Here is a 54002-nt window from a genome sequence, read left to right on the forward strand (position 1 = left end):
CAGCACCGCCCATTTGTCGCCGACGCGATCGAGAATCTGGCGCGTCGGACAATTGGCGGCATAGGCGTCGGGTTTCATTTTCATGGCGGTTACTCCGGCGTAATCAGGTGAGTTCAAAGTGCTCTCTTAACACCTACGCTCTTTGCGTTATCTAGTCACCATTGGATACCACATCCATCCCATCGCAAGGAGACCAAAGATGAAGATCGCCGTCGTCGGCGCGTCCGGAAATGCCGGCTCGCGTATCGTCACCGAACTGGCCAGCCGCGGCCACACCATCACCGCCATTGCCCGCCACCCCGAGAAGATCGCGAGCCAGCCGGGCGTCACGGCCAAGCAGGGCGACGTGCAGGATCAGGCCGGCCTAGCCGCACTGTTCGCCGGCCACGATGCCGCGATCAGCTCGGTGCATTTCCTCGACAGCGACCCGGTCCGGCTGATTGGCGCCGCCCGTGATTCGAAGGTTGGCCGCTACCTCGTGGTCGGCGGCGCCGGGAGCCTCGAGGTGGCGCCGGGCGTCCGGCTGGTCACGACGCCGAACTTCCCCGTGGTATACAAGGCCGAGGCCGAGAAGGGCGGCGTCTTTCTCGACCTGCTGCGGCAGGAAAAGGAGCTGAACTGGACCTTCCTGTCGCCCTCGGCCCTGTTCACGGCCGGCGAGCGGACGGCTAAGTTCCGTCTCGGGACCGACCAGCTTTTGACCGCTTCCGACGGCAAAAGCTGGATTTCCTTCGAGGACTTCGCAGTTGCACTCGCCGATGAAATCGAGCGTCCGGCCCATATCCGGCAGCGTTTTACCGTCGGTTACTGACCAAGCGGGCTGCCCCGCTGCGGTGCACAGTTTTGCCTGTGTATGCGCTCCGGGGCGGCCTTCCTTGCTGCAGGGCCGATATTGTCTGTCACAACTCGCCGCTATATAAGGCGCGCGCGGACGGACGATTTTCTGTTCCGCCTTGCACTTGTAGATAGGCTGACATTGGAAAAGTTGAAGAATTATCGACCCTCCGAAAAAGAGCCTTTCATGAACGACCGCCAGCGCGATTATTTTCGCGCCAAGCTGCTGGCGTGGAAGGACGAGATCCTGCGGGAATCGAAGATCACCCTGCAGACGCTCCAGGAAGAGAACGTCAATCATCCCGATCTGGCTGATCGCGCCTCTTCCGAAACCGATCGCGCGATCGAACTGCGCGCCCGGGACCGCCAGCGCAAGCTGATCTCCAAGATCGACGCGGCGCTGCAGCGTATCGAAGACAACACCTACGGCTATTGCGAAGAGACCGGCGAGCCGATCTCGTTGAAGCGGCTGGAAGCCCGTCCGATCGCGACGCTGTCGGTGGAAGCGCAGGAGCGTCACGAAAAGCGTGAAAAGGTTTACCGGGACGAGTAGAGTAACGTCCGGCACCTGACCGCAGCGCGCGGTCGGCACTGCCGGTTTGCAACGAGAGAGCTGCCGCCGATGGACAAAATTCTCGCGGCCGCCAAAAATATCGCCACCGCGCGCCGCGGCCGCAACCCGCTGCCGGCGCTTTCGAGCGAACTCGTGCCGCAGGACGAGGCCGAGGGCTACCAGGTTCAACGCGCGGTCCACGATCTCTTGCTGCCGCAGGTAGGCGGCCTCGTCGGCTACAAGATCGGCTGCACCAGCGCGGTGATGCAGCAATATCTCGACATCCCCCATCCCTGCGGCGGCGGCGTGTTCGCCAAGGGCGTTCATGAGTCCGGCGCGAAGCTGCGTTTCGGCGATTACGTCCGCGTCGGCGTCGAGTGCGAAATCGCGGTCCGGCTCGCGCGCAACCTGTTGCCGTCGGAAGCGCCGTTCACCGCCGAGTGGGTGATGGAGGCGATCGAGGCCTATTATCCTGCGATCGAGATCGTCGACGATCGCTACGTCAAATGGGAAACGATGGGGGCACCGACCTTGGTCGCCGATGATTTCTTCGCCGCCGGCTGCGTGCTCGGCAAGGCGATACCGCGCAACAACGCGCCCGATCTGCTCAAGGTGGTCGGACGCGCCATCGTCAACGGCACCGAAGTCGGGCGCGGCACCGGCGCCGATGTGCTCGGGCATCCGCATAATGCGCTGGCCTGGCTCGCCAATCACCTGGCCGAGGAGGGCAAGGGATTGCACGCCGGGCAGATCGTTCTCACCGGCAGCCTGGTCAAAACCGTGTGGCTCAACGCCGGCGACAAGGTGGTGATGGAGCTCGACGGGCTCGGCACGGTGGCGGCGAGTTTTCGGGACTGAGCGGCAATCATGCAAGGGCAGGAGAGCGTTCCCTCGATCGTTGAGGCCGACGCGCGCGGTGAAATCGCCGACATCTACGCCGACATCCGAAAGGTGCTCGGCACCAGCGTCGTCAATTTGATCTGGCGCAACCTCGCGACCATGCCGGGCGCGCTGCCCTGGACCTGGGCCACGGTGCGGCCGCTTTATCTCGGCGCCGCACCGCTGCATGCCGAATCCGTCAGGCGCACGATCGCCTTGCCCGATCTGCCCGGATTTTCCGCCGACACGTTGCTCGCCGCCGGCATCGATCAATCCGACCAGGCCATCATTCGCAATGTGCTGGACAGCTATCAACATACCAACGCGCTGGCTCTGACCGTGCTGTCGGCGTTGCTCGCGCATTTCGAACCGCGACCGGCCGGTACAGTCACGGCCGCCAGCTCCGCGTCGCCGCCTTCCGGCGTCAAGATTCCGGAACTGCCGCCGATGGACGCCCTCGATCCCGAGGTGGTGCGGCTGGTTGGCGAATTGAACGGTTTTGGCGAGGACACCGAACCGCAATTGATTGCGAGCATGTACCGGCATCTGGCGTACTGGCCGGCGTATCTGGCGCTGATGCGAACCATGCTGGCGCCGCTGCAAGCCGACGGCCGGCTCGATGCGCTGACGCGTTCGACACGCGCGCTTGGGCACGCGCACGGCGCGATGCTGGCGCCGCAGCTGAAACCTGCAGCGCCGCCCGATGCGCTTGCGGGCGTGCTGAAATCGTGCCGGTTGTTTGTCGAGCATCCGATCGCCCGCATGACCGGGCTCTGCGCGTTGATCCGTCGCGCCACGCCTGAGTGAATAGATCTTGTAGCCCGGATGAGCGGAGCGACATCCGGGACGGCTGCCTATGTGAATCCCGGATATCGCTGCGCTCATCCGGGCTACGAATTCTTCATCAGCTACCCGAGCACTTCAACTCGGTGCGGTCGTAGAACGCCTTGATGGCGTTGAAGGGGACGACGAACCGTTCCGGATACCCCTTGAACCACACCAGCACTTCGAAGCGGTCGTCCTTCACGGCCAGCTTGCCGAATTCATATTGCAGGACGACGGTCATCTCGTTCGGATATTTTTCCAGGAGATATCCCGGCATTTTCACGCCCTCGGTCCGGGTCGTGAAGGTGACATGGACCGGATGTTCTTCGGCCGCGTGCCACAGCGTCTCGGCAATGTTGAAACGCGCCGGCGTCGTGCTGCAGGGTTCAGCCGCCACCGCGCCGGATGCGGCGAACACGGTCGCCAGCATGGCGAACAGGATTCCTGCTTTTTTTGTTGTGGCCTGCATTGGTCCGTCTCATGTTGTCGCACTGTTTCATGCGTCAGTGACCTCGGAGTGCACATGGGTTCAATCCGGCGGACCATTGTCCCTTCGAATGTGCGGGAGGTCACAGCTACGCCGTCGTCCCGGCGAACGCCGGGACCCATACCGCGTGATCTTTCGATAGAGGCTCGGTAACAGTGACCGTTCGCAAAACTTCTTCCTGTGGTTATGGGTCCCGGCGTTCGCCGGGACGACGGCGGTGTTTGTTGTTACACCGTGGTCTAAACGCACTTCCGCATTCTCGCGACGCATTGCGCCCGAGCTTTGCCAGAAATTTCCTTGCCCTCGAAAATGAGGGCGCAGGGAAGACCGGGTGCGCGCTGCACCCGCGGTCCCGTGTGCGGTTTGCACAAAACAAAGTGCACACGAGCATACAGGGCAGCGGAGAACACCCGGCCTTCCCTGCGCAATGGCTTTACGGCTTATGCCGTGATCTCCCCGGAGACGAGTTCTTGGTTGACTCCGTCGCTACCGTTCAGCTCTCGCTTACCCGACAGCTTGACACCTGCAACGGGTGCCAGGACCACACGGTTTTGCCGTACGCTTATCCACGCCGTCGTCGAGGCGCAAACCAGCGTCCACCGCAACCCGCCCAACGTCCGTGACGACGGCCGACGCCCTTCTGACCAGGACGGGATGGGCGAAGATATGCATCTGATTTGCCTTCTGGTAAACAGAAATATTTTTTATTTCAGGGCTTGACACGATTTCCGTAAATCAGAACTGATTTGCCCGACGGGCCAATAGGCCGCATGTTTTTGACTTGCCAGAGCGCAACTCGGCTCTTTCACGCCGGAGAACGACGCACTACGCTGTCCCAGCGCGGCAAGCCTTGCACGACCAATCAAGCAGGCACCTGCGCAAGGGAGGGTAAATGATGCCGCAGCTCACGCCTGTGAACCGCCGCAAATTGCTGGCCATGCTCGGCGGCTCGATTGCCGCGCCGTATCTCGTAACGCGTGACGCGTTCGCGCAAGAGGCCTGGCCCACGCGGCAGGTGAAATACGTCAACGGTTTTCCGGCCGGCGGCGCCACCGATACGCTGTCGCGGATCATCTGCCAGAAGATGAGCGACCTGTCCGGACAGACCTTCGTCGTCGAGAACAAGGCCGGCGCGGGCGGCGTGCTGGGGGCCGATGCGGTGGCGAAATCGCCGCCGGACGGATACACGCTCGGTCTCGGCGGCATCGCCAGCAACGTGCTGGCGATCGGAAGCTACGCAAAACTTCCCTACGATCCGCGCGGCGATTTCACTTTCATCGGCGGCATGTGGCAATTGCCCAATATCCTGGTGGCGAGGAAGGATCTGTTCTCCTCGGATATCAGGGAATTGCTGGCCGCGTTCAGGAAGGAGCCGAAGAAATACACCTATGCTTCGGCGGGCTTCGGTACCACGCTGCATTTGTCGGGCGAGATGATGAACAGCATGGGCGGCGTGGAGGTCAACCACATTCCCTATCGTGGCGCCGGGCCGGCGTTGACCGACCTGCTCGGCGGCCGCGTCGATCTGTTGTTCGACAATCTGCCCGGCTCATTGCCGAGCGTGCGCGCAGGCCAGGTCAAGGCGGTTGCCGTCACCTCGCTGAAACGCATTCCCGAACTTCCTGATGTGCCCACGATGGCCGAGGTGCTGCCGGGATATGCGATGACGTCGTGGACCGCGCTGATCGGGCCAGCGAACATGAAGGCCGATCTTGTCGCGCAGGTAAGTGCGCTCACCGTCAAGGCGCTCGCCGATCGCGCCTTGCAGGAGCGCTACGCAGAGCTTGGCGCCACGCCTTGGCCGGCGTCATCAGCCGAGATCAGCAAATTCCGCGACGACGAGGAAAAGCGGCTGCTGCCGATCATGCAGGCGGCCGGGATCAAGCCGGGGTGAGGGCGCTGGTGGTCGGGGACAGCAGCGGTAATGACCAACGCGCTACTCGGACCTCCGCGAACGGCACGCCGCGAAGACTAGGCGGTTGTTGCCAGCAGCATCCTATGACACCATCCAGGTACCGCGTTTTCATGATCTCTGGATGCCTATGCCGCCTCGGAAATATACTTGGGAAAAGCTGTCGGATGAGCAGTTGCTCAAGCAGCGTCTCAGCAGCCTGAAGGTCAAGATCAAGGGCACCTGGCTCGAGGACTGTCTCGGCACTCTGAACGAAGAGCTCCAGGCGCGGGGCATACGGCTGCGGCCGCACGCGTGGATATCGAGCGAATGGTTCAGTCCGGCAGATGTGCCCGGCATTGCCATCCCGTTCTATCTTGCCCATCCCCGCCTGATGAAACTCGAGAAAAAAATGATGCTCGAGGTAGAGGGAAGTACCTGGTCGGAGTGCATGGCCATCCTCCGTCACGAGGCAGGCCATGCCGTGCAGCACGCTTACCAGTTGCAACGCCGCCGACGCTGGCAGCAGTTGTTCGGCCCGTCCTCGAAACACTATCCGCTCTACTACCGGCCCAATCCGGCCAGCCGGCGTTACGTCCAGCATCTTCGGCGCTGGTACGCGCAGAGCCATCCGGACGAAGATTTCGCCGAAACCTTTGCGGTGTGGCTGCGACCGCGGTCGAAATGGCGGGCACGCTATGCCGGTTGGCCGGCGCTGAAGAAGCTCGAATATGTCGACGAGCTGATGAGCGAGATTGCAGGCGAGCGGCCGCCGACTACATCACGGGAGCGTGTCGATCCGCTGTCCGGGCTCAGCCAAACGCTTGGCGAGCATTACCAGAAGAAGCAGGCGTTCTACGCTTTCGAGCCGCCGAAGACGTATGACCGCGACCTATCCCGTCTGTTCTCCACCGATCAACGACATCGACGGGCGCAGCCGGCGGCGTCCTTCATCAGGCGGCACCGCGCGCAAGTCAGGCAGCTGGTCGCGCTATGGACGGGCGAGAACCAGCTTACGCTCGATGCCGTTCTCGATGACATGATCTCCCGCTGCCGCGAACTCGGTCTCCGGGCCCCGGGCTCGGAACGGAAGCTTGTGATCAACTTCACCATTCTGTTGACCGCCAAGACCATGCACGCGCTGTTCGGCCCGTCACGCCGCAAATGGATCGCGCTATGAGACGCCTGCGCGTTCTAGTCCTGATGCATCCGGACTTCTTGCCGCCGGACTCGACCGACGGATACACCGCGCAGGAAATCAACCGATGGAAAACCGAATTCGACGTCGTGAGCACCTTGCGCGCGGCAGGCCACGATGTGCGCCCGCTCGGCGTGCAGGAGGAAATCAAGCCGGTCCGGGACGCGATCGAAAGTTTCAAGCCGCATGTGGTGTACACATTGCTGGAGGAGTTCCACTATACGTCGGGGTATGACCAGCACATCGCGAGCTTTCTCGAGCTGATGAAAGTCCCGTATACCGGCTGTAACCCGCGCGGCCTGGTCCTGGCGCGCGGCAAGGACCTGTCCAAAACGTTGGTGCACCATCGCCGGATCGCGGTGCCGGCCTTCGCCGTGTTTCCGATGCGCCGCAAAGTCAAACGGCCGACGCGTCTTGCGCTGCCGCTGATCGTCAAGAGCCTGAACGAGGATGGATCGTTCGGCATCTCGCAAGCATCCATCGTCGATACGGACGAGAAGCTCGCAGAGAGAGTCGCTTTCGTCCACGAACGGATGGGAACTGCCGCCATCGCCGAGCAGTACATCGAGGGACGTGAGCTCTATGTCGCCGTGCTCGGCAATAATCGGCTGCGAGTTCTGCCGGTTTGGGAATTGAAATTCGGCAGCATGGGTGGCCAGGGGGCACGGCAGATTGCCACCGAAAAGGTCAAACACGATCCCAGTTACCAGGAACGCGTCGGAATTGTAGACGGGCCGGCCAAGAACCTTGCGCCGGAGGTATCTGCCCGCATTCAGCGAACCGCGAAACGCATCTACCGTACACTGAAGCTCGATGGATACGCACGCATCGACTTTCGGCTCTCTGCCGACGGCACTCCGTATTTCATCGAAGCGAATCCCAATCCCGAAATAGCGAAGAGCCAAGAGTTCGCTACAGCCGCCCGGCATGACGGGCTTGACTACCCCGACCTGCTAAATCGCATTCTGGCCCTCGGAATCAGCCGGGCAAAGGCGGGCGCATCCGTAGGCTGAAAGGCAACGCAAAACGGTCATGCACAGCGGTGGTGCGCGCTCGGAAGTTGATGTTTCTGCGCTCGTCAACCCAAGGCGGGAGATATAAAGTCCCTGTGCAGGCAAGTTGGTCTTTGGGCGCCATCGAACCGCACGGTGATGCCGGTGGTACGAGGGCTCAGCTCAATGACAATGCCAGCCCGGTCAGCCAGCTCTGGGCACCGAGCGACTCCAAGTTTACTCATCTTGAAACGGGTGCCGACAAAAATTCTGTCGGCCTTCTGGTCAATCATTATGGCTATTCGATAAGTCGAAAAAAATCGTCTTCAGTAAAGCAAAGCGTCAAATCGCAGGGATCAGACTAGATCGGATCAACCCTGTGAACAATCTCCGGAGTAATACCGGACTCCGCAACGCAAGTAAGCTGCGTATCGCAGCGCAGCATTGATCGTCACTGATGAACACGCGGCCAAGCGTGGGAAAGCGAGTAAAACCAGCCACACGACGACAAAGCTTTCGGCATCGGCGGTCAAGTCGCTGGGATTTGCCGCGACAGCTGAAATCTCACGTCCGCCGAGGACACGCGATGCAGAAAGGCAACGCCCCGACGGAATGTCATCCGAGCAAGAAAATCTCCTTAGTATTTCCCGGACCAAGCGTGTATTTCCGGAACCCAGTCGGTACGGAGCGGGCCATGGAATTATTTCGGGCTGAGATGGTGGCCGTTGTGGAGAGTGAGACGGACAAGGATTGCCCTTCTTGTGGCGAGAGGTTGAGGCTGGTTCGAACAATGGTGAGCCCGAGCACCGGCTGCATCGTCCACATGTTCGAATGCAAGTGCGGACAGCGCACTTGGGCCGATTAGACGACTAAGAGTACAGCCTGTATCGATTGGACGACAACGTTGTCGTGCGGCAGTCTCGAAGACCAAGATGGTGGGTTACGCTTCCGCCTTTCGCTCTTTGAGCGACGGCGGACAAGTCGCTAACCCACCCTATGAAGCTGCGTCATCGTGCGGCCCTGACGTTCAGCCGACCAATTCGACCTTGCCGCTGTCGAGCCGATAAATACCACCGACAACCCTGATCTTGCCCTCGGCTGCGGCGGCGCTGAGGATTGGCGTCGCCGATTTGAGCCGGGCGACAACGTCGATGACATTCTGGCGGATGGCATTCGCGAGCTTGTCGCCGGGTTTGTCCGCGCTGGCCTTGACGGCAGGCGCAAGCGCGTTGACCAGCGACGGCAGGTGGCCGGGCAGAGTGGTGTTGTCCTTGAGCGACTTGATCGTGGCATCGACGGCGCCGCAGCTGTCGTGGCCGAGTACCAGGATCAGCGGCGAGTTGAGCACGGCTACGCCATATTCCAGGCTCGCGACCGTATCGTCATTGGCGAAATTGCCCGCAACGCGGCAGACGAACAGATCGCCCCGGCTGCTGTCGAAGGCATATTCCGGCGCGATGCGGGAATCCGCGCAGCTCAAAATGCTGGCGAAGGGATTCTGGCCGCCAACAAGAGCTTCCCGCTCGCTTTTGAAATCGTGCCGGCGCGAGACGCCTTCGACATAACGCGCATTGCCTTTCATCAACCGATCGAGGGCCGCGGCCGGCGACATCTGGTTCTGCGGCTTCGGCGGCGGTTTTGCATCCTTGGCCTTAGGATCCTTGGCAAAGGCCGCCGGCGCAAAGGCCAGAGTTGCGGCGATCCCGCCTGTGAATTGAAGAAAGCGGCGGCGTGAGGTTTCACGAACTTCAATGGCACGGCTGGCATCGCAGATACGGCACATGGCGGTTCTCCTTGGGGAGACGATAGCGATGCCGACGTTTATGTCACTGCGAGTGACGCGATGCAATCAGGCTCGCCGATTGCAACCCCAGCGGGTTCGCGCAAAGCGTGCTCAAATGACAGTTCGTAAGATACGTCCTTACGCCCGCGACGACGCCTGTCGCGATACGCTGTAGGCGTCCCAGCTGCCCCAGCTCACCTGCGCGAGGCTGCGCAGATCGGTCGCCAGCGGCCGCTTGGTTTGCCTTTCGTGCGCGGCGATGCATCGCTGCGATTCAGCGATCTTGCGCTTGAGCTGGGCCAGGGCTTTTTGTTGCGCATGGCCGGCCGCGCCGGTCATCTCGCCAACCCGGAACCGGGCGATTTCCAGTTCCTTGACGGCCTCGCGGTTCTTCTTGAGCTGAACCCGGTGCCAGGCGATGTTGCTATTGCTTTCAGCGTTCATGTTTGCAGCCGTGATCAATACGAGTGGGCAGGAGAGGGAACGCCTGCGCGCGCCGGCCAGGTGACCCGACCTGGTCAATCCCTTGGATCCTCTCCTGGACTTTCGAGGATGAGACGGCTTGGTTAACGAAGGGTTAATGGCGTGGTAACGATCCGCAGGATCAGCGCCACAGGCAGCCTCAGCGCTGCTCCGCCGTCGCCGGCTTCTGATCGTCATCCGCCAGGCACCGGATGACAAAAGCGGTCCAGTCGCGCGGCAGCACCTTGGCGAGATGGGCCTTGCGCCGGCATTCGAGTTGCTCGGCCTTCTTGGCGTTCGCCTTCTCCTCGGTGAGGGAGGATTGCCTGATCCGGCGCAGCGTCACCGGCTCGCCGTCGGACTCGAATTGCAGTTCGTATTTCCGGCCATCCCTGGCGGTCGCCGCACAGGTGATGCTGGAGACCTGCCGCGTCGCGATGATCCCCATCTGACGGCAGGTGCCGGTCGATGATTCAACCAGTGGCACCGGCAGGCCGTCGACCTTCGGCCTTTCCTTGGAGTTCAGCAGCATCCGGTCGACCTGCAGTTCATAGACGTTGTCCTGCTCGCGGCGGCCGGTTTCGCCGGAGAACGAAATGATGTGGCTGTCATCCTTGGGATCGTCGAGCACGATCGTGAAATGCGCGCGGCCCTGCTGGCCGTGGAAATAGGCTACCGCCTTGCAGCCGAAATCGCTGCCGGCGATCTTGAGCCTGGTGCACTTGCCCGAGATGTGCGCGTACATGTCGATGTCGGGCTCTTCACGTTCCACCGCGCCCGCGGTCAACGATGGCGTTGCCGCACAGAGAACGCCAACAAGGAACGGCCAGCAGAAGCGCATCGTCATGTCCGGTTCAGGAGAATTGGCCCGGTCAGGCACCGAGGGAATATCAGTTCGAATCGCATTCTGGTGGAACACTTTGTCGTTTCGATGGAACTTTTTGCCGGAAAAACACGGCAATCTGCCGCACTGCACCGGGGAATCATGGCCCTTTTAACCCGACACTAACTGGGATTCCTAACCGGGCTTCCATTCATCGCTGGCCTGATACCCATAGCCTCCAGCGTTGTCGATACGAGGGTTGAGGACTTGAAGACCGGAGCCAAAGCAAGTCCAGACGTCGCACAGGGCTATGCCGTGCGGCTGATGCAGCATTTGGTGGTCCCGACCTTCGTGCTCAATCCGAAACGGCGCGTCGTGATCTGGAACCGGGCCTGTGAGCGCCTCACCGGCGTCGTCGCGGCTGACGTCATCGGCACATCGGATCATTGGCGCGCGTTCTATCAGCAGCAGCGTTATTGCCTGGCCGATCTGGTCGCGCTCGGACGGCCCGACAAATTGAGCCAGCTCTATCCCGAGCACACCATCCCCGATGACGGCGTCGGCTTTTCCGCCGAAAACTGGTGCGTGATGCCGAAGCTCGGCAATCAATTGTATCTCGCCATCGACGCCGGCCCGATCCACGACGAGGACGGCAAACTGATCGCTGTCGTCGAGACCCTGCGCGACATGACCGATCAAAAGCGTGCGGAGCTGGCGTTGCAGACGCTGGCCGCGAGCGACGGCCTGACCGGCCTTGCCAACCGCCGTTCGTTCGACCAGGCGCTGGCGATGGAATGGGCGCGTGCGCAACGGACCAAAAAGCCGCTGTCGCTGCTGTTGTGCGACGTCGATCATTTCAAGCTCTACAATGATCTGCACGGCCATCAAAAAGGCGACGAGTGTCTGCGCGCGGTGGCGGATGCGATCGGCAAGAACGCGTTTCGCCCGGCCGATCTTTCGGCGCGCTATGGCGGAGAAGAGTTCGCCATCATCATGCCCGAGACCGATTCCGCCGGCGCGCGAAAACTCGCCGAGCGGCTGCGCGATGCGCTGGCGCGGGGCCGGCTGCCGCACGGCGCGCCTTGTGTGCCGCCGTTCGTGACGCTGAGCATCGGCATCGCGACGCTGGTGCCGAGCGAGGATACGCGCGCGGATTGGCTGCTGGGGCAGGCCGACCAGGCGCTCTACGCCGCAAAATATTCCGGCCGCAACCGCGTCGTGTCGGCTGACAAAGTGCTCGCCGCGTTCGCCGGCGCGCAGGACCTGCGCGAGAGCGAGACGCCGCAGCCGGTCCGCAAGCGCCGTGTGCGCAAGTCGGCTTGACGTTCGCGCTTTCCGTCATTTCCTCAAAACGACCGCGGCCCTCGTCAGGGGAGCTGACAAGGGCCGCGTTGGTACACATCGTCGCGCCTAGGTTCGCAACGAGGTGTGGGAGCTCGGGATTACGAATTAGAACGGCAGCAGCACGTCCATTACCTGCTGGCCATAGCGGGGTTGCTGCACGTCGGTGATCTGGCCGCGGCCGCCATAGGCGATGCGGGCCTGCGCGATCTTCGAGGAATCGATGGTGTTGTCGCTCTGGATGTCTTCCGGGCGCACGATGCCGGCGACGATCAGCTCGCGGATTTCGAAGTTGACGCGGATCTCCTGCTTGCCTTCGACCACGAGATTGCCGTTCGGCAGCACCTGCGTCACCACGGCGGCGACGTTTGTCTGCAGCGCTTCCTGGCGGTTGACCGAACCCTTGCCGTCGGTCGACGCGGTCGAGTCCGCCGTCAGGATCTTGCCCGGCAGGATCTTGTTGGCTTGCGTGATCGTCTGGGATCCGAGGAAGTCGGTAACGCCGGAGTCTTCCTTGCTGGAGCGGCTGCGCTGGGTCTGGTTGGCGATGTTGGCCTTGTCGGTGATGTTGACGGTCACCGTCATGATGTCGCCGACGCGCGCGGCGCGCTGGTCGCGGAAGAACGCGCGTGAGCCGTTCCGCCACAGCGAGTTCGCATTGTAGGAGGCCTGCTCGGGCTTGGGCATCGGCATCTGCACCGGCTTGTAGCCGGGCTGCGTGGTCGGATTCTCGATCTCGGTCAGCTTCGGCTTTTCGCCGATCTGGGAGAGACGGTCGATCGAGGAACAACCGCTTGCGAACGCTGCCACGGCCAGCAAGGCGCCGGTGAGAATGAAGCGGTTGATACGGGAGACTGACATTTACATTACTCGGCTTTTGGAGCGACTGACGAACTGAGTTTGGCGACGGCGACGGGGGCGGCTTGTCCGGTGCTGCCGAGCGAGGAGGTGGTATCGGTGGCGGCAGGCGCAGGGCGCGGCGCGGCGACCGTGATCGAGACCTGGCCGCGGCCAATCACGGTGCCGGACACCGTGCGCTTGGATTGCAAATTCATGACGTTGACGACGTCGCCTTCGGTACCGCTTTCGAGCGCCTTGCCGCGCACGGTGAGGTAAAGTCCGGGGGAATCGTAGACCAGCGTGACGTTCTGGTCGCGCTGCACCAGATCCGGCTTGGCGAGATCGGCAACCCGGACGGCCTGGCCGGCGCGCAGCTGGCGGCGCGCCTGCATGCCGACCGCGCGGTCGCGCGTGGCGGCATCTGCGCCGACTTCGGCCTTGGGGCGGCGCTCGACCACGACGTCGGAGGATTTCAGAACTTCGTTGCGCTCGATTGCGCGCGCCAGCACCGCGGCCTCGATGGTCTCGATCGCGGTGCCGGTGAAGCGCAGCTTGATCGGCGCCGTGCCGCTGTCGTTGGATATTTCGAAGGTGATGTCGAAGCGGCCGTTGCGCGGATCGAAGCGCACGATGGCGGCCTGCATGCCGCCGGTGTTGGAAGCATCGAGCCTGACATCGCCGGGATCGCGGTCGAAGGTGAGATTGAGACTGGCGGCCTCGCCGAGGCCGTTCTTGCGCTCCAGCGTGCGCGCGATCTGCTGCTCGATGTCCTTGCCCTCGAGCGTGCGGGCCAGCCGCGTCACCGAAATTTCCTTCAGGTCGCGGGTGTCGACGCCGATCACGTGATGCGAGCGCAGTGCATTGAGCACTTGCGCGACCGGCAGCGAACCGGTGGTGCCCAGATCCGGCGCGCGGTAGATCGCGATCTGCGAAGCGCTGCCGGCGTTGTCGATGATGTCGCCGATCCGCACCAGGTCGCCCGTGACGGTCACGCTGGCGCGCAGCGCGGGTGCGGCGATGACGTCGCCACGGGTCTGCGCGACCGCTGTCGCCGCGGAGGCGGCGATGAGCGCAGTGGCAAGGAGGAGCGCGCGGGCGATCATGACAATTCCTCAGCGGAACATGTTGGAGGTGGACTGCAGCATCTGGTCGGCCGCGCTGATCACCTTGGCGTTCATCTCGTAGGCGCGCTGCGCCGCGATCAGGTCGGAGATTTCGGTGACGACCTCGACGTTGGCCTGTTCGAGGTTGGACTGCTGCATGTCGCCGAAACCGTCGGTGTTGGCGATGCCGTCCTGCGGCGGCCCCGAGGCCGGCGTGTCCGTGAACAGATTGTCGCCGATCGGGTTGAGGCCGGCCTTGTTGATGAAGCGGGTCAGGCCGATCTGGCCGACGGTCGACGGCGTGGTCGATCCGGGCAGCAATACCGACACCTGGCCCTGGGCGTTGATGGTGAGGCCGGAAGCGCTCTGCGGGATCGTGATGGTCGGCTGCACCGGGTTGCCCTGCGAGGTCACGACGCGGCCCTGCGCGTCCATCTGGAACGAACCGTCGCGGGTATAGGTGTAGGTGCCGTCAGGCATCTGGATCTTGAAGAAGCCTTCGCCGCGGACCGCGATGTCGAGCTCGTTGCCGGTCGGCAGCAGCGTGCCCTGGCTCATCAGGCGCGGCGTGCCGACGGTCTTGACGCCACCGCCGATATCGACGCCCACGGGCAGGATGGTGCCCTGATCGGACGCCTGCGCGCCGACCCGGCGCACATGGTCATAGATCAGGTCCTGGAACGCGGCGCGCTGCTTCTTGTAGCCGGTGGTGCGCATGTTCGCGATGTTGTTGGAGATCACCTGAACGTTGAGTTCCTGTGCCGCCATGCCGGTCGAGGCTGTGTAGAGTGCGCGCATCGATCAAAACTTTCAGGTTATGCCGGAACTTCGGCGAGTTTCTCGATTGCGGATTTGTGCAGATCGCTCTGCTGCTGCAGCAGCGCCGAGATCTGCGTGTAGGCGCGCGTGATCTCGATCATGCGGCTCATCTCGGTCACCGAATTGACGTTCGACTTTTCGATGAAGCCCTGACGAACCCTTGAAGTGGTGTCGATCTGGGCGACGACGCCCTGGCCCGCCGAATAAAGGTTGCTGCCTTCCTTCTCGAGCTGCTGGGCGTCGGCGAAAGAAACCAGTCGCAGCTTGCCGCGGACCGAGTCGATGCGGCCGGTGCCCTCGACCACGGTGATGCTGCCGTCGGCGGCGATGTTGATTTCCTTGTCGGTCGGCTGGAACACGATCGGGCCGGAGGTGCCGAGCACGGGATTGCCGCCGGCGGTGACCAGCTGGCCCAGATTGTTGATCTGCAGACCACCGTCGCGGGTGTAGCGCTCGCCGGCCGCGGTCTGCACCGCAAGGAAGGCCTTGCCGTCGATCGAGACGTCGAGCGGGTTCTTGGTGATTTCGGTATTGCCTGCCGCGAAATCCTTGAAGGTGGCGCGGTCCTGCACGAACGCGACTTGGCGGTCGGGGCGCTGGAAATTGTCTTCATGCGCGGGCGAGCGCAGAAATTGCTCGAACAACGACCGGTCGGCCTTGAAGCCGTTGGTGTTGACGTTGGCGACGTTGTTGGCGACGACATCCATCTGCCGTTCCAGCACCATCTGCCGCGATAGTCCGACGAGAAGCGTATTCTCCATCGGTGGTTCTCCCCTTCATCGATCCGCGTGCTGCTCTCCCAAGCCGCCCGCCGATCTCTCGAACCGCCCAGGCTCTCCCAAGCCCGTGGTCCGCCAAGTACTCAGCGAAAGCCGTGCCAGTTTGGAAAACGACGATTTTTAAAGGGGTTAGGGGTTTTGCCGGGGCGATTACGGACGGCAGAAAGGTCTTGTTGACCATGTTTGCCCGGCAACTTTTTCCTAGTTGAGGGCCAATGGAAAGGTTCCGTTAACCATTATTACCCTAGCGTTGCATTTGAAGAGAGCGCGTGTGCGCTGGCGGCTTTTGTATCGCGTCTGGGGCCTCGTACGGCCCGGCTGGTGGCAACCGTGTTCGTTCCCAATTGGATCGGGCGGGGCAATGGCGGACAACGAAGCAGAAGGTGCTGCCGAAGGCGCGGAAGCCGTCCCGGCTAAAAAGGGCAAGCTCAAGGTGATCATTGCCGCCGTCGGGTTCGTCGCCATCCTTGGCGCCGGCGCGGGCTGGTTCTTCCTGATGCGCGGCCACGGCGAGGAGAAGCACGCCGAGGCGCCGCCGCCGAAGCCGCCGTCCTTTGTCGAAGTCCCGGACATGATGGTCAATCTGGTCGGCGCCCCCGGCGAGCGCGTGCAATATCTCAAGGTCAAGGTCGTGCTCGAGTTCAAGGAAGAGAAGCAGCTCGAGGCGATCAAGCCGACGCTGCCGCGCGTCACCGATCTGTTCCAGACCTATCTGCGCGAACTGCGCCCCAGCGACATCAACGGCTCGGCCGGATTGTTTCGCCTCAAGGAGGAGCTGACCAAGCGCGTCAATATCGCGCTGGCGCCGCAACAGGTGAGCGCGGTGCTGTTCAAGGAAATCCTGGTCCAGTGACTCAGCAGGTCTCATAATCATGGCCAACGGTAAAGACCTCGACCAGGACGCAATTGCCGCCCAATGGGAGGCCTCGCTCGATTCCGAGGATCCTGCGGCGGCGGCGGAAGAAGCTGCGGCCAATGAACTCTCGGAGAGCATGGCCCTGCAATGGGCCGCGATGGTCGAGGACGGCAGCCGGGATTTCGGCAACAAGGCCGGCGGCGAGCGGGTCCTGTCGCAGGAAGAAATCGACAATCTGCTCGGCTTCACCGTCGGCGACGTCAATCTCGACGACAATTCCGGCATCCGCGCCATCATCGATTCGGCGATGGTGTCCTACGAGCGTCTGCCGATGCTCGAAATCGTGTTCGACCGCCTGGTGCGGCTGATGACCACGAGCTTGCGCAACTTCACCTCCGACAACGTAGAAGTCTCGCTCGATCGCATCACCTCGGTGCGGTTCGGCGACTACATGAACTCGATTCCGCTCCCCGCAGTGCTCAGCGTGTTCAAGGCCGAGGAGTGGGAAAACTTCGGCCTCGCGACCGTCGATTCAAGCCTGATCTATTCGATCATCGACGTGCTGCTCGGCGGCCGCCGCGGCCAGACTTCGCTGCGCATCGAAGGCCGCCCCTACACCACGATCGAAACCAATTTGGTCAAGCGGCTGGTCGAGGTCGTGCTGGCCGATGCCGAGCAGGCGTTCCGGCCGCTGTCGCCGGTGACCTTCTCGATCGATCGGCTGGAAACCAATCCGCGCTTCGCCGCGATCTCGCGGCCTGCCAACGCCGCGATCCTGGTGCGGCTGCGCATCGACATGGAAGACCGCGGCGGCAATATCGAACTGCTGCTGCCCTATGCGACCATCGAGCCGATCCGGCCGGTGCTGTTGCAGATGTTCATGGGCGAAAAGTTCGGCCGCGACCCGATCTGGGAAGGCCACTTTGCCACGGAGGTGGCGCAAGCCGAGATCTCCGTCGACGCCGTGCTGTATGAGGCCAACGTTCCGCTCAAGCAGCTGATGAAGCTGAAGGTCGGCGACACGCTGCCGCTGGAAATGAAAAAGGACGCGCTGGTGTCGGTCCGCTGCGGCAACGTCGTACTGACCGAAGGCCGCATGGGCCGGGTCGGCGACCGCGTCGCCATCCGCGTCACCAAGCAGCTGCGCAAACCGAATACCACCTTCGCGATGTTCGAGAAGGCCGACGAGCAAACCAAGTTGATGGAGGCACAATGAGTCATTCCCTCGGAATTATCATCGAGAGTCTGGTGGCGGTGCTGCTGCTGCTGACGATCGGTTATTGCATCCTGCTCAACGCGCGCCTCAAGCGGCTGAAGGCGGACGAGCATTCGCTCAAGGCAACGATCGGCGAACTGATCACCGCCACCGAAATCGCCGAGCGTGCGATCGGCGGCCTCAAGCATACCGTTCGCGACGTCAATGAGCACCTCGGCAGCCAGCTGACCGCGGCCTCCCAGATGTCGACGCAGCTGAAGGGCATGCTGGCCGAGGGCGACGGCATCATCCGCCGCCTCTCGAAGATCGCCGTTGCAGCGCGGCCGCTGACGTCGGAGCCGGAACAAGCCGCCGCTCCCAAGGTATCGAGCGCAAGAGCAGTCGCGGCTGCCGCGGAAGCTTTCTCGGAACGCCGAAGGGCTAGTGGCCTCGCTGCATGAAATCGTTTCGCGACATACGTGTCATTCCGGTGGTGCTGGTCGCCGTCTTCGGCCTTGCGGTGCTGAAGGTGGCCGGCCTCGTCATCGACGGAGGATACGTATTCGACTATCAGCCGCAGCCGGCCAAGAAGTCGTGGGCGCAGGATACTTTCAATTTCCCGGGCGGCGGCTCCAAGGCGGCGTCCAAGATCGCCTCCAAGCCTGAACCCGACGACATCACAGGCTCGGTGCCCAAGCCCAAGGAGGAGGCGCCGAAGCCGGCGGCCCCCGCTGCCGCCGATCCGCCGCCGCAACAAAGCGGCACGGTGATCTTTCCTGAACCCAACCAGCAGTCGGTATCGCCGTCGGAGCGCGCCATTCTCGAGCGGCTGCAGGCGCGGCGGCAGGAACTGGAGCAGCGCGCGCGAGAGATCGAGATCCGCGAGAGCCTGTTGAAATCGGCCGAGAAGCGCATCGAGGGGCGGGTCGAGGAGATGAAGGCCACCGAGGCGCGGATCACGACCGCGACCGGGCAGAAGGCCGAAACCGAAGCCGCGCGCTTCAAGGGCATCATCACGATGTATGAGGGCATGAAGCCAAAGGACGCCGCCAAGGTGTTCGACCGGCTCGAAATGTCCGTTCTGTACGAAATCGCTTCCCAGATCGCGCCGCGCAAGATGTCCGACATTCTCGGCCTGATGCAGCCGGAGGCGGCCGAGCGGCTGACCGTGGAACTGGCGCGTCGCGCCGGACCCGACAAATCCGCCTCGACGGCCGAATTGCCGAAAATTGAAGGCAAGATGCTGCCGCAAAAGCCCAATTGACGCGGATATTTAACAATACCTTAAGCCGGCCAATTCAAGATTCAACCGCGAAGGCGACGGCGCCTCGCTGCTGCAATCTTTGAGGCCAAGAGACATCCTGGATGGGGCAAAGGGCTGCCGCTGGAATTGGGTCGCAAGGCCGCGCATTGGCGCGGATGGCCGGGCGCTGCCTTAATGTAACCCTTAACCGATCTCTTAACCGATCTCTTGGGCTCCGTTCGCCACTTGCCATCCTGCTGGTACTCGCCGGCTTGACGGCGGCCTGGCCGTGCCGGGCGCAGGACCTCGTCAAGGGCGAAGCAACGTTCACGGCGTCCGGCGGCTATGCGCGGCTGGTGCTGAAGCTTGCCGAGGACGTCGAGTCCGACGTCATCACGGCCGGCTCGATCATCGTGATCCGCTTCAAGCGTCCGGTGGACATTCCCGTCGACAAACTGAGCGACGCCGTGCCCGATTATGTCGGCTCAGCCCGGCGCGATCCCGATGGCTCGGCGATCCGGCTGTCGCTGGCGCGGCGGGCGACGATCAACACCATGACGGCCGGCGAGCGGATCTTCGTCGACTTCCTGCCCGACAGCTGGACCGGCCCGCCGCCCACGCTGCCGGCCGACGTCATTCGCGAACTGGCCGCGCGGGCCCGCGCCGCCGAACGCGCGCTGCGCGCCCAGCTTGCGGTTGCCGCGGCCAAGAAGAAGCCGCCGGTGCGCGTCCGCGCCTCGGTGCAGCCGACCTTTGTCCGCTTCGTCTTTGAAATGCCCAACGGGGTCAACGTTTCTTCGGTGCTGAACGAGCAGAAGCTGACGCTGCAGTTCAACGGCGTGCTGGCGTTCGATCTGGCCGATGCAAAGGTGGCGGCGCCGCCGAATATCGCCTCGATCACGCAGCGGACCGATGGCGATGCCTCCGCGGTCGATATCGTGTTGATCGGCGAAGTCGACGTGCATTCCTTCCGCGAAGAGAAGAACTACGTCATCGACGTCGCCTTCCAGCAGGTCGACAAGCCGGCGGCGGAACAGGCGCAAGCCCCGGCTGCCGCGAATGCCCCGGCTGTAGCGCATGCCCCGACGGCTAGGTCGGGGGTCGCAGCGCAGATCGCCGCTGCCCAGGCGATCGCCCACAGCAAGCCGCTGAACGACTCGATACCGCCGCAGCATCTCCCGCAACTGCCGCCGGTTACGTCGGAGGCAATCGCCGAGCAGGCCAAAATCGAGATCAAGCCCGGCGAACCGCAGCAGGCGCCGCCCGCAATGGAAACAGCGCCGCCAGCCCCCGCAACAACGCCGGGCGCGATGCCGGTCGTCGAGCAGGCTGCTCCTGCAGCGGAGAAGCCGGCGCCGCAGGCTGCAGCGCCCACACCCGCCGTGGAAAAGTTGCCGGCTGTACCTCAGAAGCCGGCGCTTGCGGCCGAGAAGACGGCGCCAGCGGAGACGCCGAAAGCCGCACAGCCTCCGGAAGCAAAGCCGGCCGCCGCGATCGAGACGCCAAAACCCGCAGCACCGAAGAAGGCCGCTTCTGCTGCCGTTGAGGCGCCGAAGAAAGCCGAACCACCGGCGGCTGCCGTCGAGGCGAGGCGGGACAGCGACGGCCTGCGCGTGATGTTCTCCTTTGCCGCGCCGACGCCTGCGGCCATGTTCCGCCGCGCCGACACGGTGTGGCTGGTGTTCGACCAGACCGGGCCGATCGATGTCGAGCAGATCCGCGCCAAGGGCGGCGCAATCATCGGCGACGTCAGCCGGCTGCCGCTGGAAAAAGGCCAGGCCATCCGCATTCGTCTCAACCGGCCGCAGATGCCGTCGCTTGAAAGCGATGGCCGCGCCAACGGCATGATCTGGACGCTGACATTTGCCGATCGTGTGCAAGCGCCACCATTGCCGCTGCAGGTGTTGCGCAACATCACCGATCCGGCGCTGGCCAACGTCACCGTGCCGCTGGCGAACCCCGGCCTCATGCATCGGCTGGTCGACCCCGACGCCGGCGACACGCTGCTGGTGGTCACCGCGCCGCCGCCGACCCGCGGCTTTATCAAGCGGCAGGACTTCGTCGAGCTGTCGCTGCTGGAATCCGTCCACGGCGTCGTCGTTCATCCCAATTCCGACGATATCACCGCCGAGGTCGGATCCGACAAGGTCATGCTCGGCCGGCCGGGCGGGCTGACGCTGTCGTCGGCCGACGTCTCTGCCGAACGCGCCACCGCGGCGGTGCGGTCGTTGTTTGACGCCAAGGAATGGCGCAAGAACCGCGAGGAGAATTTTCTGGGCCGGCTGGATGCGCTGATCAAGGCGGCGGCCGCGGCCGGCGATGACGGGCTGGCGCAAGCCCGGCTCGACCTTGCCAATTTCTATATGGCGCGGGGGATGTTTCAGGAAGCGAGGGGAGTGACCAATCTCATCCTCTCTGAATCCAAGGCTGGAAGTGAAGACGCTGGCGTCGTCATGGTCAATGCGGTCGCCAGCATCCTGATCGGCCATCCCGAGCGGGGACTGAAGGGCCTGGCCAGTCCGGTGATCGGCAACGGCTATGACTCCCAATTGTGGAAGGCGCTCGCCTTTGCCCGCCAGGGCAAATGGGCTGACGCCCGCGAGAAGTTCAAGAACGCCGAATTCTCGATCGCGGCCTTGCCGCTGGAAATGCAGCGCATCGTGACCGCGGATGCGATGCGGGCGTCGCTCGAGGTGAAGGACTATGCCGGAGCCTCGCGCCGCCGCAGCGAACTCGAGGTCGTCGGCGTGCCGAAGGAAATGAAGCCGGAGATCGCGGTGTTGCGCGGACGGCTGGCCGAGGCGCTCGGCCACGACAAGGACGCACTCGACGCCTACCGGTTCGCCGCCAATTCGTCCGATCGGCCCGCTGCGGCCGAAGCCAAGCTGCTGGAGGTCTTGCTCCGCCAGCGGCGCGGCCAGCTCGGGCAAGCCGAGGTGCTGCGCGAACTGGAAACGCTGTCGGCGATCTGGCGTGGCGACGCGATCGAGTTGAAGACCCTTGCTGTATTGTCGCAGCTATATGCCGACGCGGGCCGCTACGAGGAATCGCTCGCGGCGGCCAAGACCGCGACCCGGCTGCAGCCGAATTCCGAACTGGCGCGGCAGGGCCAGGACGCCGCGTCCGCGCTGTTTGCGCAGCTCTTTCTCAGCCCCAAGGGCGAGGACATGAAGCCGATCGATGCGCTCGGCATGTTCTACGAATATCGCGAACTGACGCCGATCGGCCGCCGCGGCGACGAGATGATCCGCCGTCTGGCGGACCGCCTGGTGGCGGTCGACCTGCTCGATCAGGCCGCCGAGCTGCTGCAGTATCAGATCGACAAACGGCTGGAGGGCGCCGCGCGCGCGCAGGTGGCGGCGCGCCTTGCCATGGTCTATCTGACCAACCGCAAGCCGGATCGCGCTGTCGCGGCGCTGCGCACCACGCGCATCGCCGATCTCTCCGGTGAGTTGCGCCAGCAGCGCCTGTTGCTGGAGGCGCGCGCGCAAAGCGACGTCGGACGCCATGATCTCGCGCTCGACATCATCTCCAACATCACCGGACGCGAGGCGATCCGCCTGCGTTCCGACATCTACTGGGCGTCACGGCAGTGGCGCGAGGCCTCCGAACAGATCGAACTGTACTATGCCGATCGCTGGCGCGACTTCAAACCGCTGAACGCGGTGGAGAAGGGCGATGTGATCCGCGCCGTCGTCGGCTATGCGCTCGCCGAGGACGCCATTGGACTGTCGCGCTTCCGCGAGAAATATGCGCCGCTGATGCTGGGCGATACCGACCGGATGGCGTTCGATATCGCAAGCAAGCCGGCCGCTGCCTCAAGTGCCGAATTTGTCTCGATCGCCAAGATGGCGGCGGGCGTCGACACGCTCGACGGCTTTATCCGGGAAATGAAGGTCCGCTTCCCCGACGCCACCGCGCGCGCGCCGATTTCGCCCGAAATGGCCAGGGGCGAGCCGGTCCACACCGGTTCGCTGCCCGCGATATCAGGACACAAAACCGCCGGAGCGGCAAAATAGTAGTTCAGGCAACCCCCGGCGGGGTTTGCGCGCCAGCGTTTCGTCGGTTAAGCGAAATCCACACATCAAGCCGTATGGAAGTTTGTCGTTCGATGCCGCTGACCCGGGGCCGAATTGTAGGACACGACAACGAACGATTGGCGTTCAAGTTCACCATGCAAAATGGGGACGAGCCGATCGAATGCCAGATCAGTGACGCCGCCATGGACGAGCTTGCTGGCGTCAAGGGAACCGAGAGCCTGGCAAGACAGGCGCAGTTTTTGGCGCTGCGAGATGCCGTCGAGCGCATCGCCTCCGACATGTTCGACGCGGCGCCGGCCGTGAAGGGCTATGTCGTCAGAATATTCACAAAGCACATCCCGAAATAGCGGCCGGCGCGGCAAGGTATCGCGGCTCGCGCCCGTCCCCTCGACAGAGCGCTTCCGAACCGGCAACCTGCGCGCACAAAATCAAAGACGCCACCGGGGGAACTATCGCCATGAGCAAGCCAGCCAAGACCGAAGCCGAACTCATTGCGATGGCAGTAGCCGAGTTGAAGGTCCATGCCGATTGTCCCGATGGAATGGTGATCTCGGTGCTCCGCGACGGCGACTCCTGGGAGTTTCGCGTAAGTGCCGAACAGGCGACGATCGACAAGCCGGGCTATCCCGAATGCGTCGCGATGGTGGTGCAGATCGGCGACCACCTCTGCAAGCAGTATGATTTCAAGGAGTGAGTAGACCGCGAGGAGTTGCGCGCCTTTCCTATTTCGCAGGATTGCGCACAGCGTAGGCGGTACGAAGTCCCGGCACGAAGCCGCAAGCCTCGTAAAACCGATGCACGCGCGGATCGGCCCGGCCGCTCTGCATCAGTACCTGATAGCAATCCTGTTTCCACGCCTCGGCAAGGGCTGCCGCGATCACCGCGCGGCCGTGGCCGCGTCCCTGGAAGTCGGGATGGGTGGCGACGTTCTCGAGAATGCCGAACTGACGACCGCCGCGCAGAAGATTGGGCGTGGTGATGAGCGTGCAGGTTGAAACGATTCTACTGCTTTCGTCCGATACAAAGATCATTACTCCTTCGCGGGCGAGGATCTGCGCCCAAATTATTCTAGCTCGTTCCGGCTCCGCACTCCGGCTGACGTCGGACTCGGCAAACAGCGCCAGCAACGCGTCGAGATCGCCGGCATTTACCAGTCGCGCACTTGTCATCCGTGAGCTCCTTGATTGAAACCGTTTCCATCCCAAATCGTAGCTTCCCAAGCGGCCAAATAGCGTGAGAGACGGACTAGATTTTATGCATCCCAGGAATACACACCGAACGCTGGTTCCGGTCGCGATAGCTGTCGTGGTCGCGATCATCGGCACCGCGTTTTTCGCGGTGGAATTGCGGACCAAAGACGTGGTCGCGGACAACGGTATCAGTATGATCACGACGGCTGTCGTCGAGAAGGCCGGCGCGACCGCGTATCCGACCGTCCGTGACACCGGCGCGGATCAAATCAGCTACGTCCCGTAACTCTGCACCAGGCTTCCCGCCACCAGCGACCAACCGTCGACCAGCACGAAGAAGATCAGTTTGAACGGGAGTGACACCACGACCGGCGGCAGCATCATCATGCCCATCGACATCAGAACCGACGCCACCACGAGGTCGATGATCAGGAAGGGCAGGAACAACAGGAAGCCGATCTCGAAGGCGCGCTTCAGCTCGGAGATCATGAAGGCCGGCACCAGAATCCGCAGCGACATCTCTTCCGGCGTCGCCGGCGGCGGCTCGCGCGACATGTCCAGGAACAGCTTGAGGTCCTTCTCGCGGACGTTCTTCAGCATGAAGCCGCGCAGCGGCACGGACGCCCTTTGCAGCGCGTCCTCGACGCCGATCTGGTTGGCGACCAAAGGCTTGATGCCGTCGTCATAGGATTTTTGCAGCACCGGCCCCATCACGAACGCGGTCAGGAACATTGCGAGCGCAATGATCACGGAGTTCGGCGGTGCGGTCGCGGTGCCGAGCGCGGTGCGCAGCAGCGACAGCACCACCACGATCCGGGTGAATGACGTCATCATGATCAGGATCGACGGCGCGATCGAGAGGATCGTCAGCAGCGCGATCAGCTGGATCGCGCGTTCGGTGACGCCGCCACCGCCCTGGCCGAGATTGATGCTGATGTCCTGCGCCAGCACCGGATCGGCGAGCGATCCGGCGGCTATCAGTGTGACAAAAAATAAAACTCTACGCGGGGCTTTCGCCGATCTCACGAAGGAGACTTCGGGCGGCCCAGCAATGAGGCCATCTCGTCTTCGAGATTCTCAAACCCGCTTTTCTGCGGCGCGGGCGCGGGGGGCGGGGCGGGCGTCTCGCTGCGCGAGGGGCGGGCAGGCGGCGGCTCCGGCGCGACCGGCGGCGCGATCGGGGCATCGGCCGGCCGGCGCAAGGCAGCTTCGAGCCGCTGCGCCATCTCGGCGAGATTCTGGTCGGCGGACTGCGGCGGAGGCGCAGGCGGCGGGGGTGGCGGCGGCGGTGCTGCGGCACGCTCGGGCGCACGGACCGGCGGCGGCGCCTTCGGCGGCTCCATCTGGCGCTGCTGCCGCGGCATCAAGGGTTCATTGCGCGCCATGCGCGGCGGGACCGGATCGGGACGCGGTTCCGGCCGGCCGCCCATCGGCTCCGGCGCGAAGCTTGCCAGTGGATCGGTGCGGCGCTCGGCCATCGGCGGCGGCGCCGGGCGGCGGAGTTCGTCGGCGAAAGCGGGTCGTGCCGGGCGCGGCGGCGGCTCGGGCATTTGCGGCTCGGCGTGATCGAACGGGTCGCGCGCGCTCTCGTCGTTCCAGCCGGCATCCGGCAGCGGGGCGATACGCGGCGGCTGCTCGCCAGTGACCGCAGGCCGCGGCGCCATTTGCTCACGGCCCGGCATGGCACGGACGATATTGGGTTCCACCACGATGTCGCTGGGGCCGCCGATCATCAGGAGATGCTCGACATTGTCGCGCCGGACCAGCACCAGGCGCCGGCGGCCGTCCACCGCGGCGGCGTCGATCACGGCCAGCCGCGGCATCCGCCCGCGATTCGGGTTGGCACCAAGGCGGTTGGTGGCGAAGCGCCGCACCAGCCATGCGGCAACGCCGATCAGCGCCAGCACGGCGATGAATGCGAAGATGAAATATGCTGTCTGCATTCTCTAGTCCCCGGCCTCAGGCCGTTCTCACATGCTTGCTTCGAGGTGCGCGGACCTGATCTTCCAAGTTGAACATGATTCTTCCGGATTCATGTTCCGAAACGATATTCATGTTCCGAAGCGATCCGTCGACCGGCGAATCACGCCCGAGATGAGCTCTATTCCTTAGTTCCCCACGGCAAACGCTGCCGCCCATTAATTAATAGACCAAGAATCGCTTGATCCAAAACGACTTCTGAGCGCCCCCGGCCGCGTTGGCCGTTGCTGGTTAACGCAGGTTTCGTGGCGAAAATGCGCTCTTTTGGGCGCCGGCCCCTGTGCAAGCGCGTTGTCCACGGCCTGATTCTGCGGATTTTAACCAGCCGTTAACCATACACCGGGCAAATTCTGCCTACCTCGCGGCGCCTGCCAGAGGTTAACGAGGACCCGCTCGCGATGGCCATCAACGATCTTCCGATCCTGTCGGCGCTGCGCACCAAGATGCAGTGGCATCAGGAGCGCCAGCGGGTACTCGCCGAAAACATTTCCAACGCCAACACCCCGAACTTCAAGCCGCGCGATCTGGTGGAACCGAAATTCGACAAAAAGGGTTCCGCCGCCACCGTCGGCGGAACCTTCGGTTCGATGGCGATGATGCGCACCAGCGCGAGCCATATCGGCGTGTCCGGCGGGGCCCAGACCTTCGACGGCGATGGCGGCAAGAGCGGTTTCCTGACCCGGCCGGCCGGCAACGCCGTCAATCTGGAAGATCAGATGATGCGGGTCTCCGCCAACCAGATGGACTATGCGGCGGCCACCTCGCTCTACACCCGCAGCCTCGGACTTCTCAAAACCGCGATCGGAAAGCGCTGACGCGCCGCATTTAGGGGAACCGGATCATGGCAGATGATGGTGGAAGCGACTTCGCCCGCTCGATGAGCATTGCAACCTCGGGCCTGCGCGCGCAGGCCGGGCGGATGCGGGTGATCTCGGAAAACATCGCGAACGTGGATTCCACCGCGCCGACTTCCGCCGGCGATCCCTATCGCCGCAAGGTGCCGACCTTCTCCTCGGCGCTCGACCGCACGATCGATGCCAAAGTGGTGACGCTCGGCAAGGTGCGCACCGACCAGTCGGCGTTCCGCATCAAGCACGAGCCGAGCAACCCGGCGGCGGACGCCGCCGGCAACGTCAAATACCCCAACGTCAACCCGCTGGTCGAAATGACCGACATGCGCGAAGCCCAGCGGTCCTATGAGGCCAACCTCAACATCATCAGCGCCACGCGCCGGATGATTCAACGCACGCTCGACATCCTCAAGGCCTGAAACAGGAATCATAGACCATGGCTTCACCGACCGTTGCTGCAAACGCCTACGCCGCGCTCTCGCGCATCATGGAGACCGGCGGCGCCGAGAAGGGCGGCCAGACTTCGGGCGGCCCGTCCTTCGGTGCGCTGCTCAAGGATGCCGTCGGCAGCGTGATGGAAGCCGGCAAGAAGTCGGACGCCCAGACCATCGCGATGACCTCGGGCAAGGCCAACGTCATGGACGTGGTGACGGCGGTGGCCGAGACCGACGTCGCGGTCTCGACGCTGGTGTCGGTACGCGACCGGGTGATCCAGTCCTACGAAGACATCATGAAGATGCCGATTTGACCGCGAAAGCGGTCATCCCGGGGCGCGCGTAAGCGCGAACCTGGGATCTCGAGATTCCGGGTCTGGTCCTTCGGACCATCGCGGAATGACGAAGGCAATTGTGCAGGCGGGATAGAAACGAGACAAAAAATGACCGGTGCTGAAACCCTCGACGTGGCGCGCGATGCGATCTGGACCATCGTGGTGGTGTCGTCGCCCCTGATGGTGGTCGGTCTCGTGGTCGGCGTCGTGGTGTCGCTGTTCCAGGCGCTGACGCAGATCCAGGAGCAGACGCTGATCTTCGTGCCGAAGATCCTGGCGATCTTCGTGACACTATTGCTGGCGTTGCCGTTCATGGCGGATTCGCTGCAGGGCTACATGATGCGGATATCGTCGCGAATCATAGGCGGATGATGCACTGTGGTTGAGCCATGCGCATCGATGTCTCGTTCCTGCCGGCCCTTGCCGCCACCTTCATGCTGGTGTTCGCCCGCGTGGGGGCGATGGTGATGCTGTTGCCGGGATTTGGCGAGAGCAACATCCCGGTCCGGATCAAGCTCGCGATCGCGCTGTTGTTGACGCTGATCATCCTGCCGCTGCACCGCGCCGCCTATCAGGTCGATTTGACCTCGATGAGTGCGATGGGCGTCCTGATGGTGCACGAGATCGTCATCGGCGTGGTGCTCGGCGCCACCGCGCGGGTGACGCTGTCGGCGCTGGCGGTCGCAGGATCGGTGATCGCCCAGCAGCTCGGCCTCGGCTTCGTCACGGCTGTCGATCCGACCCAGGGCCAGCAGGGCCTTCTGATCGGCAACTTCCTCTCCATCCTCGGCATAACGCTGTTGTTCGCCACCGACACCCATCACCTGGTGATCGCGGCGCTCAACGAGAGCTACCGGATTTTCTCGCCGGGCGAGACGATGCCGACCGGCGATGTCGCGGCGCTTGCGACCCGCGCTTTCACCGCCGCCTTCAAGATCGGCCTGCAATTGTCGGCGCCGTTTTTGGTGTTCGGCATCGTCTTCAACATGGGGCTCGGCATTCTGGCGCGGCTGATGCCGGCGATGCAGGTCTATTTCGTCGGCGTGCCGCTATCGATCCTGATCGGCTTCTTGATCTTCGCCGGCGTCCTCACGGCGATGATGGGCACCTATCTGAACTACTTCACCGGCGTCATGCACGAGCTCACACCTCTTAGATAGAGCATGATCCGGAAAAGTGGGCACCGGTTTTCCCTCGCGACAAACGCGAAGCGTTTGCGCGGAGATCATGCTCAAATAAAAAAGCCAAGGCACCGCGATGGCCGACGATAGCGACGATAAAACAGAAGACCCTACGCAAAAGCGCCTCGACGACGCGCATGCGAAGGGCGACGTTGCCAAGAGCCAGGAGGTCAACACCTGGTTCGTGATCGCGGGCGCGACGCTTGTTTTGTCGACCTTCTCGGGCTCGATCGGCGGCGGCATCCTGATGCCGCTGCGCAATTTGATCGCCAATGCCGGCACGCTGCGCGCCGACGGCTCGGCGCTGCTGCAGCTCGGCAATACGCTCGGCATTGCCGTGCTGGCGGCGATCGGTGTGCCGCTGTTGATGCTGATGCTATCGGCCATCGCCGGCAACATGATCCAGCACCGGCTGGTGTGGTCGTCGGAATCGCTCACGCCCAAATTCAGCAAGGTGTCGCCCGGCGCCGGCTTCAAGCGCATCTTCGGCAAGCAGGCGCTGGCGAATTTCCTCAAGGGCGTGTTCAAGCTGGTCGCGCTCGGCGCCGTCATGATGGCGGTGCTGTGGCCGGAGCGCCACCGGCTGGAATCGTTCCTGGCCTTCGACCCGACGGCGATCATGGGCGTCACCACCAGTCTGACGCTGCATCTGATGGGCGCGGTGGTGGCGATGCTGGCCGCCGTGGCGATCGCGGACTACTTCTTCCAGTACCGGCAGTGGTTCGAGCGGCAGAAGATGTCGCTGCAGGAGATCAAGGACGAGTTCAAACAGTCCGAAGGCGACCCCCACATCAAGGCCAAGATCCGGCAGTTGCGCCAGGCCAACATGAAGAAGCGCATGATGGCGGATGTGCCCAAGGCCAGCGTGATCATCACCAACCCGACCCACTATTCGGTGGCGCTGTCCTACGACCGCGGCATGTCGGCGCCGGTCTGCGTCGCCAAGGGCGTCGACAATATCGCGTTCAAGATCAGGGAGATCGCCAAGAAACACGACATTCCGATCGTCGAGAACGTGCCGCTGGCGCGCGCGCTCTATGCCACCGTCGATGTCGACGAGGAAATCCCGGTCGAGCACTATCATGCGGTTGCCGAAATCATCGGCTTCGTCATGGGGTTGAAGCGCGACGCTGCCGGCCGGCGCAACTGACGGATGGGTCGGAAATTGCCTTGAAATGCGTTGGATAAAGCCCTGGACGATATTTTTTACGTGTTTTCTTCACTCGAACCGGTGCTCATTTCGCTTGAAACCGCTATTGATGCCAATTAGCCGCCTGATGGACTTGCGCTTGCCGGTCCGATTCAGGCACTCAAGGGAGGCGCGCAGATCAGCGCGCCATCCGATGCCGACGGGCTTGCGTCCCCTGATATGACCGCCGAAACCGACAGCCATCCGTCCCCCGAGCCCTTCGCGGCCCATGAGCCGGCGCGGCGTGGCGGCAGCATCGTGCTGGTGCTGCTGGTGGCCGCCGGCATCGTCGCGATCGCGGTCGTGCTGATGACCATCGGCCGCGCCCAGGCCCAGCCCTATATCCTCGGCGTGCTGGCGCTGCTGGCCATGGTCGGCCTGTTCAATCTGTTCGCCTTCGCCGCGGGCATCATCCGGTTCACCGACCGCAGCACCGACGATCCGGTGATGGGGCGGATCGCGGACCATGCCTATGACGGGCTCGCGGTCACCGATTCGCGCGGCCATGTGGTCTATTCCAACGCCGCCTATCTGGCGCTGACGGGGGCCGCGACCGCCCAGGAGGTGCGCCCGATCGAGCGCGTCTTCATCGGCAATCCCGATGTGTCGGAGGCTGTGTTCCGCCTGCTCAAGGCGGCGCGCGAGGGCAAGCGGCAGCAGGAGGAAGTCCGGATCGCAGGGACCGACGGCGCCCATGGCCGCTGGCTGCGGATGCGGGTCCGTCCGCTCGGCGCCAGCAAGCGCGAGGCGAAATATTCGGTGTGGTCGATCGCCGACATCACACGGGATCGCGAGCGCCAGGAGGACGTCTTCAAGGAATTGCAGCACGCGATCGAATATCTCGATCACGCGCCTTGCGGCTTCTTCTCGGTCAGTCCTTCAGGCGAGGTCGTTTATGTCAACGCGACGCTGGCGGGCTGGCTCGATCACGACCTTGCCGAGATCGGATCGGGCGGCTTGAAGCTGACCGATATCGTATCGGGCGACGGCGCGTCGCTGCTGACCTCGATTGTGGCGGTGCCGGGCGAAGTCAAAACCGAAGTGCTCGACATCGATCTGCGCATGCGCAGCGGCAAGACCATGCCGGTGCGGCTCTTTCACAAGCTGGCGTTCGGCGCCGACGGCGTGCCCGGCGCGTCGCGGACGCTGGTGATCAGCCGCGCGCGCGACGAGCATTCCGACCCCGAGCGCGCCGCTGAAGTGCGCTTCATGCGGTTCTTCGACCATACCCCGATGGCGATCGCGACCGTGGACCGCGCCGGCGCGGTGGTGCGCGCCAATGCCCGCTTCGCCAAGCTGGCGCAAAGCCTGAGTGCGGATGGTGCCGCCAACAAGTCGATCTTCCGCAGCGTGAACGCCCGCGACCGCAGCCTGCTGATAGCGGCGATCAACCAGGCCGCCGAAGGGCAGGGCGACATCGCGCCGGTCGAAGCCATGCTCGACGGCGCCAAGGAGCGCTGGGCGCAATATTTCGTCACCGCGGTCGAGGAGGACGAGCGCGAAACCGAAGCTGCCATCGTCTACATGCTGGAAACCACCGAGCGGCGCACGCTCGAGAACCAGATCAACCAGTCGCAGAAGATGGACATGGTCGGCCAACTCGCCGGCGGCATCGCACACGATTTCAACAACGTGCTCTCGGCCATCATGATGGCCAACGACTTCCTGCTGAACGCGCACAAGCCGACCGACCCGTCGTTCCAGGACATCATGCAGATCAAGCAGAACGCGACCCGGGCGGCGACGCTGGTGCGGCAACTGCTCGCGTTCTCGCGCCGCCAGACCCTGCGGCCGCAGGTGCTCGACCTCGGCGACGCGCTCTCCGATCTCACCATGCTGCTGCGCCGCCTGATCGGCGAGAAGGTCAAGCTCGACCTGGTGCACGGCCGCGATCTCTGGCCGGTGAAGGTCGACGTCTCGCAATTCGAACAGGTGATCGTCAATCTCGCCGTCAACGCCCGCGACGCGATGGCCGATGGCGGCAAGCTGACGGTCAAGACCAGCAACGTCACGACGGATGAAGCCGCGCTGTTGTCCTACAAGGGCATGCCGGCGGCGGACTACGTGCGGATCGACGTTGCCGATACCGGCACCGGCATCCCCGCCGAGATCGTCGACAAGATTTTCGAGCCGTTCTTCTCCACCAAAGAGGTCGGCAAGGGCACCGGCCTCGGGCTCTCGACCGTCTACGGCATCGTCAAGCAGACCGGCGGCTTTGTTTACGTGGATTCGAAAGCGGGGGAGGGCACCACGTTCCGCATCTTCCTGCCGCGGCACCGTCCGGAACTGGAAGCCGCGCCCGAACCGCAGGTTACCAATGGCGCCGCCAAGGAAGCCGTGGCGGAGCCGCCGAAGCCGCAGGCCGATCTGACCGGGCAGGGCACCATCCTGCTGGTGGAAGACGAGGACGGCCTGCGCTCGCTCAACGCGCGCGGTCTTCGTTCGCGCGGCTACAGCGTGATCGAGGCCGCCAACGGCATTGAGGCGATGGAAGCGCTGGAGGAGAAGAACGGCGCGGTCGATCTCGTCGTCTCCGACGTGGTGATGCCGGAAATGGACGGCCCGACGCTGCTCAAGGAAATGCGGCAGCGCAATCCCAACCTCAAGATTATCTTCGTCTCCGGCTATGCCGAAGAGGCCTTCGACAAGAGCCTGCCGGAAAACGAGCAGTTCGCCTTCCTCGCCAAGCCCTTCGCGCTGAGCGCGCTGGTCGCGAAGGTGAAGGAAACGATGACGGCGTCGTAAGGCCTTTCGGTCTTCGGTCCGGATTTCAGGATTTGTTGCGAGGCGGGAACGGCCCTTGTTCCCGACGCTTGGGCCGGAAAACCCGCGCGACCATACATTTGCCGTTCTGAATGGGGTTAAGGTGTCCGCATACGGCACCGACGCTGCTCACGAAGGCATGTTGCATGACCGATCCTGCCACGGTTCCCGAGGCGGCTGACGCCGCGGAAACAGCGTATTTTCTGCGCCGTTTCGCCGACATGATGTCCAACGGGCAAAACGCCGAAAATCTGCTGCGGGCGGCCGATCTGATCGACGGCCTGATGGCGCGCGTTTCCGGCTCCTTCGATGAGGAACAGCTGTGGCGATACAAGTACGAAACCGTGAGCCACCAGAATGACGAGCTGGAAACCGAATGCGAAAGCCTTCGGCATGACGTCGAGCGCCACGTAAAGCTTTCCAGTTTCATCATCACCGAGCGCGATACGCTCAAGACGACGCTGCAGGGGCGGGAGGCGGAGCTGCTCGAGCTCGGCGACACGTTGAAGCGAGCGCAGGAAACCTTGGAGGGTGCACAGGAGGAGGCCGCGACGAAATCGCAGGCGCATGAATCCGCCCTGGCCGAGCTTGGTACGAGCTTCGATCAGGAGCGTGTCGCGCTGAAGGCAAGCCTGGATGCGAGCATCAAGCAAATCGAGCAGCAGCGCAGCGAGCATCTGCGCGAGCGCGACGAGCTCTCGGCAAAGCTGTCGCAGAGCGAGGCCGTCATGGCCGAGTTCAGGCTTGCCTTTGATCGTGAACGTGACGATTGGCAATCCAGGCTGCGAGCACGCGAGGACGAGCTTGCGACGATCCGCGTCGCGACCGCGAACGAACACGAGGAGCTGCAGCAGAGGATCGAGGTGCTCGAGGCCAAGCGGGAGGAGCTTCGATTGGCCTTTGACCGGATCAGTCAGCTCGGCGTTGCAGCCGCCGACCCGCGCGCGGAAGCCCAAGGCGGCTTGCCTCCGGCTCAACCGCCGGACCGGGATTCAGCGCCCGGAGAAAACAGCGCGGTCGTGCCGAAAGAGACCCTGCGCCAGGCGCGGGCGCAATTCGAATTTCTGGCCAAGGAATGTGTTCGCCGCGGCGATGTCGCGACCCAGGCCATGTGCGAGCTCGGGGCCCACACCATGGATCAGGCCCTCGTGGCCGAGGAAACATCGCATCCATCGCCGGTCGGTGAGGTGGCGTTAAGCATCCTCGGGCCGGTCCTTGCACCCGTCCTTCGACCCGTCGCGGCCGATCCCCATCCGACTCGCCAGGTCAGCGCGGAAAGCTTCTGAGTTCCAACGGGTTCAATCGTACAACCGGCCTAATCGTCACATCCCCGCGACTGAGGGCCGCAGCGCTTGTTCCCGTTTACGGCTTCACTTTTAAGCAGCTCTGACCATCTTAGGGGCTGCTTCCCCATGCCGGGGAATTGAGGAAACAGATATGAATTTCTCGCAACGCACGCGCGGAATTGTCCGGGCCTTCGCCATCGTCCTGTCGCTGGCGGTTCCCGCCGCGATGGCCATCACGGCGGCTGACGCCCGGGTGGGCGGCGGCAGCAGTTCCGGTTCGCGGGGATCGAAGACCTATTCGGCTCCGCCCAGCACCACCACGGCGCCCAACGCGGCGCAGCCCATGAACCGTACCTTCAGCCAGCCGGGCGCACCGGCGGCCGCTGGAGCCGCCGCAGGGGCAGCCAAGGGTGGCTTCTTCAGCCGGCCCGGTATGGGCATGATGATGGGCGGTCTCGCCGCAGGCTTCCTCGGCGCCGGCTTGTTCGGCATGCTGTCCGGTGGCGGGTTGGCCGGCGGCCTCGGCGGAATAATGTCGATCATCGGCCTGGTGCTGCAGATCGGCTTGATCCTGATCGTGGTCAAGCTGGCGATGTCGTGGTGGCAGCGCCGCCACACGCCGGCGAACGCTTATGCCAATTCCGGTGCCGGACCTGCCGCGGGTTCAGCCCCGCCGCAGACCGGCTTCGGCTCCGGAATGGGCTTTGGTCTGGGATCGAGCGCCCCCGCACCGCTCGAGATCGGGCCTACCGACTACGAGGCGTTCGAACGGCTGCTTGGCGAAGTCCAGGCCGCATGGTCGAACGAGGACGTCGCGAAACTGCATACGCTCGCAACGCCCGAGATGGTGTCGTACTTCACCAAGGACCTCGAGCAGAACAAGGCCAACAACGACGTCAACAAGACCTCCGACGTCAAGCTGCTGCAGGGCGACCTCGCAGAAGCCTGGCGCGAAGGCCAAACCGATTATGCGAGCGTCGCGATGCGCTTCTCGCTGGTCGACAAGACCTTGGAGCGCGGCACCAACCGTCTGGTCTCGGGCAGCGAGACCCCGATCGAGGCGACGGAAGTCTGGACCTTTGCCCGGCAATCCGGCGGACAATGGGAACTCTCGGCGATCCAGCAGACCAACTGATCTTCTGCTGAACGCTAAAACATACAAGGCGCCGCGGTTAATTCCGCGGCGCCTTTTGCTTTGCCGCCGATTCTTATTTTGACGCGTTTTCTACCGCAGATAAGTTTACGCAATCTGCGCAAACTTGATTGCTATGCGAACCGGTATCCACTTCGCTCGAAAACGCTATGCCTCCGGAATAATGATCGCCGCGGCGTGTTTTTGACGACGTACCAACAAGAAAAAAGGGAGGCTTCGATGAACCTCGTTTCCAGGATGATCTCACCGGCCGCTTTCGTCCTCGCGGCGATCTCGCTTCTCGCCGCGCCGGCGCAGGCGCAATCGGCCGACACCAGCTTCTTCGTGACCAGCAACGGCATCGGCAATGGCGGAAATCTCGGCGGCCTCGCCGGGGCCGATAATCAATGCCAGACCCTGGCGCAGGCGGCCGGCGCTGGCGCAAAAACCTGGCGCGCCTATCTCTCGACGCAGGCCGCCGATGGCAAGCCCGCCGTCAATGCGCGCGACCGCATCGGCAACGGACCGTGGAAGAATTCCAAGGGCACGGTGGTCGCCAAGGATGTCGCCGAACTGCACGGCAGCAACGGTCTCTCCAAACAGACCGCGCTCAGCGAGAAGGGCGATGTCATCAACGGCCGCGGCGATACGCCGAACCGCCATGACGTGCTGACGGGCTCGCAGCCGGACGGAACGGCCTTTGCAGCCGGCGAGGACCGCACCTGCAAGAACTGGACGAGCAGCACGCAGGGGGCCGCGATGGTCGGGCACATCGACCGTGTCGGCCTGCGAGACGACGACGCCTCGAAGTCCTGGAATTCGTCGCATCCGTCGCGCGGACCGGATGGCGGCTGTTCGCAGAACGATCTGAAGAGCACCGGCGGCGACGGCCTGATGTATTGCTTCGCGGTGAACTGACGACGTCATTCCGGAATGGTGCGTTAGCACCATATCGCAGATGCGCAATTGCGCATCGGGGAATCTCGAGATTCCCCGATGTGCAATTGCACATCTGAGGTTCGATGCTTCGCATCGCCCCGGAATGACGGGGGAGGGTTCATGAAGATCATCGACGCGCAGGTTCACATCTGGTCGCAAACCGTGACGCCGACGTCGGGGCTGCATCGCAAGGTCGCGAAGTTCGCGGCCGAGGAAGTCCTGGCCGAGATGGACGAGGCAGGTGTGGATGCCGCGCTGATCCATCCGCCAGCCGGCTGGGATCCCGATTCCAACGCGCTGGCGATCGAGGCGGTTCGGAAATATCCGGACCGCTTTGCCATCATGGGCAATTTTCCGCTCGAAAATCCTGACAACCGCAAGCTGATCCATGGCTGGCGCCAGCAGTCCGGCATGATAGGGCTGCGCTGGCCGCTGCTGCTGGAAGCGCACCAGAAGTGGCTCTACGACGGCTCGCTCGACTGGCTGTGGCCCGCGGCCGAGCAGGAGGGGCTGCCGCTGGCGATGATGGGCGGACTGTTCCTGCCGAAATTTCGCGAGATCGCCGAACGGCATCCCGGCCTGAAGATGATCCTGGATCATTGCGGCCTGAACCGGCACGGGCGCGATGCCGCGGCGTTCGTCCATCTCGATGAGCTGCTCGCGCTGGCGCAATTGCCGAACGTCGCGGTCAAGGCGACCGGTGCGCCGCATTATTCGACCGAGTCCTATCCGTTCCGCAACATCCATGACGGGCTGCATCGTATCTTCGATGCCTATGGGCCGAAGCGGATGTTTTGGGGCACCGACATCACGCGGATGCCCTGCAGCTACCGGCAATGCGTCACGTTCTTCACCGAGGAGCTGCCGTGGCTGAAGGGCGCCGATCTGGAAGACGTGATGGGCCGCGCGCTCTGCGACTGGATCGGCTGGGACTATGCAAGCGTGCGCGGGTAGCGGCGTGGTCTCGTGAGGCCAATGAAGCAAACGTAAACCAGCGCTGATCGGAAAGGACTGCCCCCTTTAGGCGTCAGTCACCTTTCAACCCTAAGCTTTGTGAATGGGAGTAATCACCTGAATAGGCGCCGCCGTGTTGTGGTGGCTGGTCGCAGCCTACCAGATATGCTGCACTGGCGCGGGCGCAGTCACGTCTGGCGCAATCGTCATTGCCCTGTTGATCGCGGTTATCACGCAAGCTCCTTTTTGGATGCTGATCATCACCTTCCTGACAATGGCAGAGTTCGTTTCATCGCGGATTCCCGGCAAATGGAGCGTCGTCGTTTTCACGGCTGTTACCGTGGTCTCCACAACGCTTCTGACGATCGCCCTGCGCCGTTCCTACGGTCCGGAGTCGTTCACATATCGGATCATCGTCTATCCAGCCTTTGCGGTTGCTCTGCTCTATGTTGTCAGGAGCATGTCGCGCCGCGTAACTCCCGCGTGCACCCCGGAAGGCTAGATCGCCTCGTTCAGCAATTGTTAGCGATGTTCGTCAAGGTAAATATTGTTTTCAAGTTGACGCATGGTGTTGCTCGGCTAGATCATTCAAACGGACGAAGTTGCGTGCAACTTCACGAATTTTCTTCAAGCCAACAGGTATAATCATGTCTCGTGTTATTGCCGCCGCCTTCGCCACCGCGCTCGCCGTCGCCGTCATCCCGACCGCCGCTTCCGCCGGCTGTTATTCCTGCTACCAGCCGCAGCCCTGCTGCGGTCAGCAATACGTGCAGCAGGTGGTCCCGGCGGAGTACCGCACCGTGCGGGAAACCGTGATGGTTTCGCCCGGCCGCGTCACCGCGTATCGCACCCCGGCGCGCTATCGCACTGTGATGGTGCCGAAGACCGTGATGGTCTCGCCCGGCCGCGTCCACTATGAACGGTCAGCCCCGCGATACGCCGTCCAGCAGCGCGTTGAAATGGTTGCGCCGGCCCGTGCCTATTATGCGCCGGTCGCGCCGCGTTGCGCCACCTGCGGTTATTGAGCCTCACGCAAGCCGCCATCGCCTGAAGCCGTCGCCCGGTGCGGCGCGACGGGTCCGCGATCGCGGCGCTGTTGCTCGAAGAAGCCATGCCCGGCTTTGAGGCCGCCTTTCAGGCGGCCTTTTTCTTTGACGCCTTGCCGGCGGTCTTCTTTTTTGCAGCCTTCTTTTTGGCAGGCGCTTTGACGGTCTTCTTGGCGGCTTTCTTCTTGGTCGTTTTCTTCTTGGCCAGATAGACACCGACGTTTTTCGACGAATGCCCGGCGGCGGCGACGGCAGCCTTCAGTTTCGCCGGGGTGACCTTGAACTTCTTCGACCAGTAGCGGACTTCGTGGGGTTGGCTGACGGCGATCAGGGCGCGGTCGGCGGCCTTGTGCTTCTGCTCCCCGATATAGGCTTCCACTTTCCTGGCGGAGTGGCCGACCTTCTTGACGGCGGCTTTCAGCTGGGCCGGCGTGATCTTCAATTTCTTCGACCAATAGGCGACTTCGTAAGCTTCGCCCATTGCGATCAGCGCGGCATCGGCACCGCCGCGCTTCTTCTTGTTATCCGCCATCCCATGCTCCTGTCGTGTTGAGGAATTCGGCACCCAGTCGGAACCTAACACGGCCTCCCACCTTCGGACAGATTCGCGCCTGTGGAGAATTCAGGCCGTGCGAAACGCAATTGCGTGGCGATGGGCGTCAGGGCCGGCCGGCATTGTGACGAACGAAATACGGACTGATGTGTTATGGCTGCGAGCAGGGCTCTTGGTACAGGGTCCTTGATACAGGGTCCCTGGAGATGCCGTCGATGCGCTATCAACTGTATTACTGGCCGCATATTCAGGGCCGCGGCGAATACGTCCGGCTTGCGCTGGAAGAAGCCGGCGCGGCCTATATCGACGTGGCGCGAAGCGGCAACGGCACCAGCGCGATGATGAAGATGATGGAGACCGCAAAGGGCACGCCGCCCTTTGCGCCGCCGTTCCTGAAAGCGGGAAACCTCGTGATCGGCCAGACCGCCAACATCCTGCTTTATCTCGGCGCGCGCCATGGGCTGGCGCCGAAGGCGGAAGCGGCAAGGCTGTGGGTGCACCAGCTGCAGCTCACCATTACGGATTTCGTGCTGGAAGTTCACGACACCCATCATCCGCTCGGCCAGTCGCTCTATTACGAGGAGCAGAAGGCGCCCGCCAAAAAGCGCACGGAAGAATTCTGGAAATCACGCGTGCCGAAATATCTGGATTATTTCGAGGAGTTGCTGGCAGCCAATGGCGGCGGCTACGTCACCGGCCGGCGCCTGACCTATGTCGACCTGTCGCTGTTCCAGATCGTGGAGGGGCTGCGCTACGCCTTTCCCAGGCGCATGAAAGCGTTTGAAAAGAACATTCCCGCCCTGGTCGAACTGCATGACCGCGTCGCCGCGCGGCCGAACATCAAGGCCTATCTCGCCAGCGAGCGGCGGATTGCGTTCAATGAGGACGGGATATTCCGGCGCTACAAGGCGCTGGATGTGTGACGCTGTCATTCCGGGGCGATGCGAAAGCATCGAACTACGGTGCGCAATTGCGCACCTGAGAATCTCGAGATTCCCCGATGTGCAATTGCACATCTCAGGTTCGCGCTAACGCGCGCCCCGGAATGACGGCTTCTACCTGCTCCTCCCATCGATCGGCGTCATCGTCAGCTTCGATAGCTCGATGCCGTCGATGCAGCTCACGTTGAGCGCCACCACTTCGCTGCCATCAGGCCTGGTGCCGCGCGCAAAGACGTCGACGCCGCAATCGATGCAGAGCTGGTGGCGGATCGCGTGCTTGTTGAAGAGATATTCGCGTAGATTGTCCTCGCCGGCGCGGAGCTGAAAGCTCTTCGGCGCCAGGAACGTGATATGCAGGCCCTTCTTGGTGCAGATCGAGCAATTGCAGGCGGTCACCATCGCCAGGTCGGTGGTGCATTCGAACCGAACTTGGCCGCAATGGCAGCCGCCCGTATAGGTCTTGCTTTCAGGCATGTGTCCCTCACCAGATTCCCGGAATCAGACGATAGCGCACGCGCGCGGCGTAGTCAGCATAGCCCGGCAGGCCCGCGATCAGCGTGCGCTCCTCAATACCGGCGCGTACCGCGAACAGGATGGCGAACAGCGGCGCCAGCGCCACGCCCCACCAGGATCCCAACAGCAGCGGCACTCCGACGAAAAACAGCATGATGCTACTGTACATGGGATGGCGGACAAAGGCGTACGGACCCGTCGAGATCACATGATGGTCGCGCGCGGCCTGTACCTTGATCACGGGGGCCGCGAACGTGTTTTCGCGAAACACCCACATGATGAAGGCTGTCGAGAGCAGGTACATGGCAAGGCCCAGCACCTGCAGGGCCAGGGGGACGTGGGAGGCCTGCATGCGCCGGTCCAGTCCCATCGCGACGAACCAGATCAACCCCGTGGCGGCGAACACCAGCATGAACTTCTTGTCGGCGGCCGGCTGTTCCTCGCGTGCCGTCAGCCGCATCCGCTCGGCGAGCAGCGCGGGATCGGTTTTCGCAAGCCACAGGCCGCAGGCCGGGCCGAGCACCGCGGAGGTCGCAAGGCACGCCCACGCGCCGGGCCAATGCAGCGTGCCGGCGGAGGCAAACAGTAGCGCACCCATCCCGACGACGAAGAAAGTGTTCTGCAGCAACAGCTTCGCGATCATGCGTATCCCCATTGCCTGGGGCATCATGATCGCGTGATTTTTGGCAAACTTGCGGCGTTTGGCCCGACAAGGCCAGGGCGAGCAGTCTCTATGCGAACTGGTCGATCCGCGTTCCCTGTCCAGGCGGCAGGGCGGCAAGCAGCGTCGGCTTCGGCAGGCGCGTGCCGTCGGCGGCGGCGCCGTTTTGTACGTCGGCGGGCTTTAAATCTGGCTTGGGCGCGGCTTCGGGCGGCTTGATCTGCACCGGCGCGGACACAGCAGAGATATCCATCGGCATCATCCTTTTCGTTGCCTCCGACACTGGAGGCATTGAAGCGAACGATGTGTGAATCCCGGCCGGTGATCCCGCCCGATGGTGAACGGGGCGCTCGAAAATTCATTAGAATGCCGCGGATTCCGCAGGGGGGGCCGCTACTCGTCCTTGCCGCGGGTGACCGCAATCGAGGCCTCGGTCTTGGTCCGCGTGCATTCCATGTTGAGCCGGCGGAAGCGCATCGAGACCTTGTCGCCGCGCAGGATGCCCATCCGCTTCATGCAGCGCGTCGAGCCGGTCACGACGTCGGGCTTCGGAATGGTGAAGACGAGCGCGCCGGCTCTCGCGACCATGTCGAGAAATTCCGGTTTGAATTTCCGGTCGGTCTTCGCATAGAGCTCGAGCGAGTAGCTCTTGCCGCGGCAGCCGATCGAGAGTTCCTTCGCGGAGGGGTGCGTCAGATAGACGATGTTGGCGGCCTTGAAGTTGACCTTGATCCCGTCGACCTGGCTGGCGAGTTGCTTGGCGACGTCGTCGCAGCGGTCGGCGCGGGCCGGCGAGGGTGAGGAAGCGGCCAGCGCCAGCGCGGCCGCGACCAGGACCGATCGGCGAAACTGTCGTCGTGATGTCATTTGTAAATGCCCCTCTGGGCCCCATTGAAGCTTGCGCGGCTGCTTCCTGCAAGAGGCCTATTCGAATGTCAATCAGAAGCCGCGCATCATCATTGCGTTAAAGAACGCCGTCGTGGTGAACAGGTTGAGCAGGGTCGGCGTGCTGACCAGCGCCGTGGCAGCCCCGAGCCGCTGGTCGCGCGCGGCACAGGCGATGGCAAAGGCGGCCATCAGAGGGAACAGGATGATCTGCACCGATGTTTCCAGCGCCGCGTAAGGGCCGTTGAAAGCGAGCCCGTGCCTGATCACCGAGGGCATGTAGCTCAGCCAGGTCATGAGCATGACCGCGCCGAGCGCCATGACCGCGTGGCGCACGTAACCGATGGCCGCGAACAGCAGCGCCGACAGCGCCAGCACCGGATGGACGGCAAGATGCAGCTTGATGATGGCCGCGCCGATGCCGGGACCCGGGATTTTCGACATATCGTCCAGCAGCGTCGGCGCGCTCGACATGCCCCAGTAGAGCTCCAGCAGCGCGATCACAGACAGCGCGATGCGCAGGCCGATCCGGCGCGGCGCGGGCGCGGCAGGCGCGATCCCGTCCGCAGGGGCAGCCGCGCGCATCTCGGCCGTGGTCATTGGTGTCCCCATCATCTTGCCGGCGTTGTGCATCAGGTCCCGCGCATGGCGAGGCCGATGGCAATCGCAATCACGGCGGCGATGTTGAACAACGTGGGAATGCTGACCAGCGCGGTGGCAACGAGCAGCCGACGGTTGCGCGCGGCAAGGCCGATCGCGCCAACAGCCGCTAGCGGAAACGCGATGATCTGCGCAGGGGACCAGATCGCGCCGAGGCCGACAGCATCTATTCCTAAGGACACCGCGGTTGGCATGTATTTCAGCCAGGTCACGATGATGACAGCCCCGAGCATGACAATCGCAGGCCGCACGCGCCCGGTTGCGGCGAACAGCAATGCCGTCAGCGCCAGTAACGGGTGGATTGCGCTGGCCGCGCCACTGATAGCTGGCACCACAAGGTCCGGATCACCGAAGATCCCCCATGCCATCGACAGGCCTTCGAAGACTTCGAGCACCGCGATGATGATCAGCGCGATGCTCAGGCCGGACAGGCCCGCGGTGGACGGGACCGGGGGAGGGGCGGGCTTGGTATCGGTCGACACTGCGATGGGAACAGTAGTCATTCTCGATTTCGCTTGCTGATGGCCATTCGGGAACCTTCCTTTTGTGTCAAAAGTGCTTAGAACGGTTCAAATGCCGGGGTGTCCCGTGGACGCTTCCGCCCCCAAAAACCTTGCGAGCCAGCCCATGAACGCCCCGACCGCCTTTCCCGACCAAAAGCCCGTCCCGCCCTACAAGCACACGCCGCTGTTTCCGCTGGGCGCGGACACCACGCCCTACAAGAAGATCACGGCCGAGGGCGTGCGGGTCGAGAAGGTGCTCGGCAAGGACATGCTGGTGGTGTCGCGCGAGGCGCTGCGGGCGCTCTCCGAGGCCGCCTTCGGCGACATCAACCACTATCTGCGCCCCGGCCATCTGAAGCAGCTGGCCAACATCCTCGAGGACAAGGAAGCCAGCGACAACGACAAGTTCGTCGCGTTCGATTTCCTGAAGAATGCCAACATCGCCGCCGGCGGCGTGCTGCCGATGTGCCAGGACACCGGCACCGCGATCATCATGGGCAAGAAGGGCGCCCGCGTGATCACCGACGGCGACGACGAGGCCGCGCTCTCGGAAGGCGCGCGCGACGCCTACCTGCGCCGTAACCTGCGCTATTCGCAGGTGGCGCCGATCTCGATGTATGAGGAAAAGAACACCGCCAACAACATGCCGGCGCAGTGCGAGATCTATGCCGAGGGCGATGACGCCTACAAGTTCATGTTCATGGCCAAGGGCGGCGGTTCCGCCAACAAGAGTTTTCTGTTCCAGGCGACGCCGTCGGTGCTGACGAAAGATCGCCTGCTGGCGTTCCTGAAGGAGAAGGTTTTGACCCTCGGGACGGCGGCGTGCCCGCCCTATCATCTGGCGATCGTGATCGGCGGCACCTCGGCCGAGCTTTGCATGAAGACGGTGAAGCTGGCGTCCGCGCGCTATCTCGATGCGCTGCCCACCCATGGATCGGCCGATGGCAACGCCTTCCGCGATCTGGAGATGGAGCAGGAAATTTTGAAGATGACGCAGTCGCTCGGCGTCGGCGCGCAGTTCGGCGGCAAGTATTTCTGCCACGACGTGCGCGTGATCCGGATGCCGCGTCACGGCGCGTCGCTGCCCATTGGTCTCGGCGTGTCCTGTTCGGCCGACCGCCAGGTGCTCGGCAAGATTACGAAAGACGGCGTCTATCTCGAGGAGCTTGAGCACAACCCCGCGCAGTATTTGCCGGCGGTCGAGCAAGCGCTCGGCGGCGAGGTGGTAAAAATCGATCTCAACCAGCCGATGAAGGATATTCTGGCGACGCTTTCAAAGCATCCGATCAAGACGCGGGTCTCGATGACCGGCACGATGATCGTCGCGCGCGATTCCGCCCACGCCAAATTGCGCGAGCGGCTGGAGAAGGGCGAGCCGCTGCCGGATTACTTCAAGAACCATCCGGTCTATTACGCCGGTCCCGCCAAGACGCCCGACGGCTACGCCTCCGGCGCGTTCGGTCCGACCACCGCGGGACGCATGGATTCCTTTGTCGACCAGTTCCAGGCCGCGGGTGGATCGATGGTGATGGTCGCCAAGGGCAACCGCGCAGTCGCGGTGCGCGAGGCCTGCAAGAAGCACGGCGGTTTCTATCTCGGCTCGATCGGCGGCGCCGCGGCCAACCTCGCCGAGCACTGCATCAAGAAGGTCGAGGTCGTGGAATATCCCGAACTCGGCATGGAAGCGATCTGGCGCATCGAGGTGGTGGATTTCCCGGCCTTCATCATCATCGACGACAAGGGCAATGATTTCTTCAAGGAATTGAATTTGGGGTGAGGGAGCAGCCGCGGCCTCTATTTCTTCCCGTCGAGCTCGCGCATCTTCCGCTCGATAAATTCGCGCGGAGACATCGGTCGCTTCTCTTCACGAGCTTTCGGCTGATCGGAAGGCGCCCCGGTATTAGTGAGCTGGTCAATTTGCTTCCGAAGCCGCGCCGCCCGGGCAATGCTTTCCGGAGATGGTTCGTTTGGCATGGTTCCAACCCTCGTGTTCGGCCGCCAGCCATAACATAATGCGCTTTGCAGCGGATTAAAGATGGATGGCAGCCGTTTTGAGGGCTGGTCGGAACCATACCGTTCGCTAGTCGCCGCTCACACGGCGAGCCCGGCGTACTGGCGTGTTTGGCGCGGTCGGCGGTCGGGCTTGACCGACAAGATTGTCTATTTGCGTCCGCCACATGGCAGCCTTCGACGTCGTTGACCGCTTCGCCACAGCGCTGGTTAGTCCAGCGGCGCTGGCCATGGCGCGGCCGGGCGACAGGGCCTTGGCTGTCTCGGCCGAGGTGATGCGGTCGATCTGTGATCGCAGGCTGCCGGAGGTGGCATCGATGGGGCCGATGTCGCGGAACGTCGGCGCGGCTCCACCGAACCAGGTTTCCTGCCACCAATGGCCGGTTGTCGAATCCACCCACGACAAATATCCGCCCTTGAGTACTTGCCGGGGCTCAGTGATCGCTCCGGTGAACGAGTAACGCACCCCGGGCGACGCGAGCGGGTCAAAGTAGCGAGGGGTATAGAAATCCGAAACCAGAATGCCATTGGCGGTGTAGGCAAACTCCGCAGCTTCCGAAGGGTCGCTCACCTCGACGAGGAAACTAACACGACCTTGGCCCTCCTTCGGTGAGTCCCCGGCTATCAGTCGATCCCCGTACGGATCGACCAGCATTTCCAGGGTTTCGTGTGAAGCCGTGAGCGACCAAACGTCCAGATCGGTTGACGAACTGATCAAGGCAAAGGGCTGGCGATCGTTGTCCAGATGAATGCCGGCGGCGCCCGAGAACCCAATATCGTCCTTGACGATCATCGGCCAGTAGCCGAGCGGAACATCTTCCAGCTTTTCGAATGCATCGACGGTCGCGGAAATATTCCAGACCGGCGCCAGATCACGGCTCGCCTGCTTTTGCAGCGCGGCGGCAACCCGCATCAAATTTCCAATTCCTACGTCCTTTGATTCCGATACTAGCGCCAGCTGCTGAATGATTGCGTCCATCTTGAGCCTCCACAATACACTGGGCCTGAGGTAATAATGATTGTATATGATGGTACTATACATCGTAAAGTTGAAATGCGGCACCAATCGTCGGGTCGACGACACGGTAGACATCGAGGATTTGGATCCAGGGTGAAGCCCGGACATACTATTGAGGCGACCTTGCCGCGAACGCTAGCGTCAGCGCCGCCTCTCGCTACCCACCCCTCAACTGCAATTGGTGACCTGGCTGGAGCACAGGCTGCGCCACCAGCCGCGCACGCCGTCCTGGCTTTCGACGAGGCCCCAATAGCCGCTGCAGGCGAGCAGGCGCTTCGGGCCGCCGTCGGTGTCGAGGGGGCCGCCGAGCTTGCGCTGCGCCGGCGTCCACTTCGCATCGGCGAACGGCGCCTGGAATAATCCGCCCATCCGCGTGCCGCCATTGGCGTAGTTTGCGCCGACCTTGTTCGCGGCAACCCAGCCGCGCCCCGAATAGGGTTTTGGCGCGTTGCGCGGATATTTCTTTTCGTCCTCATATTCCTTGCCGGGCGGCGTCGCGCCCTCGATCAGGAACCAGCCGTCCTTGAATCCGATGACGCGGAATTCGGTCAGCCAGCCGTCTTCGGGTGTGTTCTCACTGCCAGCCATCTTCAGGCGATAGGGCGGCGGCAGCGTGCCGAGCACGCGCGATTTCACCGAAGGCTCGGCGCGGACGTTGAGGCCCTTGGGATCGCGATCTTCCGACCAGGCGCCGAGATTGCAGGGCTCGGTACCATCAGGCAGCGCCGCGCGTTTGGCCGCGAGTTCGGCGTGCGATTTTGCGAACTCGCTTTCCTGGCCGTCGGGATCGGTCATCGTGGTGTCGCGCTTGCCGCGCGTGGCGTCGCTGCGCGGCTTCAATTCCGCCGACAGCGCACGCCGCTCATCCTTGTCGAGCTTGATGACGAGCACCTGGCGGGCTGCGAACACGCTGGCAGGGGACTTGGGGTCGTTCGCGCCTGCCGGATAGACCGCGAGGTATCCGGTCATATCAGTGGTGCGGTAGGCTTCGCCCGCGACATAGCCCGCTGGCACCAAAGCGAGCGCGCTGGCGCGCCATGCCGGCTCGGGCTCGGGCGCGGATTGTGCGATCGCCGCCGTCACCAGGGAGGCGACGACGGCGATTGAAAGCAGTGCGGTCTTTTGCATGGATCGAACAACGAGGGAGCGAAGCTGCTCCGTCCGTATCAGGCCCGGGTGCCCGTGAACGGAAAACTGCCCATCGGGCCGATGCCCATTTCGCCGGACATGCTGTCGCCGGAAACTTTTCCGGTGAAGGCGAGCGTCAGCGGCATCGGGTTGGTGATGGAGATCTTCCAGGCGACGTCGTCGCCATTGGCGGTGCCGTCGAAGATGTCGCCGGAATTGCCGTCGGCGCCTTGCGTGCCCGTCAGCGTGCCGCCGGAATTCTTCAACGTCAGCGTCGCCTTGCGCTCGCCCATCGGCGTGGTCATGACGATATCCCAGTTTCCGTCCACGGCCATCTTGGTCTCCCCAATACATTTCCCAGCAACCGGAATGGTTCTGAGTTCTCCCGGCGGCGGTATAACCCATCTTGCCGCGCAAGCCCAACCCTGTAGCCTTCCTTTTGACGCGTTTTCTTGACGCGAACCGGTATCCACTTCGCTTGAAAACGCTTTGCCTACGGTACTTACGCGCGGGCGGCCGCGCGCAGGCGGCTGCCGACCAGGACGCGGAACGCGACATATTGCACGGCGAACAGAGCAATCTTGGCCCCGATCAGGACGACGGTCACATAGAACGTCCACAGCTTCATGTCGCCGGTCATCGCGACGCCGATGGTGCCGGCGGCGAGCACGAAGCACAGCGCGGCCCAGACGTAGCCAGCGACGGTGACATATTCCGGAATGGTCTGGGTCACGATCGGCGGCATATAGCGCAGCATCCAGCCGCGCTTGAGCATGATGATTCCGATCGCAAAATGCCCGATCGCGGGTTTCGCCAGCACGAAGCGCGGGTCGTGAGTCAGCAGCGTGGCGCCGCCGAGCACGATCACGAGCCCAAGGCTGGCCCAGGTCATGTAGCCGAGTTCCTTGCCCTTGATGCGGGAGTAGATCACCTGGCCGATGGCGCCTGCGATCGCGACGCCGGTCGCCAGCAACACGTTGTCGGTCGCGAGATAGATCGCGATGAACACGATGGTGGAGAAAAAGTCGGCGCCTAATCTTGCGAATACGTCTTTCATCGCGCTGCTTTCTGTTGAATGCGGTGGCTCGGAGAGATCGATATCTTAGTGCGTGCCGGGCAAAGCGTTGGCGGGCGGGGTGCCATACTTCGCCTTGCAGTATTCGGGATACCATTTGGTGAAATAGGCCGCGCTGTTGCGTGCGGCAAACGCGACCAGCAGTCCCGCCCACAGTGGCAGGCCCGGCACATAGATCAGCGCGGCATTGCCGGCCATCATCAACACCATCGCGCCGGTCCATGCCCAGGTGATGATATAGTTCGCCTTGATGAAGCCGGGCAGCTTCGCGGTCTTGGCATCGACCACCTCAAGCGCATATTGCAGCGTGAAGGGTTTGCCAGCGATGATCGAGCCCAGCGTGACCAGGAACATGCCGGCATCGACCGCGAGCTTGACGCCGGAGACGCTGAGGTCAGGATCGATCTCGGTGACGTAACCGCCGATCGCGGTAAAGACCACGACGGAGCCCACGCCCAGGATCTTCAGCGAGCGGCCGCGAACCATGTCGTAGGCGATCGCCGGGAGGCAAATCGCGGCAGCGCCGAACAGGGCGACGTCGGCCGAAGTCACCAGCATCAGCAGGGCGAAGGCACCGTAGGGGGCGAGGATCAGGAGGATCGTCATGGCAGCCTCTCCGGCTTTATCTTTACATCGTAAAGATACCGTAGGGGTAAGGGCGGGAGGCGTCAAGGAAAATCTTTACAGTGTCAAAATAAATGAATTGTAGCGAAATAGTCAATTAATACAGTTAGTTGTGCGGAATTGAGCGAGGACTATAACGGCCAGAAGCGCGCCAGCGCAAGAAGCGCGGCTGCGAGCAGCACAAGCAGGGTAAGCAGAATGCCGCCGACCCGGCAGATCTGAAACTGCAAGGTGCGTGGGCCGACATACATGCCGAGCGGATGCAGCAGCCGCGCCACCAGCAGCATTCCCATCAGCAGGTGCACCCGCGCGGTCGGCATACCAGACATTTCCAGCAGCGCGACCAGCAACACGATAACAGGGACATATTCGGCAAAATTGCCATGCGCGCGAATGGCGCTGCGCAGCTTGATGTTGTCGCCGTCGCCGAACACGATGCGATGCCCCCGCCGCAGGCGCGAGACCTGCAGGCCGAGCACGAGATACAGCAGCGCGAGAAGGGCGAGATAGAAGCCGGTGATCGTGGGTATGTGCATGTGTGGGTCCCCCGAGACGACTCATAGCGTCATTCCCCGACGCGCAATAGCGCATCTGAGGGCGCGCGTTAGCGCGAACCCGGAATCTCGAGATTATCGTATTCTATCATCTCTAGATTCCGGGTTCATCGCTGCGCGATGCCCTCAGATGCGCAGTTGCGCATCGGGGAATGACGGGAGGACCCTCAGGTCGCACTCACCCAATTGCCATGGAAACCATCGGGCACGCGATGACCGAGATGCACCAGCGCCACCGGTCCGGCTTCGACATCTTGCGCGTTGAACACCGCAAGGTCGCTGCGGTTTTCCCGCGCGCGCCAGACGGCGGCGAGCAGCCAGCCATCGCCCTCGGCGGCGTCTTCGCCGCGCTCGACGAACACGGCTTCGGAAATGGTGTCGCTGGCGGGCAGGTGATATTTGCCGAGCCGCTTGCCACGGCCGTCGACATGCACGATGCCGGACAGCGCGCCGAACATCGGCAGGTCAGGATTGGCGCAGGCGTACCAGCCGTGGTTGCTGGCAAGGCCCGCGCGCCGATCGTCGATGCGCGGGAATTCGCCGGTGAGATCGTCGAGATAGGTTTGCGTGAAGCGGTCGGTATTCCCCGAGAGATCGAAGGTCCAGCGGCAATAGCGAGCGCGCGATTTTTCGGGGTCCGTCGGCGAGCCGTCGGGGTGGGTGAACAGTGGCGCTTCCTCGAACTGCATCACGTCGGCGACGATGCGGCCGCCTTCCTCCCACGCGTTCATGACGTGGAACACGTAGCAGCTCTCGGCGCGGAACCAGACGATGTCTTTCGCCGAGCCGGTGCGCTTCATGACGCCGACATAGGCGCCTTTCTCCGGCTCCCAGGCGTAAGGCGGCTTGCCGCGCATTGCCCGCTCCATGCTGCCGGTGATCGGCAGGATCGGAAACAACATGTGGTTTTCGGTGACGATGAAGTCGTGCACCATGCTGGCATAAGGCGCTTCGAAGCGATCGAACCGCGTCACCACGCCTGAGGCGTTGACCGATCCGAACGAGAGGGCAGGGGTCAGCGGCCCCGCGGCGTTGTAGCCGAAGAAAACCATCTCGCCGGTGACGGGGTCGATCTTGGGATGCGCCGTAAAGGGGCCTGCGATCGCGCCCTTGTAGTCGCAATAGCCCATACGCTCCAGGGTGCCCGGTTCGATCTCGGTCGGCATATGGCCTTCTTCCAGCGCCAGCAGGCGGCCGCCGTGGAAGATGATGTTGGTGTTGGCGACGCCGCCGTCATTGGTGACATCGGCGGGCGCTCCCGGCAGCTTGCGGCCGAAGCCGCCGAACAACGCGCGGCCGGCATCATGCTCGGCCTGCCATTTGGGGGTGCGGACCCAGCGGTTGCGATAGCTGGCGCGGCCGTTCTCGAGATGGAAGGCGTGCAGCATGCCGTCGCCGACGAACCAATGCGCGCCGGGCGCTTCGAATTGCGGGTTGGGGCCGTTGCGATAAAGCGTGCCGTTGAGCTCGCGCGGCAATTCGCCGGTCACCTTCAGGAACGGTGCGTCGCATTCCATCGGTATAGGCGCCAGATTGGTCCGCGCCGCGTTGGTCGCCACTTGATCGAGCATCGTCGCTTCCTCCCGGTTTGATCTTTACAACGTAAAGATATGACTACAGGGCATGCCAGCCATCGTCAAGCAAAATCTTTACAGTGTAAAAATTGCGGCTATAAGGATTCGCAAGGGGTTCAAATGGCCAAAACATCGAGAGAAAGCAAAGTCGTTCGCACCGTCGCGCGGACCCGCAAACCGGCGAGGGCGGCTGCCGAACGGCCCGCCGTGCGGCGGCGCAAATCACCGGGCGATACCCCCTACCATCATGGCGACCTGCGCGAGGCCCTTCTGCAGGCAGCCGAGCGGGTGCTGGAGCGCGACGGACTGGCGGGGCTGACGCTGCGCGCGGTGGCGCGCGAGGCCGGCGTGTCGCATGCCGCACCGACCCATCATTTCGGCGATCTCACCGGCCTTGTCAGCGAACTCGCGGCGATCGGCTTTCGGATGTTCAACGAAGCCATGACCGCCGCCGGCAACAGCGAGACGCTGCCGATCATGAAGGGGCTGGCGAGCGCCAAAGCCTACGTCGCCTACGCGCAGGCGCATCCCGGTATGTACGGCGTGATGTTCCGCAGCGCACGGCTGGATTATTCGCGTCCCTCGCTGCATGAGGCTTCCGATGCCGCGTTCGCAGGGCTGACCCGCGGTGTCGGCGCCAGCCGGCACGAGCAGATTCCACAGGATGGAATCTCGCTGGATCAGGCCGCCGCCATCGCACGCGCGTGGTCGCTGGTGCATGGTTTTACCACGCTGCTGCTTGACGGCCGGCTCACGGGCATTCTGGAGCGGTTGCCCGAGGGTACGTCCGCCGACCAGCTGCTGGACGCGATGCTGCGCGGGGCCGTGCCCCGGCCGCCGGGGGCCTAGGTGGCAGCATACCAGCTATCGGGCATGTGACTTCCGCGTGACTTCCCGCAGGTCGGCGCTCTATAAGGTGCGGCTTAAATCGTTTCTAATATCGACCGAACGAGCCCCGCCGGGAAGGAACTAGCCGTGACAGACTCCAAAGCCGTCCTCATCGATCGTCATCCCGGCCGCACGGCCCAGACCATCGGGATCGCGCGCGTACTTGGCGCCGATCAGGACCTGATCCACGAGCCGTCGGTCGGCGTGGTCGGCACCAAGGGCGACAGCCAGTGCTACATGGGGGTGATGGCGAAGGTCGATGCGATCCACGCCAGCCTCAAGAGCCATGTCGGCAAGGGCGCCGGCCAGATGAAGCTGCGCCTGGTCCAGCCGGAATACACCATCGCCACCTCGGACGGCATCCGCAACGGGACGCGCGAAATGCGCTACTCGCTGATCGGGCGTGAAATTACCCACGATGCGCTGTGCGAACATCTGGAGGCCACTGGGCTCCTCGGCACCATCGCCGTCGTCGCCTGCGACAAGCCGCCGGTCGGCACGCTGGCCGCGCTGCTCGAGCACAATCAGCCCGCGATCATCATGTCCGACGGCGCGATCCATCCCGGCACCGATCCGAACACCGGCGAGAAGCTCGACATCGTCAGCGCCTACCAGGTCGCCGGCAACCCTGATGCGGAATACCGCCACCACATCGCCTGCCATGCCTGTCCCGGCTACGGCAGCTGCGGCGGCATGTTCACCTACAACACCATGCAGACCTTCATCGGCGTCGTCGGCATGCAGCCGCTGCACATGGTGGCGCCGCCGTCCGACGATCCCCGCCGCCTCAAGGAGTTTCCGGACCAGCTCGTCGGCTACCTCGCGCAGATGATCGCGAAGGGCCTCAAGCCGCGCGACATCGTGGTCCGCGACTCGATCCGCAACGCCGTGATTGTCGCGATGGCGATCGGCGGCTCCACCAACGTCACGCTGCATGCGCCGGAGATCGCGCGCGCCGCAGGCTTCGCGGACTTCTGGAAAGAGGTGATGACGCCGGCCGAGTTCAATCATCTGTCGCAATACGTCGTGCCTGTCCTCACCGACGCCCGGCCGTACGGCAAATATTCGATGGTCGATATCGACCGCGTCGGCGGCGTGCAGGTGATCGTGCGCGAACTGCTGGAGGCTGGACTGCTCAATGGCGACGTAATGACCTGCACCGGCGAAACGCTGGCCGAGCAGGTCAAGCGGCTCGGCACCAAACCCGCCGACGGCACTGTCATCTACACCGTCGCCAAGCCCTACAAGCCGACCGGCGGCCTGCGCGTTCTCGGCGGCAATCTGTCGCCGGAATTCTCGGCGATCCTGAAGCTTGCCGGCGTCGAAGGCGGGCTGGAAAACAATCTGTTCCGCGGCCGAGCGCGCGTGTTCGAAGGCGAGCAGGGCCTGCTTGCGGCGCTCGACAAGCATCCCGAGCGCTTTGAGAACAACGACATGATCATCGTACGCTACGAGGGTCCGAGCGGCGCGCCCGGCATGCCGGAAATGCTCGATCCCACCTCGCGCATCACCACGCTGTGCCGCGAGCGCGGCATCGTGGTGGCGCTGATGACCGACGCGCGGTTCTCTGGCGGATCGGTCGGCCTCGTCATCGGCCATGTCGGCCCCGAAGCCGGCCTCGGCGGCCCCATCGCCTTCGTCGAGGACGGCGACGAGATCATCGCCGATCTCAACAAGAACGAACTCAACTGCACGGCGCTTGCGGATCCTGCCGTTCTGAAGGCGCGCAAGGCCGCCTGGGACAAGGTCGTGGCGGCCAACGGCGGCCTGCACCCGAACTGCGGCGTCGCCGACACCCGCCTGTTGCACCGCGCGCGGCTTTCTGCCGTGCCGGCCACCCGCGGCGGCGGCCTGCATCCCAATCGCGAGGTCTGGGTGCGTTACCCCCGTGAAGCCACACGCTCGGGCTTCGTGCCGAAGAACAAGCACCGGCCGGAGGCGGAGAAGGCGTTTTAGGAAGCGGCCGATTGGATGTGCTGGAAGCCGCGCCCTCTGGGGCGCGGAAGGCGCTCAACCTATTCTATTGAGAGTGCCTCGGATGCTCGTGAACATCTCGCCGATATTCTTCCGCATCGAATCGAGCTTCTGAAAATCTTCGAAGATCCTGGAAATTCTCGCGTCGAGCTCGGTCTTGTTGGTGGCGATCGCGTCCACGCGCGAGGCCAGCCCTTCATCGCCCTTCAGTTCGATCT

General features: G+C 63.2%; 62 protein-coding genes (2 of these 62 only partly in view). 34 read left to right on the forward strand and 28 right to left on the reverse strand.

What is annotated here, in order from left to right; translation table 11 throughout:
- Positions 1–78 carry the 5' portion of a winged helix-turn-helix transcriptional regulator gene (locus JQ597_RS11415; RefSeq protein WP_212264429.1) on the reverse strand. 294 nt of this gene lie to the left of the window's left edge, so only the first 78 of its 372 coding nucleotides appear in the window; it begins with the start codon at positions 76–78; its stop codon lies beyond the left edge, outside the window.
- 121 nt (positions 79–199) lie between these two features.
- Between JQ597_RS11415 and JQ597_RS11420 the strand changes: the two genes are divergently transcribed.
- From JQ597_RS11420 to JQ597_RS11435, 4 genes are all read left to right on the forward strand, one after another.
- Positions 200–811, forward strand: coding sequence for an NAD(P)-dependent oxidoreductase (locus JQ597_RS11420; protein ID WP_212264273.1), 612 nt, complete (start codon positions 200–202; stop codon positions 809–811).
- Positions 812–1021: 210 nt separating this feature from the next.
- Positions 1022–1387: an RNA polymerase-binding protein DksA gene (gene dksA / locus JQ597_RS11425; protein ID WP_092509290.1), complete on the forward strand. Its 366-nt coding sequence runs from the start codon at positions 1022–1024 to the stop codon at positions 1385–1387.
- A 69-nt stretch (positions 1388–1456) separates the two neighbouring features.
- A complete protein-coding gene (locus JQ597_RS11430; RefSeq protein ID WP_212264274.1) occupies positions 1457–2245 on the forward strand; it encodes a 2-keto-4-pentenoate hydratase in 789 nt (262 codons plus the stop codon).
- A 9-nt stretch (positions 2246–2254) separates the two neighbouring features.
- Complete coding sequence (locus JQ597_RS11435) at positions 2255–3073, forward strand: hypothetical protein (RefSeq protein WP_212264275.1); 819 nt, start codon at positions 2255–2257, stop codon at positions 3071–3073.
- A 97-nt stretch (positions 3074–3170) separates the two neighbouring features.
- On the opposite strand, the gene JQ597_RS11440 is transcribed toward JQ597_RS11435, so the two are convergent.
- Positions 3171–3560: a ClpXP protease specificity-enhancing factor SspB gene (locus JQ597_RS11440; protein ID WP_212264276.1), complete on the reverse strand. Its 390-nt coding sequence runs from the start codon at positions 3558–3560 to the stop codon at positions 3171–3173.
- Between the two features lie 910 nt (positions 3561–4470).
- On the opposite strand from JQ597_RS11440, the gene JQ597_RS11445 reads away from it, so the two are divergent.
- The 4 genes from JQ597_RS11445 (at position 4471) to JQ597_RS11460 (ending at position 8024) form a co-directional block, all read left to right on the forward strand.
- Positions 4471–5472 carry a Bug family tripartite tricarboxylate transporter substrate binding protein gene (locus JQ597_RS11445; RefSeq protein ID WP_212264277.1) on the forward strand — a complete coding sequence of 334 codons (1002 nt, stop codon included), beginning with the start codon at positions 4471–4473 and terminating at the stop codon, positions 5470–5472.
- Positions 5473–5614: 142 nt separating this feature from the next.
- Entirely contained in the window at positions 5615–6649 is a 1035-nt protein-coding gene (locus JQ597_RS11450; RefSeq protein WP_249135114.1) for a putative zinc-binding metallopeptidase, read from the forward strand.
- On the forward strand, positions 6646–7680 hold the full coding sequence (locus JQ597_RS11455; RefSeq protein ID WP_212264278.1) for a D-alanine--D-alanine ligase family protein: 1035 nt from the start codon (positions 6646–6648) through the stop codon (positions 7678–7680). Before JQ597_RS11450 ends, JQ597_RS11455 begins: the two co-directional genes overlap by 4 nt.
- A 113-nt stretch (positions 7681–7793) precedes the next feature.
- Positions 7794–8024: a hypothetical protein gene (locus JQ597_RS11460; RefSeq protein WP_212264279.1), complete on the forward strand. Its 231-nt coding sequence runs from the start codon at positions 7794–7796 to the stop codon at positions 8022–8024.
- A gap of 662 nt (positions 8025–8686) precedes the next feature.
- Here JQ597_RS11460 and JQ597_RS11465 read toward each other — a convergent pair.
- From JQ597_RS11465 to JQ597_RS38260, 3 genes are all read right to left on the reverse strand, one after another.
- Positions 8687–9442 carry a carbonic anhydrase gene (locus JQ597_RS11465; protein ID WP_212264280.1) on the reverse strand — a complete coding sequence of 252 codons (756 nt, stop codon included), beginning with the start codon at positions 9440–9442 and terminating at the stop codon, positions 8687–8689.
- Positions 9443–9580: 138 nt separating this feature from the next.
- On the reverse strand, positions 9581–9886 hold the full coding sequence (locus tag JQ597_RS11470; protein ID WP_212264281.1) for a hypothetical protein: 306 nt from the start codon (positions 9884–9886) through the stop codon (positions 9581–9583).
- A 178-nt stretch (positions 9887–10064) separates the two neighbouring features.
- On the reverse strand, positions 10065–10751 hold the full coding sequence (locus tag JQ597_RS38260; RefSeq protein WP_349628810.1) for a hypothetical protein: 687 nt from the start codon (positions 10749–10751) through the stop codon (positions 10065–10067).
- 243 nt (positions 10752–10994) lie between these two features.
- Between JQ597_RS38260 and JQ597_RS11480 the strand changes: the two genes are divergently transcribed.
- Positions 10995–12050, forward strand: a complete 1056-nt coding sequence (locus tag JQ597_RS11480) for a sensor domain-containing diguanylate cyclase (protein ID WP_249147710.1) — start codon at positions 10995–10997, stop codon at positions 12048–12050.
- Positions 12051–12176: 126 nt separating this feature from the next.
- Here the strand turns inward: JQ597_RS11480 and flgH are convergent, their stop codons facing one another.
- The 4 genes from flgH to flgF are packed head-to-tail and all read right to left on the reverse strand — an operon-like array spanning position 12177 to position 15591.
- Positions 12177–12929 carry a flagellar basal body L-ring protein FlgH gene (gene flgH, locus JQ597_RS11485; protein WP_212264282.1) on the reverse strand — a complete coding sequence of 251 codons (753 nt, stop codon included), beginning with the start codon at positions 12927–12929 and terminating at the stop codon, positions 12177–12179.
- A gap of 5 nt (positions 12930–12934) precedes the next feature.
- Complete coding sequence (flgA, locus tag JQ597_RS11490; RefSeq protein ID WP_212264283.1) at positions 12935–14011, reverse strand: flagellar basal body P-ring formation chaperone FlgA; 1077 nt, start codon at positions 14009–14011, stop codon at positions 12935–12937.
- 9 nt (positions 14012–14020) lie between these two features.
- Complete coding sequence (gene flgG / locus JQ597_RS11495; protein ID WP_192740248.1) at positions 14021–14809, reverse strand: flagellar basal-body rod protein FlgG; 789 nt, start codon at positions 14807–14809, stop codon at positions 14021–14023.
- Positions 14810–14826: 17 nt separating this feature from the next.
- A complete protein-coding gene (gene flgF, locus JQ597_RS11500) occupies positions 14827–15591 on the reverse strand; it encodes a flagellar basal-body rod protein FlgF (RefSeq protein ID WP_212264284.1) in 765 nt (254 codons plus the stop codon).
- A gap of 379 nt (positions 15592–15970) precedes the next feature.
- On the opposite strand from flgF, the gene fliL reads away from it, so the two are divergent.
- The 7 genes from fliL to JQ597_RS11535 all read left to right on the forward strand — a co-directional run bounded on the left by fliL (position 15971) and on the right by JQ597_RS11535 (position 23637).
- Positions 15971–16462, forward strand: coding sequence for a flagellar basal body-associated protein FliL (gene fliL, locus JQ597_RS11505; protein ID WP_212264285.1), 492 nt, complete (start codon positions 15971–15973; stop codon positions 16460–16462).
- A 19-nt stretch (positions 16463–16481) separates the two neighbouring features.
- Positions 16482–17681, forward strand: a complete 1200-nt coding sequence (gene fliM, locus JQ597_RS11510) for a flagellar motor switch protein FliM (protein WP_212264286.1) — start codon at positions 16482–16484, stop codon at positions 17679–17681.
- Positions 17678–18121, forward strand: a complete 444-nt coding sequence (locus JQ597_RS11515) for a DUF6468 domain-containing protein (protein ID WP_212264287.1) — start codon at positions 17678–17680, stop codon at positions 18119–18121. The genes fliM and JQ597_RS11515 overlap by 4 nt, the downstream gene beginning before the upstream one ends.
- Positions 18118–18924 carry a MotE family protein gene (locus tag JQ597_RS11520; RefSeq protein ID WP_212264288.1) on the forward strand — a complete coding sequence of 269 codons (807 nt, stop codon included), beginning with the start codon at positions 18118–18120 and terminating at the stop codon, positions 18922–18924. Before JQ597_RS11515 ends, JQ597_RS11520 begins: the two co-directional genes overlap by 4 nt.
- Before the next feature lie 101 nt (positions 18925–19025).
- A complete protein-coding gene (locus tag JQ597_RS11525) occupies positions 19026–22922 on the forward strand; it encodes a tetratricopeptide repeat protein (protein WP_212264289.1) in 3897 nt (1298 codons plus the stop codon).
- A 92-nt stretch (positions 22923–23014) separates the two neighbouring features.
- Positions 23015–23290, forward strand: coding sequence for a DUF1488 family protein (locus JQ597_RS11530; RefSeq protein WP_192740255.1), 276 nt, complete (start codon positions 23015–23017; stop codon positions 23288–23290).
- 110 nt (positions 23291–23400) lie between these two features.
- Positions 23401–23637, forward strand: a complete 237-nt coding sequence (locus tag JQ597_RS11535; protein ID WP_212264290.1) for a hypothetical protein — start codon at positions 23401–23403, stop codon at positions 23635–23637.
- Positions 23638–23665: 28 nt separating this feature from the next.
- Here JQ597_RS11535 and JQ597_RS11540 read toward each other — a convergent pair whose 3' ends face one another.
- Complete coding sequence (locus JQ597_RS11540) at positions 23666–24112, reverse strand: GNAT family N-acetyltransferase (RefSeq protein ID WP_212264291.1); 447 nt, start codon at positions 24110–24112, stop codon at positions 23666–23668.
- A 136-nt stretch (positions 24113–24248) separates the two neighbouring features.
- Between JQ597_RS11540 and JQ597_RS11545 the strand changes: the two genes are divergently transcribed.
- Positions 24249–24419, forward strand: a complete 171-nt coding sequence (locus tag JQ597_RS11545; RefSeq protein ID WP_212264292.1) for a hypothetical protein — start codon at positions 24249–24251, stop codon at positions 24417–24419.
- Here JQ597_RS11545 and fliP read toward each other — a convergent pair.
- Together fliP and JQ597_RS11555 are read right to left on the reverse strand one after the other, a co-directional pair.
- Positions 24407–25159 (reverse strand): flagellar type III secretion system pore protein FliP, encoded by a 753-nt coding sequence (fliP, locus tag JQ597_RS11550; protein ID WP_212035006.1) that lies wholly within the window; start codon positions 25157–25159, stop codon positions 24407–24409. The two genes, JQ597_RS11545 and fliP, sit on opposite strands and share 13 nt — an antisense overlap.
- Entirely contained in the window at positions 25156–26076 is a 921-nt protein-coding gene (locus JQ597_RS11555; RefSeq protein WP_212264293.1) for a flagellar biosynthetic protein FliO, read from the reverse strand. Before JQ597_RS11555 ends, fliP begins: the two co-directional genes overlap by 4 nt.
- Before the next feature lie 435 nt (positions 26077–26511).
- Here JQ597_RS11555 and flgB point away from each other — a divergent pair, with 435 nt between their 5' ends.
- The 13 genes from flgB to JQ597_RS11620 all read left to right on the forward strand — a co-directional run bounded on the left by flgB (position 26512) and on the right by JQ597_RS11620 (position 38202).
- Positions 26512–26928, forward strand: a complete 417-nt coding sequence (flgB, locus tag JQ597_RS11560; protein WP_212264294.1) for a flagellar basal body rod protein FlgB — start codon at positions 26512–26514, stop codon at positions 26926–26928.
- A 26-nt stretch (positions 26929–26954) separates the two neighbouring features.
- Positions 26955–27383 carry a flagellar basal body rod protein FlgC gene (flgC, locus tag JQ597_RS11565; protein WP_212264295.1) on the forward strand — a complete coding sequence of 143 codons (429 nt, stop codon included), beginning with the start codon at positions 26955–26957 and terminating at the stop codon, positions 27381–27383.
- A 17-nt stretch (positions 27384–27400) separates the two neighbouring features.
- Entirely contained in the window at positions 27401–27712 is a 312-nt protein-coding gene (gene fliE / locus JQ597_RS11570) for a flagellar hook-basal body complex protein FliE (RefSeq protein ID WP_212264296.1), read from the forward strand.
- A 129-nt stretch (positions 27713–27841) separates the two neighbouring features.
- The gene (fliQ, locus tag JQ597_RS11575) at positions 27842–28105 is read left to right on the forward strand and encodes a flagellar biosynthesis protein FliQ (RefSeq protein WP_192740264.1); all 264 of its coding nucleotides are present in this window, start codon (positions 27842–27844) and stop codon (positions 28103–28105) included.
- A 17-nt stretch (positions 28106–28122) separates the two neighbouring features.
- Positions 28123–28893, forward strand: a complete 771-nt coding sequence (gene fliR, locus JQ597_RS11580) for a flagellar biosynthetic protein FliR (RefSeq protein ID WP_212264297.1) — start codon at positions 28123–28125, stop codon at positions 28891–28893.
- Between the two features lie 97 nt (positions 28894–28990).
- The gene (gene flhB, locus JQ597_RS11585; protein WP_212264298.1) at positions 28991–30064 is read left to right on the forward strand and encodes a flagellar biosynthesis protein FlhB; all 1074 of its coding nucleotides are present in this window, start codon (positions 28991–28993) and stop codon (positions 30062–30064) included.
- Positions 30065–30283: 219 nt separating this feature from the next.
- Complete coding sequence (gene cckA, locus JQ597_RS11590) at positions 30284–32848, forward strand: cell cycle histidine kinase CckA (RefSeq protein ID WP_212264299.1); 2565 nt, start codon at positions 30284–30286, stop codon at positions 32846–32848.
- Between the two features lie 164 nt (positions 32849–33012).
- A complete protein-coding gene (locus JQ597_RS11595) occupies positions 33013–34152 on the forward strand; it encodes a coiled-coil domain-containing protein (RefSeq protein WP_212264300.1) in 1140 nt (379 codons plus the stop codon).
- A gap of 151 nt (positions 34153–34303) precedes the next feature.
- Positions 34304–35287, forward strand: coding sequence for a Tim44 domain-containing protein (locus tag JQ597_RS11600; protein ID WP_212264301.1), 984 nt, complete (start codon positions 34304–34306; stop codon positions 35285–35287).
- A 255-nt stretch (positions 35288–35542) separates the two neighbouring features.
- The gene (locus JQ597_RS11605) at positions 35543–36202 is read left to right on the forward strand and encodes a lectin (protein WP_212264433.1); all 660 of its coding nucleotides are present in this window, start codon (positions 35543–35545) and stop codon (positions 36200–36202) included.
- A gap of 141 nt (positions 36203–36343) precedes the next feature.
- The gene (locus JQ597_RS11610; RefSeq protein ID WP_212264302.1) at positions 36344–37177 is read left to right on the forward strand and encodes an amidohydrolase family protein; all 834 of its coding nucleotides are present in this window, start codon (positions 36344–36346) and stop codon (positions 37175–37177) included.
- A gap of 133 nt (positions 37178–37310) precedes the next feature.
- Entirely contained in the window at positions 37311–37679 is a 369-nt protein-coding gene (locus JQ597_RS11615) for a hypothetical protein (protein WP_212264303.1), read from the forward strand.
- 145 nt (positions 37680–37824) lie between these two features.
- Positions 37825–38202: a hypothetical protein gene (locus JQ597_RS11620; protein ID WP_212264304.1), complete on the forward strand. Its 378-nt coding sequence runs from the start codon at positions 37825–37827 to the stop codon at positions 38200–38202.
- A 109-nt stretch (positions 38203–38311) separates the two neighbouring features.
- Here JQ597_RS11620 and JQ597_RS11625 read toward each other — a convergent pair whose 3' ends face one another.
- Positions 38312–38755 carry a DUF3606 domain-containing protein gene (locus tag JQ597_RS11625; RefSeq protein ID WP_212264305.1) on the reverse strand — a complete coding sequence of 148 codons (444 nt, stop codon included), beginning with the start codon at positions 38753–38755 and terminating at the stop codon, positions 38312–38314.
- A 236-nt stretch (positions 38756–38991) separates the two neighbouring features.
- On the opposite strand from JQ597_RS11625, the gene JQ597_RS11630 reads away from it, so the two are divergent.
- Positions 38992–39699: a glutathione S-transferase gene (locus JQ597_RS11630; protein WP_212264306.1), complete on the forward strand. Its 708-nt coding sequence runs from the start codon at positions 38992–38994 to the stop codon at positions 39697–39699.
- A gap of 132 nt (positions 39700–39831) precedes the next feature.
- Here JQ597_RS11630 and JQ597_RS11635 read toward each other — a convergent pair whose 3' ends face one another.
- From JQ597_RS11635 to JQ597_RS11660, 6 genes are all read right to left on the reverse strand, one after another.
- The gene (locus JQ597_RS11635) at positions 39832–40191 is read right to left on the reverse strand and encodes a GFA family protein (RefSeq protein WP_212264307.1); all 360 of its coding nucleotides are present in this window, start codon (positions 40189–40191) and stop codon (positions 39832–39834) included.
- Between the two features lie 7 nt (positions 40192–40198).
- Positions 40199–40873, reverse strand: a complete 675-nt coding sequence (locus tag JQ597_RS11640; RefSeq protein WP_212264308.1) for a methyltransferase family protein — start codon at positions 40871–40873, stop codon at positions 40199–40201.
- 88 nt (positions 40874–40961) lie between these two features.
- Complete coding sequence (locus tag JQ597_RS11645; RefSeq protein WP_212264309.1) at positions 40962–41144, reverse strand: hypothetical protein; 183 nt, start codon at positions 41142–41144, stop codon at positions 40962–40964.
- A 140-nt stretch (positions 41145–41284) separates the two neighbouring features.
- Positions 41285–41758 carry a hypothetical protein gene (locus JQ597_RS11650; RefSeq protein WP_212264310.1) on the reverse strand — a complete coding sequence of 158 codons (474 nt, stop codon included), beginning with the start codon at positions 41756–41758 and terminating at the stop codon, positions 41285–41287.
- A 72-nt stretch (positions 41759–41830) separates the two neighbouring features.
- Complete coding sequence (locus JQ597_RS11655) at positions 41831–42376, reverse strand: hypothetical protein (protein WP_249147713.1); 546 nt, start codon at positions 42374–42376, stop codon at positions 41831–41833.
- Positions 42377–42408: 32 nt separating this feature from the next.
- The gene (locus JQ597_RS11660) at positions 42409–42939 is read right to left on the reverse strand and encodes a hypothetical protein (protein ID WP_212264311.1); all 531 of its coding nucleotides are present in this window, start codon (positions 42937–42939) and stop codon (positions 42409–42411) included.
- A 124-nt stretch (positions 42940–43063) separates the two neighbouring features.
- On the opposite strand from JQ597_RS11660, the gene JQ597_RS11665 reads away from it, so the two are divergent.
- The gene (locus JQ597_RS11665; protein WP_212264312.1) at positions 43064–44716 is read left to right on the forward strand and encodes a fumarate hydratase; all 1653 of its coding nucleotides are present in this window, start codon (positions 43064–43066) and stop codon (positions 44714–44716) included.
- A gap of 17 nt (positions 44717–44733) precedes the next feature.
- On the opposite strand, the gene JQ597_RS11670 is transcribed toward JQ597_RS11665, so the two are convergent.
- The 8 genes from JQ597_RS11670 to JQ597_RS11705 form a co-directional block, all read right to left on the reverse strand.
- Positions 44734–44913 (reverse strand): hypothetical protein, encoded by a 180-nt coding sequence (locus JQ597_RS11670; RefSeq protein ID WP_212264313.1) that lies wholly within the window; start codon positions 44911–44913, stop codon positions 44734–44736.
- Positions 44914–45019: 106 nt separating this feature from the next.
- Complete coding sequence (locus JQ597_RS11675; RefSeq protein ID WP_212264314.1) at positions 45020–45928, reverse strand: hypothetical protein; 909 nt, start codon at positions 45926–45928, stop codon at positions 45020–45022.
- A gap of 207 nt (positions 45929–46135) precedes the next feature.
- Entirely contained in the window at positions 46136–47095 is a 960-nt protein-coding gene (locus JQ597_RS11680; RefSeq protein ID WP_212264315.1) for an SH3 domain-containing protein, read from the reverse strand.
- 38 nt (positions 47096–47133) lie between these two features.
- Entirely contained in the window at positions 47134–47430 is a 297-nt protein-coding gene (locus JQ597_RS11685; RefSeq protein WP_212264316.1) for a hypothetical protein, read from the reverse strand.
- Between the two features lie 167 nt (positions 47431–47597).
- Complete coding sequence (locus JQ597_RS11690) at positions 47598–48152, reverse strand: inner membrane-spanning protein YciB (RefSeq protein ID WP_212264317.1); 555 nt, start codon at positions 48150–48152, stop codon at positions 47598–47600.
- A 45-nt stretch (positions 48153–48197) separates the two neighbouring features.
- Positions 48198–48776, reverse strand: coding sequence for a hypothetical protein (locus JQ597_RS11695; RefSeq protein ID WP_212264318.1), 579 nt, complete (start codon positions 48774–48776; stop codon positions 48198–48200).
- A 149-nt stretch (positions 48777–48925) separates the two neighbouring features.
- Entirely contained in the window at positions 48926–49330 is a 405-nt protein-coding gene (locus JQ597_RS11700; protein ID WP_212264319.1) for an MAPEG family protein, read from the reverse strand.
- A gap of 185 nt (positions 49331–49515) precedes the next feature.
- The gene (locus tag JQ597_RS11705) at positions 49516–50919 is read right to left on the reverse strand and encodes a carotenoid oxygenase family protein (RefSeq protein WP_212264320.1); all 1404 of its coding nucleotides are present in this window, start codon (positions 50917–50919) and stop codon (positions 49516–49518) included.
- A gap of 123 nt (positions 50920–51042) precedes the next feature.
- On the opposite strand from JQ597_RS11705, the gene JQ597_RS11710 reads away from it, so the two are divergent.
- Together JQ597_RS11710 and JQ597_RS11715 are read left to right on the forward strand one after the other, a co-directional pair.
- Positions 51043–51771: a TetR/AcrR family transcriptional regulator gene (locus tag JQ597_RS11710; RefSeq protein ID WP_212264321.1), complete on the forward strand. Its 729-nt coding sequence runs from the start codon at positions 51043–51045 to the stop codon at positions 51769–51771.
- A gap of 126 nt (positions 51772–51897) precedes the next feature.
- Positions 51898–53766: a dihydroxy-acid dehydratase domain-containing protein gene (locus tag JQ597_RS11715; RefSeq protein WP_212264322.1), complete on the forward strand. Its 1869-nt coding sequence runs from the start codon at positions 51898–51900 to the stop codon at positions 53764–53766.
- 54 nt (positions 53767–53820) lie between these two features.
- Here the strand turns inward: JQ597_RS11715 and JQ597_RS11720 are convergent, their stop codons facing one another.
- Positions 53821–54002, reverse strand: the end of a protein-coding gene (locus JQ597_RS11720) for a coiled-coil domain-containing protein (protein ID WP_212264323.1). The gene runs 1222 nt beyond the window's last position; the window shows 182 of its 1404 coding nt (coding positions 1223–1404); its start codon lies beyond the right edge, outside the window — the gene reads right to left on this strand; the stop codon is at positions 53821–53823.

The organism is Bradyrhizobium sp. AUGA SZCCT0177 (assembly GCF_018130125.1).
Classification (GTDB): Bacteria; Pseudomonadota; Alphaproteobacteria; order Rhizobiales; family Xanthobacteraceae; genus Bradyrhizobium.

What these genes read in the sequence shown, in the direction of transcription:
- JQ597_RS11655 (WP_249147713.1), bottom strand. Translation starts at nt 42,376, where the DNA reads ATGACCACGGCCGAGATGCGCGCGGCTGCCCCTGCGGACGGGATCGCG.
- JQ597_RS11645 (WP_212264309.1), bottom strand. Translation starts at nt 41,144, where the DNA reads ATGGATATCTCTGCTGTGTCCGCGCCGGTGCAGATCAAGCCGCCCGAA.
- flhB (WP_212264298.1), top strand. Translation starts at nt 28,991, where the DNA reads ATGGCCGACGATAGCGACGATAAAACAGAAGACCCTACGCAAAAGCGC.
- JQ597_RS11540 (WP_212264291.1), bottom strand. Translation starts at nt 24,112, where the DNA reads ATGACAAGTGCGCGACTGGTAAATGCCGGCGATCTCGACGCGTTGCTG.
- JQ597_RS11690 (WP_212264317.1), bottom strand. Translation starts at nt 48,152, where the DNA reads ATGAAAGACGTATTCGCAAGATTAGGCGCCGACTTTTTCTCCACCATC.
- fliL (WP_212264285.1), top strand. Translation starts at nt 15,971, where the DNA reads ATGGCGGACAACGAAGCAGAAGGTGCTGCCGAAGGCGCGGAAGCCGTC.
- JQ597_RS11435 (WP_212264275.1), top strand. Translation starts at nt 2,255, where the DNA reads ATGCAAGGGCAGGAGAGCGTTCCCTCGATCGTTGAGGCCGACGCGCGC.
- JQ597_RS11630 (WP_212264306.1), top strand. Translation starts at nt 38,992, where the DNA reads ATGCGCTATCAACTGTATTACTGGCCGCATATTCAGGGCCGCGGCGAA.
- JQ597_RS11700 (WP_212264319.1), bottom strand. Translation starts at nt 49,330, where the DNA reads ATGCACATACCCACGATCACCGGCTTCTATCTCGCCCTTCTCGCGCTG.
- JQ597_RS11530 (WP_192740255.1), top strand. Translation starts at nt 23,015, where the DNA reads ATGCCGCTGACCCGGGGCCGAATTGTAGGACACGACAACGAACGATTG.
- flgH (WP_212264282.1), bottom strand. Translation starts at nt 12,929, where the DNA reads ATGTCAGTCTCCCGTATCAACCGCTTCATTCTCACCGGCGCCTTGCTG.
- JQ597_RS11430 (WP_212264274.1), top strand. Translation starts at nt 1,457, where the DNA reads ATGGACAAAATTCTCGCGGCCGCCAAAAATATCGCCACCGCGCGCCGC.
- JQ597_RS11685 (WP_212264316.1), bottom strand. Translation starts at nt 47,430, where the DNA reads ATGGCCGTGGACGGAAACTGGGATATCGTCATGACCACGCCGATGGGC.
- JQ597_RS11680 (WP_212264315.1), bottom strand. Translation starts at nt 47,095, where the DNA reads ATGCAAAAGACCGCACTGCTTTCAATCGCCGTCGTCGCCTCCCTGGTG.
- JQ597_RS11665 (WP_212264312.1), top strand. Translation starts at nt 43,064, where the DNA reads ATGAACGCCCCGACCGCCTTTCCCGACCAAAAGCCCGTCCCGCCCTAC.
- JQ597_RS11640 (WP_212264308.1), bottom strand. Translation starts at nt 40,873, where the DNA reads ATGATCGCGAAGCTGTTGCTGCAGAACACTTTCTTCGTCGTCGGGATG.
- JQ597_RS11705 (WP_212264320.1), bottom strand. Translation starts at nt 50,919, where the DNA reads ATGCTCGATCAAGTGGCGACCAACGCGGCGCGGACCAATCTGGCGCCT.
- JQ597_RS11445 (WP_212264277.1), top strand. Translation starts at nt 4,471, where the DNA reads ATGATGCCGCAGCTCACGCCTGTGAACCGCCGCAAATTGCTGGCCATG.
- JQ597_RS11465 (WP_212264280.1), bottom strand. Translation starts at nt 9,442, where the DNA reads ATGTGCCGTATCTGCGATGCCAGCCGTGCCATTGAAGTTCGTGAAACC.
- JQ597_RS11600 (WP_212264301.1), top strand. Translation starts at nt 34,304, where the DNA reads ATGAATTTCTCGCAACGCACGCGCGGAATTGTCCGGGCCTTCGCCATC.
- JQ597_RS11635 (WP_212264307.1), bottom strand. Translation starts at nt 40,191, where the DNA reads ATGCCTGAAAGCAAGACCTATACGGGCGGCTGCCATTGCGGCCAAGTT.
- flgB (WP_212264294.1), top strand. Translation starts at nt 26,512, where the DNA reads ATGGCCATCAACGATCTTCCGATCCTGTCGGCGCTGCGCACCAAGATG.
- JQ597_RS38260 (WP_349628810.1), bottom strand. Translation starts at nt 10,751, where the DNA reads ATGACGATGCGCTTCTGCTGGCCGTTCCTTGTTGGCGTTCTCTGTGCG.
- dksA (WP_092509290.1), top strand. Translation starts at nt 1,022, where the DNA reads ATGAACGACCGCCAGCGCGATTATTTTCGCGCCAAGCTGCTGGCGTGG.
- JQ597_RS11675 (WP_212264314.1), bottom strand. Translation starts at nt 45,928, where the DNA reads ATGGACGCAATCATTCAGCAGCTGGCGCTAGTATCGGAATCAAAGGAC.
- flgG (WP_192740248.1), bottom strand. Translation starts at nt 14,809, where the DNA reads ATGCGCGCACTCTACACAGCCTCGACCGGCATGGCGGCACAGGAACTC.
- JQ597_RS11710 (WP_212264321.1), top strand. Translation starts at nt 51,043, where the DNA reads ATGGCCAAAACATCGAGAGAAAGCAAAGTCGTTCGCACCGTCGCGCGG.
- flgA (WP_212264283.1), bottom strand. Translation starts at nt 14,011, where the DNA reads ATGATCGCCCGCGCGCTCCTCCTTGCCACTGCGCTCATCGCCGCCTCC.
- JQ597_RS11535 (WP_212264290.1), top strand. Translation starts at nt 23,401, where the DNA reads ATGAGCAAGCCAGCCAAGACCGAAGCCGAACTCATTGCGATGGCAGTA.
- JQ597_RS11515 (WP_212264287.1), top strand. Translation starts at nt 17,678, where the DNA reads ATGAGTCATTCCCTCGGAATTATCATCGAGAGTCTGGTGGCGGTGCTG.
- fliQ (WP_192740264.1), top strand. Translation starts at nt 27,842, where the DNA reads ATGACCGGTGCTGAAACCCTCGACGTGGCGCGCGATGCGATCTGGACC.
- JQ597_RS11695 (WP_212264318.1), bottom strand. Translation starts at nt 48,776, where the DNA reads ATGACGATCCTCCTGATCCTCGCCCCCTACGGTGCCTTCGCCCTGCTG.
- JQ597_RS11555 (WP_212264293.1), bottom strand. Translation starts at nt 26,076, where the DNA reads ATGCAGACAGCATATTTCATCTTCGCATTCATCGCCGTGCTGGCGCTG.
- cckA (WP_212264299.1), top strand. Translation starts at nt 30,284, where the DNA reads ATGACCGCCGAAACCGACAGCCATCCGTCCCCCGAGCCCTTCGCGGCC.
- flgC (WP_212264295.1), top strand. Translation starts at nt 26,955, where the DNA reads ATGGCAGATGATGGTGGAAGCGACTTCGCCCGCTCGATGAGCATTGCA.
- JQ597_RS11455 (WP_212264278.1), top strand. Translation starts at nt 6,646, where the DNA reads ATGAGACGCCTGCGCGTTCTAGTCCTGATGCATCCGGACTTCTTGCCG.
- JQ597_RS11470 (WP_212264281.1), bottom strand. Translation starts at nt 9,886, where the DNA reads ATGAACGCTGAAAGCAATAGCAACATCGCCTGGCACCGGGTTCAGCTC.
- fliM (WP_212264286.1), top strand. Translation starts at nt 16,482, where the DNA reads ATGGCCAACGGTAAAGACCTCGACCAGGACGCAATTGCCGCCCAATGG.
- JQ597_RS11660 (WP_212264311.1), bottom strand. Translation starts at nt 42,939, where the DNA reads ATGACTACTGTTCCCATCGCAGTGTCGACCGATACCAAGCCCGCCCCT.
- JQ597_RS11620 (WP_212264304.1), top strand. Translation starts at nt 37,825, where the DNA reads ATGTCTCGTGTTATTGCCGCCGCCTTCGCCACCGCGCTCGCCGTCGCC.
- JQ597_RS11450 (WP_249135114.1), top strand. Translation starts at nt 5,615, where the DNA reads ATGCCTATGCCGCCTCGGAAATATACTTGGGAAAAGCTGTCGGATGAG.
- JQ597_RS11440 (WP_212264276.1), bottom strand. Translation starts at nt 3,560, where the DNA reads ATGCAGGCCACAACAAAAAAAGCAGGAATCCTGTTCGCCATGCTGGCG.
- JQ597_RS11610 (WP_212264302.1), top strand. Translation starts at nt 36,344, where the DNA reads ATGAAGATCATCGACGCGCAGGTTCACATCTGGTCGCAAACCGTGACG.
- JQ597_RS11605 (WP_212264433.1), top strand. Translation starts at nt 35,543, where the DNA reads ATGATCTCACCGGCCGCTTTCGTCCTCGCGGCGATCTCGCTTCTCGCC.
- fliR (WP_212264297.1), top strand. Translation starts at nt 28,123, where the DNA reads ATGCGCATCGATGTCTCGTTCCTGCCGGCCCTTGCCGCCACCTTCATG.
- JQ597_RS11625 (WP_212264305.1), bottom strand. Translation starts at nt 38,755, where the DNA reads ATGGCGGATAACAAGAAGAAGCGCGGCGGTGCCGATGCCGCGCTGATC.
- JQ597_RS11525 (WP_212264289.1), top strand. Translation starts at nt 19,026, where the DNA reads ATGGGGCAAAGGGCTGCCGCTGGAATTGGGTCGCAAGGCCGCGCATTG.
- flgF (WP_212264284.1), bottom strand. Translation starts at nt 15,591, where the DNA reads ATGGAGAATACGCTTCTCGTCGGACTATCGCGGCAGATGGTGCTGGAA.
- JQ597_RS11520 (WP_212264288.1), top strand. Translation starts at nt 18,118, where the DNA reads ATGAAATCGTTTCGCGACATACGTGTCATTCCGGTGGTGCTGGTCGCC.
- JQ597_RS11595 (WP_212264300.1), top strand. Translation starts at nt 33,013, where the DNA reads ATGACCGATCCTGCCACGGTTCCCGAGGCGGCTGACGCCGCGGAAACA.
- JQ597_RS11650 (WP_212264310.1), bottom strand. Translation starts at nt 41,758, where the DNA reads ATGACATCACGACGACAGTTTCGCCGATCGGTCCTGGTCGCGGCCGCG.
- JQ597_RS11670 (WP_212264313.1), bottom strand. Translation starts at nt 44,913, where the DNA reads ATGCCAAACGAACCATCTCCGGAAAGCATTGCCCGGGCGGCGCGGCTT.
- fliE (WP_212264296.1), top strand. Translation starts at nt 27,401, where the DNA reads ATGGCTTCACCGACCGTTGCTGCAAACGCCTACGCCGCGCTCTCGCGC.
- JQ597_RS11420 (WP_212264273.1), top strand. Translation starts at nt 200, where the DNA reads ATGAAGATCGCCGTCGTCGGCGCGTCCGGAAATGCCGGCTCGCGTATC.